The sequence below is a fragment of the Streptomyces sp. 4F14 genome, from assembly GCF_048159485.1.
Classification (GTDB): Bacteria; Actinomycetota; Actinomycetes; order Streptomycetales; family Streptomycetaceae; genus Streptomyces.
Genome location: NZ_JBLRVY010000019.1, coordinates 57,672 through 113,654 on the forward strand (window position 1 = coordinate 57,672; position 55,983 = coordinate 113,654).

General features: G+C 68.9%; 53 protein-coding genes (2 of these 53 running past the window's edge). 31 read left to right on the forward strand and 22 right to left on the reverse strand.

Annotation, left to right across the window (positions count from 1 at the left end; translation table 11 throughout):
• The 4 genes from ACLZOT_RS29515 to ACLZOT_RS29530 all read right to left on the reverse strand — a co-directional run.
• On the reverse strand, nt 1-369 hold the 5' portion of the coding sequence (locus ACLZOT_RS29515) for a 2Fe-2S iron-sulfur cluster-binding protein (protein WP_416972160.1). 666 nt of this gene lie to the left of the window's left edge; only the first 369 of its 1,035 coding nucleotides appear in the window; it begins with the start codon at nt 367-369; the stop codon falls past the left edge of the window.
• Nucleotides 366-1,634: an aromatic ring-hydroxylating oxygenase subunit alpha gene (locus tag ACLZOT_RS29520; protein WP_416972161.1), complete on the reverse strand. Its 1,269-nt coding sequence runs from the start codon at nt 1,632-1,634 to the stop codon at nt 366-368. Before ACLZOT_RS29520 ends, ACLZOT_RS29515 begins: the two co-directional genes overlap by 4 nt.
• A gap of 43 nt (nt 1,635-1,677) precedes the next feature.
• Nucleotides 1,678-3,732, reverse strand: coding sequence for an FAD-dependent oxidoreductase (locus tag ACLZOT_RS29525; RefSeq protein ID WP_416972162.1), 2,055 nt, complete (start codon nt 3,730-3,732; stop codon nt 1,678-1,680).
• Between the two features lie 151 nt (nt 3,733-3,883).
• Nucleotides 3,884-4,693, reverse strand: coding sequence for an IclR family transcriptional regulator (locus ACLZOT_RS29530; RefSeq protein WP_416972163.1), 810 nt, complete (start codon nt 4,691-4,693; stop codon nt 3,884-3,886).
• Nucleotides 4,694-4,931: 238 nt separating this feature from the next.
• On the opposite strand from ACLZOT_RS29530, the gene ACLZOT_RS29535 reads away from it, so the two are divergent.
• The 13 genes from ACLZOT_RS29535 (at nt 4,932) to ACLZOT_RS29595 (ending at nt 19,253) form a co-directional block, all read left to right on the forward strand.
• A complete protein-coding gene (locus tag ACLZOT_RS29535) occupies nt 4,932-6,086 on the forward strand; it encodes a quaternary amine ABC transporter ATP-binding protein (protein ID WP_416972164.1) in 1,155 nt (384 codons plus the stop codon).
• Nucleotides 6,079-7,014, forward strand: a complete 936-nt coding sequence (locus tag ACLZOT_RS29540) for an ABC transporter permease (RefSeq protein WP_416972165.1) — start codon at nt 6,079-6,081, stop codon at nt 7,012-7,014. The genes ACLZOT_RS29535 and ACLZOT_RS29540 overlap by 8 nt, the downstream gene beginning before the upstream one ends.
• A 27-nt stretch (nt 7,015-7,041) precedes the next feature.
• Nucleotides 7,042-7,956 carry a glycine betaine ABC transporter substrate-binding protein gene (locus ACLZOT_RS29545; RefSeq protein ID WP_416972166.1) on the forward strand — a complete coding sequence of 305 codons (915 nt, stop codon included), beginning with the start codon at nt 7,042-7,044 and terminating at the stop codon, nt 7,954-7,956.
• A gap of 59 nt (nt 7,957-8,015) precedes the next feature.
• Entirely contained in the window at nt 8,016-9,101 is a 1,086-nt protein-coding gene (locus ACLZOT_RS29550) for an S-(hydroxymethyl)mycothiol dehydrogenase (RefSeq protein WP_416972167.1), read from the forward strand.
• The gene (locus tag ACLZOT_RS29555) at nt 9,098-9,730 is read left to right on the forward strand and encodes an MBL fold metallo-hydrolase (protein ID WP_416972168.1); all 633 of its coding nucleotides are present in this window, start codon (nt 9,098-9,100) and stop codon (nt 9,728-9,730) included. Before ACLZOT_RS29550 ends, ACLZOT_RS29555 begins: the two co-directional genes overlap by 4 nt.
• A 329-nt stretch (nt 9,731-10,059) precedes the next feature.
• Nucleotides 10,060-11,448: an NAD(P)/FAD-dependent oxidoreductase gene (locus ACLZOT_RS29560; protein WP_416972169.1), complete on the forward strand. Its 1,389-nt coding sequence runs from the start codon at nt 10,060-10,062 to the stop codon at nt 11,446-11,448.
• Between the two features lie 88 nt (nt 11,449-11,536).
• On the forward strand, nt 11,537-12,436 hold the full coding sequence (gene dapA, locus ACLZOT_RS29565; protein WP_416972170.1) for a 4-hydroxy-tetrahydrodipicolinate synthase: 900 nt from the start codon (nt 11,537-11,539) through the stop codon (nt 12,434-12,436).
• Between the two features lie 211 nt (nt 12,437-12,647).
• The gene (locus ACLZOT_RS29570) at nt 12,648-14,156 is read left to right on the forward strand and encodes an aminobutyraldehyde dehydrogenase (protein ID WP_416972171.1); all 1,509 of its coding nucleotides are present in this window, start codon (nt 12,648-12,650) and stop codon (nt 14,154-14,156) included.
• Nucleotides 14,157-14,217: 61 nt separating this feature from the next.
• Nucleotides 14,218-14,748 carry a cupin domain-containing protein gene (locus ACLZOT_RS29575; protein WP_416972172.1) on the forward strand — a complete coding sequence of 177 codons (531 nt, stop codon included), beginning with the start codon at nt 14,218-14,220 and terminating at the stop codon, nt 14,746-14,748.
• Nucleotides 14,735-15,517, forward strand: a complete 783-nt coding sequence (locus tag ACLZOT_RS29580; RefSeq protein WP_416972173.1) for an IclR family transcriptional regulator — start codon at nt 14,735-14,737, stop codon at nt 15,515-15,517. Before ACLZOT_RS29575 ends, ACLZOT_RS29580 begins: the two co-directional genes overlap by 14 nt.
• A 216-nt stretch (nt 15,518-15,733) precedes the next feature.
• Nucleotides 15,734-16,987, forward strand: coding sequence for an aromatic ring-hydroxylating oxygenase subunit alpha (locus ACLZOT_RS29585; protein WP_416972174.1), 1,254 nt, complete (start codon nt 15,734-15,736; stop codon nt 16,985-16,987).
• A 71-nt stretch (nt 16,988-17,058) separates the two neighbouring features.
• On the forward strand, nt 17,059-18,255 hold the full coding sequence (locus ACLZOT_RS29590) for a M24 family metallopeptidase (protein WP_416972175.1): 1,197 nt from the start codon (nt 17,059-17,061) through the stop codon (nt 18,253-18,255).
• A complete protein-coding gene (locus ACLZOT_RS29595) occupies nt 18,252-19,253 on the forward strand; it encodes an Ldh family oxidoreductase (protein ID WP_416972176.1) in 1,002 nt (333 codons plus the stop codon). The genes ACLZOT_RS29590 and ACLZOT_RS29595 overlap by 4 nt, the downstream gene beginning before the upstream one ends.
• 515 nt (nt 19,254-19,768) lie before the next feature.
• Here ACLZOT_RS29595 and ACLZOT_RS29600 read toward each other — a convergent pair.
• From ACLZOT_RS29600 to ACLZOT_RS29620, 5 genes are all read right to left on the reverse strand, one after another.
• Complete coding sequence (locus ACLZOT_RS29600) at nt 19,769-21,676, reverse strand: acyltransferase family protein (RefSeq protein WP_416972177.1); 1,908 nt, start codon at nt 21,674-21,676, stop codon at nt 19,769-19,771.
• Complete coding sequence (locus ACLZOT_RS29605) at nt 21,673-22,776, reverse strand: LCP family protein (RefSeq protein WP_416972178.1); 1,104 nt, start codon at nt 22,774-22,776, stop codon at nt 21,673-21,675. The genes ACLZOT_RS29600 and ACLZOT_RS29605 overlap by 4 nt, the downstream gene beginning before the upstream one ends.
• Nucleotides 22,777-22,933: 157 nt before the next feature.
• Nucleotides 22,934-24,163 (reverse strand): sensor histidine kinase, encoded by a 1,230-nt coding sequence (locus ACLZOT_RS29610; RefSeq protein ID WP_416972179.1) that lies wholly within the window; start codon nt 24,161-24,163, stop codon nt 22,934-22,936.
• Entirely contained in the window at nt 24,160-24,879 is a 720-nt protein-coding gene (cseB, locus tag ACLZOT_RS29615) for a two-component system response regulator CseB (RefSeq protein ID WP_416972180.1), read from the reverse strand. Before cseB ends, ACLZOT_RS29610 begins: the two co-directional genes overlap by 4 nt.
• A gap of 17 nt (nt 24,880-24,896) precedes the next feature.
• On the reverse strand, nt 24,897-25,487 hold the full coding sequence (locus tag ACLZOT_RS29620; protein WP_416972181.1) for a hypothetical protein: 591 nt from the start codon (nt 25,485-25,487) through the stop codon (nt 24,897-24,899).
• A 466-nt stretch (nt 25,488-25,953) separates the two neighbouring features.
• Between ACLZOT_RS29620 and ACLZOT_RS29625 the strand changes: the two genes are divergently transcribed.
• Entirely contained in the window at nt 25,954-26,787 is an 834-nt protein-coding gene (locus ACLZOT_RS29625; RefSeq protein WP_416972182.1) for a S1 family peptidase, read from the forward strand.
• An 81-nt stretch (nt 26,788-26,868) separates the two neighbouring features.
• Here the strand turns inward: ACLZOT_RS29625 and ACLZOT_RS29630 are convergent, their stop codons facing one another.
• The 3 genes from ACLZOT_RS29630 to ACLZOT_RS29640 form a co-directional block, all read right to left on the reverse strand.
• Nucleotides 26,869-27,285, reverse strand: a complete 417-nt coding sequence (locus tag ACLZOT_RS29630; RefSeq protein ID WP_416972183.1) for a YdhR family protein — start codon at nt 27,283-27,285, stop codon at nt 26,869-26,871.
• A 113-nt stretch (nt 27,286-27,398) separates the two neighbouring features.
• Nucleotides 27,399-27,827, reverse strand: coding sequence for a VOC family protein (locus tag ACLZOT_RS29635; RefSeq protein WP_416972184.1), 429 nt, complete (start codon nt 27,825-27,827; stop codon nt 27,399-27,401).
• Between the two features lie 448 nt (nt 27,828-28,275).
• Nucleotides 28,276-29,232 carry a LysR family transcriptional regulator gene (locus ACLZOT_RS29640; protein WP_416972185.1) on the reverse strand — a complete coding sequence of 319 codons (957 nt, stop codon included), beginning with the start codon at nt 29,230-29,232 and terminating at the stop codon, nt 28,276-28,278.
• A gap of 349 nt (nt 29,233-29,581) precedes the next feature.
• On the opposite strand from ACLZOT_RS29640, the gene ACLZOT_RS29645 reads away from it, so the two are divergent.
• The 4 genes from ACLZOT_RS29645 to ACLZOT_RS29660 all read left to right on the forward strand — a co-directional run bounded on the left by ACLZOT_RS29645 (nt 29,582) and on the right by ACLZOT_RS29660 (nt 33,197).
• Entirely contained in the window at nt 29,582-30,364 is a 783-nt protein-coding gene (locus tag ACLZOT_RS29645; RefSeq protein ID WP_416972186.1) for an SDR family NAD(P)-dependent oxidoreductase, read from the forward strand.
• Nucleotides 30,365-30,500: 136 nt separating this feature from the next.
• Entirely contained in the window at nt 30,501-31,052 is a 552-nt protein-coding gene (locus ACLZOT_RS29650) for an OsmC family protein (protein WP_416972187.1), read from the forward strand.
• Nucleotides 31,053-31,282: 230 nt separating this feature from the next.
• Nucleotides 31,283-31,636 carry a carboxymuconolactone decarboxylase family protein gene (locus tag ACLZOT_RS29655; protein WP_416972188.1) on the forward strand — a complete coding sequence of 118 codons (354 nt, stop codon included), beginning with the start codon at nt 31,283-31,285 and terminating at the stop codon, nt 31,634-31,636.
• Between the two features lie 157 nt (nt 31,637-31,793).
• Nucleotides 31,794-33,197 (forward strand): mycothione reductase, encoded by a 1,404-nt coding sequence (locus ACLZOT_RS29660; protein ID WP_416972189.1) that lies wholly within the window; start codon nt 31,794-31,796, stop codon nt 33,195-33,197.
• A 53-nt stretch (nt 33,198-33,250) separates the two neighbouring features.
• Here the strand turns inward: ACLZOT_RS29660 and ACLZOT_RS29665 are convergent, their stop codons facing one another.
• Entirely contained in the window at nt 33,251-33,898 is a 648-nt protein-coding gene (locus ACLZOT_RS29665) for a GntR family transcriptional regulator (RefSeq protein WP_416972190.1), read from the reverse strand.
• A gap of 205 nt (nt 33,899-34,103) precedes the next feature.
• On the opposite strand from ACLZOT_RS29665, the gene trxB reads away from it, so the two are divergent.
• The 4 genes from trxB to ACLZOT_RS29685 all read left to right on the forward strand — a co-directional run bounded on the left by trxB (nt 34,104) and on the right by ACLZOT_RS29685 (nt 37,019).
• Entirely contained in the window at nt 34,104-35,087 is a 984-nt protein-coding gene (gene trxB / locus ACLZOT_RS29670; protein WP_416972191.1) for a thioredoxin-disulfide reductase, read from the forward strand.
• Between the two features lie 40 nt (nt 35,088-35,127).
• On the forward strand, nt 35,128-35,457 hold the full coding sequence (trxA, locus tag ACLZOT_RS29675) for a thioredoxin (RefSeq protein WP_416972192.1): 330 nt from the start codon (nt 35,128-35,130) through the stop codon (nt 35,455-35,457).
• Nucleotides 35,458-35,518: 61 nt separating this feature from the next.
• Nucleotides 35,519-35,893, forward strand: coding sequence for a thioredoxin family protein (locus ACLZOT_RS29680; protein ID WP_416972193.1), 375 nt, complete (start codon nt 35,519-35,521; stop codon nt 35,891-35,893).
• Between the two features lie 145 nt (nt 35,894-36,038).
• Nucleotides 36,039-37,019, forward strand: a complete 981-nt coding sequence (locus ACLZOT_RS29685) for a DsbA family protein (protein WP_416972194.1) — start codon at nt 36,039-36,041, stop codon at nt 37,017-37,019.
• Nucleotides 37,020-37,554: 535 nt separating this feature from the next.
• Here the strand turns inward: ACLZOT_RS29685 and ACLZOT_RS29690 are convergent.
• Nucleotides 37,555-37,941 (reverse strand): hypothetical protein, encoded by a 387-nt coding sequence (locus tag ACLZOT_RS29690; protein WP_416972195.1) that lies wholly within the window; start codon nt 37,939-37,941, stop codon nt 37,555-37,557.
• Between the two features lie 143 nt (nt 37,942-38,084).
• Here ACLZOT_RS29690 and ACLZOT_RS29695 point away from each other — a divergent pair, with 143 nt between their 5' ends.
• The 5 genes from ACLZOT_RS29695 (at nt 38,085) to ACLZOT_RS29715 (ending at nt 42,972) form a co-directional block, all read left to right on the forward strand.
• Entirely contained in the window at nt 38,085-39,350 is a 1,266-nt protein-coding gene (locus ACLZOT_RS29695; RefSeq protein ID WP_416972196.1) for a MalY/PatB family protein, read from the forward strand.
• Nucleotides 39,351-39,686: 336 nt separating this feature from the next.
• Nucleotides 39,687-39,809: a hypothetical protein gene (locus ACLZOT_RS29700; protein ID WP_416972197.1), complete on the forward strand. Its 123-nt coding sequence runs from the start codon at nt 39,687-39,689 to the stop codon at nt 39,807-39,809.
• A 270-nt stretch (nt 39,810-40,079) separates the two neighbouring features.
• The gene (locus tag ACLZOT_RS29705) at nt 40,080-40,850 is read left to right on the forward strand and encodes a helix-turn-helix transcriptional regulator (RefSeq protein ID WP_416972198.1); all 771 of its coding nucleotides are present in this window, start codon (nt 40,080-40,082) and stop codon (nt 40,848-40,850) included.
• 401 nt (nt 40,851-41,251) lie between these two features.
• Complete coding sequence (locus ACLZOT_RS29710; RefSeq protein ID WP_416972199.1) at nt 41,252-42,466, forward strand: lactonase family protein; 1,215 nt, start codon at nt 41,252-41,254, stop codon at nt 42,464-42,466.
• Nucleotides 42,467-42,696: 230 nt separating this feature from the next.
• Complete coding sequence (locus tag ACLZOT_RS29715) at nt 42,697-42,972, forward strand: hypothetical protein (protein WP_416972200.1); 276 nt, start codon at nt 42,697-42,699, stop codon at nt 42,970-42,972.
• 144 nt (nt 42,973-43,116) lie between these two features.
• On the opposite strand, the gene ACLZOT_RS29720 is transcribed toward ACLZOT_RS29715, so the two are convergent.
• From ACLZOT_RS29720 to ACLZOT_RS29735, 4 genes are all read right to left on the reverse strand, one after another.
• On the reverse strand, nt 43,117-44,610 hold the full coding sequence (locus ACLZOT_RS29720; protein WP_416972201.1) for a UvrD-helicase domain-containing protein: 1,494 nt from the start codon (nt 44,608-44,610) through the stop codon (nt 43,117-43,119).
• A complete protein-coding gene (locus tag ACLZOT_RS29725; protein WP_416972202.1) occupies nt 44,607-45,083 on the reverse strand; it encodes a hypothetical protein in 477 nt (158 codons plus the stop codon). Before ACLZOT_RS29725 ends, ACLZOT_RS29720 begins: the two co-directional genes overlap by 4 nt.
• A 3-nt stretch (nt 45,084-45,086) precedes the next feature.
• A complete protein-coding gene (locus ACLZOT_RS29730; protein WP_416972203.1) occupies nt 45,087-45,950 on the reverse strand; it encodes a DUF6083 domain-containing protein in 864 nt (287 codons plus the stop codon).
• A gap of 169 nt (nt 45,951-46,119) precedes the next feature.
• The gene (locus ACLZOT_RS29735) at nt 46,120-46,383 is read right to left on the reverse strand and encodes a helix-turn-helix transcriptional regulator (RefSeq protein WP_037775690.1); all 264 of its coding nucleotides are present in this window, start codon (nt 46,381-46,383) and stop codon (nt 46,120-46,122) included.
• Nucleotides 46,384-46,820: 437 nt separating this feature from the next.
• On the opposite strand from ACLZOT_RS29735, the gene ACLZOT_RS29740 reads away from it, so the two are divergent.
• Both ACLZOT_RS29740 and ACLZOT_RS29745 read left to right on the forward strand, forming a co-directional pair.
• Nucleotides 46,821-47,762 (forward strand): hypothetical protein, encoded by a 942-nt coding sequence (locus ACLZOT_RS29740; protein ID WP_416972204.1) that lies wholly within the window; start codon nt 46,821-46,823, stop codon nt 47,760-47,762.
• Nucleotides 47,729-48,367: a hypothetical protein gene (locus ACLZOT_RS29745; RefSeq protein ID WP_416972205.1), complete on the forward strand. Its 639-nt coding sequence runs from the start codon at nt 47,729-47,731 to the stop codon at nt 48,365-48,367. The genes ACLZOT_RS29740 and ACLZOT_RS29745 overlap by 34 nt, the downstream gene beginning before the upstream one ends.
• Before the next feature lie 19 nt (nt 48,368-48,386).
• On the opposite strand, the gene ACLZOT_RS29750 is transcribed toward ACLZOT_RS29745, so the two are convergent.
• Genes ACLZOT_RS29750 through ACLZOT_RS29760 form a run of 3 tightly spaced genes read right to left on the reverse strand, consistent with a single transcriptional unit; the run spans nt 48,387 to nt 51,815 of the window.
• Nucleotides 48,387-49,106 (reverse strand): helix-turn-helix domain containing protein, encoded by a 720-nt coding sequence (locus ACLZOT_RS29750; RefSeq protein ID WP_416972206.1) that lies wholly within the window; start codon nt 49,104-49,106, stop codon nt 48,387-48,389.
• Nucleotides 49,106-51,190, reverse strand: coding sequence for a hypothetical protein (locus ACLZOT_RS29755; protein WP_416972207.1), 2,085 nt, complete (start codon nt 51,188-51,190; stop codon nt 49,106-49,108). Before ACLZOT_RS29755 ends, ACLZOT_RS29750 begins: the two co-directional genes overlap by 1 nt.
• Nucleotides 51,191-51,215: 25 nt before the next feature.
• Nucleotides 51,216-51,815 (reverse strand): helix-turn-helix domain-containing protein, encoded by a 600-nt coding sequence (locus ACLZOT_RS29760; protein WP_416972208.1) that lies wholly within the window; start codon nt 51,813-51,815, stop codon nt 51,216-51,218.
• A gap of 548 nt (nt 51,816-52,363) precedes the next feature.
• Here ACLZOT_RS29760 and ACLZOT_RS29765 point away from each other — a divergent pair.
• Nucleotides 52,364-52,906, forward strand: coding sequence for a hypothetical protein (locus ACLZOT_RS29765; RefSeq protein WP_416972209.1), 543 nt, complete (start codon nt 52,364-52,366; stop codon nt 52,904-52,906).
• 14 nt (nt 52,907-52,920) lie between these two features.
• Here the strand turns inward: ACLZOT_RS29765 and ACLZOT_RS29770 are convergent, their stop codons facing one another.
• Nucleotides 52,921-55,263: a Helicase associated domain protein gene (locus ACLZOT_RS29770; RefSeq protein WP_416972210.1), complete on the reverse strand. Its 2,343-nt coding sequence runs from the start codon at nt 55,261-55,263 to the stop codon at nt 52,921-52,923.
• A 263-nt stretch (nt 55,264-55,526) separates the two neighbouring features.
• On the opposite strand from ACLZOT_RS29770, the gene ACLZOT_RS29775 reads away from it, so the two are divergent.
• Nucleotides 55,527-55,983: the start of a TniQ family protein gene (locus tag ACLZOT_RS29775; protein ID WP_416972211.1), read on the forward strand. 566 nt of this gene lie beyond the right edge of the window; only the first 457 of its 1,023 coding nucleotides appear in the window; the start codon lies at nt 55,527-55,529; its stop codon lies beyond the right edge, outside the window.

Here is a 55,983-nt window from a genome sequence, read left to right on the forward strand (position 1 = left end):
CGTCACGCCGACGCCTCCGGAGAGGAAGAGGTACTTGGGCGCCGGATGGCGGGCTGTTGAGAAGTCGCCGAGCGGGCCGTGCGCGCGCACGGTGTCGCCGGGTTTGAGGTGGTCGTGCAGCCAGTTGGAGACCAGCCCGCCCGGTACGCGCTTGACCGTGATCGAGAGCAGGAAGGGGCGGGTGGGCGGGGAGGAAATGGTGTAGCAGCGCTGCACCGGACTGCCGTCGATGTCCAGGGACAGCGTGACGAACTGGCCCGGGTCGTGCCGGAAGAGGCGGGGTTCGGCGTACTCGAAGACGAAGGTGGTGACATCGTGGGTGAGCGGGTGGACCTGGCGGCACACCAGCAGTTCTTCGGTCTCGGTCATCGCTGCGGCTCCGGGTGGGACAGATGGGCGTTGAGCCGGGCGATGTACCAGTTGACGAAGGCCTCGACCTGCTCCTCCGTCGGGCTGTAGGGGCCGGGCAGATAGGCCGGGCTGCTGATGCCCTGATGGGCTCGGGCGACGAACACGGCGTCCTGGTCGTTGGTGGCCTTCCACACCTTTGTCAGCGTGTCGAGGTCGTAGTCGATGCCTTCGACGGCGTCGGCGTGTACGAGCCAGGTGGTGCGTACGAGGGTGCGGTCCGCGGAGATCGGGATCACGGAGAAGGTGATCGCGTGGTCGGCCATGAAGTGGAACCAGGCGTTGGGCTGCGTGTGGAAGGACAGCCGTCCCAGACGGGCGGTAGGGAAGTCTGCCAGCAGGCGTTTGCAGGCGGCGGTGCCGTCGGGGGTGTAGGACTCCCCGGCACCGTCGAGGGGTTCGCGCTGGACGCGGAAACCGGTGGGGCGGTTGTCGAGTTCCTCGATCGCGGCGTAGGGCAGGCCGAGCGACTCGTAGGTCTGGCGGGCGTCGGCGTCTGCTTGCAGGAAGCGGTCGTAGGTCGGGCGCAGCACCGGGGGAATGTCCTGCTCCTGGTAGCCGTAGGTGGGGAAGTAGCAGGCCTGGAGCTCGGGGTGGCCGCCGCAGTGGTAGCACTCCCGGTTGTTCTCCATGGTCAGCTTCCAGTTGCCGTGCTCGACCAGGTCGATCTGCGCGGCGACCTTCGCCTTGGCCAGGTTGTGCGGGGCGAGGTATGGCTCTACGCGGGTGATGATCTCGTCGAAGTCGGCCGGCGGCTCCTCGGCCAGACAGATGTAGACCAGCCCGGCCACCGTGCGCACGTGCACGGACCGCAGCCCGAAGCAGGACGGGTCGAACCCCGGTGCCTGGGACTCGGCGTGCAGCAGTTTGCCGTCGACGCCGTAGGTCCACCGGTGGTACCCGCAGACGATGTTGCCGACCGAGCCGTGTTCCTCGTTGAGGATGCGGGCGCCGCGGTGTCGGCAGACGTTGTGGAAGGCACGTACGTCCTCGTCGTCGTCGCGGACGAGGATGACCGAGTACGGCCCGAGCGCGACCGTCACGTAGTCACCGGGCTCGGGGAGCTCGGCCTCGGCCGCGACGAACAGCCAGTGCTGGGTGAAGACGGCCTTGATGTCGAGGTCGAAGAACTCCTCACTGATGTAGAACGGGGCTTCCAGGCTCTGGCCGACGGGACGCCGGACGACGAGGTCGGCGACCTTGTCGGCTGTCGTCGCTGAGTTCATCTCATCTCTCCGATATTGCTTGCGAGTTGACGTGGCACGGTGCTCAGACCGGCAGGCACAGCCGCAGCGCGTCGTAGATCGCGGCGTGGATGTTGCGGGAGGCGACGGCGTCGCCGATGCGGAACAGCTGGTAGCGGCCCGACTCGTTGCGGATCACCGTCTGCTCCTCGTGCGCGAGCAGGGCGCGGAGGTCGACCTCGCCGAGGTTGATCGAGCCGGGAAGAAGCTCGAAGTACAGCTCGTCGTTCGGCAGTGTTCCGTGCTCCACGATCACGTGGTCCACGGTCCGTTCGGTCTCGGCCTCGGTGTACTCGCTGTAGAGGGTCGCGACGAGCCGCCGGTCCCCGGTGCGGCGCACAGAGCGCAGCCGCTGGGCGAGCGTGGTGGTGACGCCGTGCGCCGTGAACGCCCTTATATATGCGGGAGAGTTCATGCCGCCGACGTCGGGAGCGAGCGAGCGCTCCGGAGTGACGTACTCGATCAGGACATCGGGCGACGCGGTGAGGACCTCCGTGGCGTCCATGGCCGGGTAACCGCCGTGATCGTCGTAGACCAGGATCTCCCCGCGCGGCCTGCGCAGCGAGCCCGTCATCACGTCCCAGGTGTCGGCGACCAGGCCCTCGCCCTCGGTGAGGAAGCGGCGGTTGGGCGTGCCTCCGGTCGCGATGATCACCAGGTCGGGGTGTTCGGCGAGGATGTCGTCCGCCTCGGCGTACGTGCCGAGACGCAGGTCGACTCCGAGGTGCTTGCACTCGGCGACGCGCCAGTCGACGATCTGGATCAGATCGCCCCGGCGCGGATTGGAGGCAGCGAGCCTGATCTGACCGCCGGGCTGGTCGCTCGCCTCGAACAGGACGACGTCATGGCCGCGTTCGCCCAGCACGCGAGCCGCCTCCAGGCCGGCCGGGCCGCCCCCGACGACAACTGCCGTCCTGCTGAGGTCTGTTGTGCGGGAGATGAGATGCGGCACGTGGAGTTCGCGGCCGGCGGCCGGGTTGTGGATGCACTTGGTGTCACCGGAGTCGTAGATCGCGTCCAGGCAGTAGCTGGCCCCGACGCACGGCCGGATACGGTCCTCCTGGCCTGCCGTCACCTTGGCGACCAGGTGCGGATCGGCGATCTGCGCGCGGGTCATGCCGACCAGGTCCACCAGTCCCTCGCGCAGGGCGTGGCGGGCCGTGGCGATGTCGGCGATACGGGCCGCGTGCATCACGGGGATGGAGAGACGTTTTTTCACCTCGCCGGTGAAGTCGAGAAACGGGCCGAGCGGGGTGCCTATGGAGGGGATGGCCTTCGCGATGGTGGCGTCGCTCTCAATGGAGCCGCAGATGGTGCTGATGAAGTCGATGCCGTCAGCGGTGAACTGCTCTGCGGCCGTCAGCCCCTCCTCGAAGGGGAGGCCGCCCGGCTTCTTCTCGTCCAGGGTCATCCGGATGCCGACGACGAAGTCCGGGCCGACAGCCTCCCGCACGGCGCGGATCACCCGGCTCGGGAACGCCATCCGGTTGACCAGGCTGCCGCCCCACTCGTCGTCGCGCTGGTTGGTCGTGGGAGACAGGAAGCCGTCCAGGAAGTGGCCGTACGCCTGGAGTTCGATGCCGTCGAGGCCGCCATCGCGGCAGCGGACCGCGGCGGCGGCGTAGTCGGCGGCGATCCGGTCCAGGTCCCAGCCTTCCGCCTGCTTCGGGAAGGAGCGGTGCGCGGGCTCCCGTAGCGGTGAGGCGGACACCAAGGGGAGCCAGTCGCCGGTGAAGTTGCTGGTACGGCGGCCCAGATGGGTGACCTGACACATGACCGCGGCCCCGGCGCCGTGCACGTCGTCGGCGAGGCGGCGCAGCCAGGGCACGATGTCGTCGCTGTATAGGAGCAGGTTGCCGAAGGCGGGCGGGCTGTCGGGGGAGACCACCGCGGAGCCGCCGATCATCGTCAGGCCGACCCCGCCGCGCGCCTTCTCGAGGTGGTAGGCCCGGTAGCGGTCCTTGGGCATGCCGTCCTCGCCGAATGCCGGTTCGTGGGAGGTGCTGACCACGCGGTTGCGCAGGGTGAGGTGCCTCAGCTGGAAGGGCTGGAGCAGGGGATCCATGGTGGCTGAGGACATAGCCGCTCCTCGGGTCACGTACGTTTGTCGCGCAATGCGAAACGCACTCGCTATACGAGACAAATGGTGAGCCCCCAAAACCCGACCCGTCAAGAGCCTCGTCGTCGCCCCCTCCAGAGCGCCGTGCGGCCGCGCCGGCTCTGTGCCGTGCTCAGCCGCGCTTGACGTACCCCCGGCGCCAGGAGATCTTCGCGGCGGCCCGCATCAGCTGTTCCGCGAGGCCGGGGACGGTCTCCTCGTTGATCCGGAAGGTCGGCCCGGACAGGGTCACGGCCGCGATGATCCGCCCGTTCAGGTCGCGGATCGGCGCCGCCAAGGCGGCCAGTCCGATCTCGTGCTCCTCGCTGGTCGTGGCGTAACCCTGCTCGCGGATCGTCTCGAACTCCGCCGCGAGGCGCACCGGATCGATGATGGTGTGCGGGGTGTACTTCATCGGCCGCTTGGCGAAGATCTCCTCGATTTCGCCCGGGGTCATGTGCGCCATGAACAGCTTGCCCGCCGAGGTGGCGTGGATCGGCGTGCGCTTGCCGACCCAGTCGATGCTCATGATCGACGCACCGATCGCCTGGTCGATGCTGATCACATCGTCCCCGTCGCGGATCGCGACGTTCACGGTGTCACCCACGGCCGCCGCCAGTTCCTGGCAGATGGCGTGGCTCAGTGCGGAGAGGTCGTTCACCTTGCCTGCCCCGGCCGCGAGTTCGACCATCGTGTACCCGATGCGGTATCGCCCGCGCTCACTGTCCTGCTCGACCATGCCCCGCGACTCCAGGGTCGCCAGCAGCCGGAACACGGTCGACTTGTGGATGGCCAGCGCCTCGGCGATCTCGGTCACGCCACTGGGGCCCTGCTTGGCCAATACCTGCAGGATCGACACCGCTCGGTCCACGGACTGCACCGAGTGATCACGAGGGCGACTTCCGTTGCTGGTCATGGCGGAAGAGTAGCCGAGCGCCCGCATGTCGCCCCGGGCCCCCGGCCGCCCGGCATTGACCCCTGTTACGGACGGACATCGGCGTGCTCGCCTGGGTGGCCGTCCGACGCAAATTCGCTGATCCCTCCTTGCAAGGGCCTTGACGGGCAGCCCGGAGCGGGGACATCGTTCGTACCGCAATGCACATCTGTTTCGCAAAGCGAGACAGCAGCCTCAAAGGCTGCTCATCCTTCCGCCCCGCGCGGACCCCCGGAGGTGGGGCACGGTGATTGAGGCATCCCGGCTGAAAAAGGTCTACGGCTCGACATCTGAGGCGGTGCGCGCGGTCGACGGCGTGAGCTTCGACGTGGCACCCGGTGAACTCTTCGTCATCATGGGTTTGTCCGGTTCAGGCAAGTCCACCTTGCTTCGCATGCTCAACCGGCTCGTGGAGCCGAGCGGCGGCGAACTGCGCATCGACGGCCGCGATGTGCTGAAGATGGGCGACGCGGACCTCCGGGCACTGCGCAACCGGAAGATCAACATGATCTTCCAGCACTTCGCGCTGTTCCCGCACCGCACGGTACGGGAGAACGCCGCCTACGGCATGCGGGTACGCGGAGTTGCCGAGGCCGAGCGGTTGGAGCGCGCCGACTGGGCGCTCGAGACGGTCGGCCTCGGCGACCGGGGCGACGCCTACCCCGACCAGCTGTCCGGCGGTCAGCGGCAGCGGGTGGGTCTGGCGCGCGCGCTGGCCACGGACGCAGAGATTCTGCTCATGGACGAGCCGTTCAGCGCGCTCGACCCGTTGATCCGCCGTGACATGCAGGATCTGCTTCTGAATCTGCAGCGGGAGCTGCAGCGCACGATCATCTTTGTCACGCACGACCTGAACGAGGCGATGCGCCTGGGCGACCGGATCATGGTGATGCGGGATGGACAGGTGGTGCAGCTGGGCACCGCGACCGACATCCTGCACAAGCCCTCGAGTGACTACGTGCGCGAGTTCGTATCCGACGTCGACCGCTCGCGTGTGCTGACCGCGAGCTCCATCATGCGCGAGCCGCTGATGACGGCCGGCATCACCGACGATCCCCGGGACGTGCTGCGCCGGCTGTCGGACATCGAGGCGGGCGGCGTCTTCGTGCTGGACGGCGGGCGTATTGCCGGGGTGGCCCACGACGAGTCGTTGGCCCAGGCGGTCGGGGAGGGGCGTACCTCCCTGCGGGAATGCCTGACCGACGGCTACGAGCAGACCGGTCCCGACACCCTGCTGGTGGACCTCTGCCGGCTGGTCGGACGGCATGTCGTGCCGCTGGCCGTGACCGACGACGACGGAAAGCTGCGCGGTGTGGTCCCCCGCGCCACCCTCCTCACGGCCCTGTCGGATGCCCGCACCACGGACCCGGACAACTCCCGGAAGGCGGCAGCCCATGTCTAGCCCCCTGTTCACCGTCGATCTCGGCAAACCGGTCAGCTCGGCCGTCGACTGGCTCACCCTCCACCTGGGCGGCCTGTTCGATGCGATCTCCTCGGTGATGAAGGCGCTGGTCAACGCGGTGCTCTTCGTGCTGACGGCACCGCATCCGCTGGTCATCATCGTGGTGTTCACGGTGCTGGCGTTCTTCGCCCGCAAATGGGCCTTCGCCGCGTTCACCCTCGTCGCCTTCCTGCTGATCCAGGCGATGGGCCTGTGGACGGAGGCGATGCAGTCGCTGGCGGTGGTCGTCGTCGCCTCGGTGCTGGCCGTGGCGATCGGGGTGCCGATCGGAGTGTGGGCCGCGCGCGGCCGGGTGGCCAGTGCCATCGTGCGGCCGGTGCTGGACTTCATGCAGACCCTGCCGGTCTTCGTGTACCTCATCCCGGCCGTCTTCTTCTTCGGCATCGGCCTCGTCCCCGGCGTGGTGGCGACCACCGTGTTCGCTGTCCCACCGGCTGTACGTCTCACCGAACTGGGCATCCGGCAGGTCGACAAGGAGGTCGTCGAGGCCGCGCACGCCTTCGGCGCCAAACCCCGCCAGATCCTGCGCGAGGTCCAGCTCCCCCTCGCCCTCCCCTCGATCATGGCCGGCGTCAACCAGGTGATCATGCTGGCGCTGTCCATGGTGGTCATCGCGGGCATGGTCGGCGCGGCCGGCCTCGGCACCGTCGTCGTCCGCGGTATCAGCCAGCTCGATGTCGGTGTCGGCTTCCAGGGCGGACTAGCGGTCGTCTTCCTCGCGATCTTCCTCGACCGCACCACCAGCGCCCTGGCCACCCCGAAGCGCCGCGTCCGCCGCAAGAGCCGGACCCGGCCCTCTCCGACCGCCGAAACCGCGGACGAGACCTCCGTCACCGCCCCCGAACCCGCCGTCCCCGCTTCGGCGTGAAGACCGCTTGAGAACAGGAAACCGCTCATGAACCGAACCACACGCCGCCGCTCGCTCCTTGTCGGCTGTATCGGCACGGTGCTCACCCTCGTCACCACCGCGTGCAGCGGACAGACCGCGACCGTGGACTCCGGCTCGGGCGGAGGTGGCGGCAAGAAGACGGTGAGGATCGCTGCCGTCGCCGGCTGGGACGAGGACACCGCCGCCACCTACCTCTGGAAGCAGATCCTGGAGGACAAGGGCTACAAGGTCGACATCCAGGAACTGGAGATCGCCAGCACCTACACCGCCGTCGCCAACAAGCAGCTCGACCTCTACCTCGACGCCTGGCTGCCCGCCACCCACCAGACGTACTGGGAGAAGCTCGGCCCCAAGATGGAGAAGATCGGAACCTGGTACTCACCGGCCGACCTGAACCTGACCGTCCCCACCTACGTCAAGGACGTCAACTCGATCGCCGACCTCAAGACGCACGCCTCCGAGTTCGGCGGCCAGATCGTCGGCATCGAGGCCGGCTCCGGCCTGATGCGGCTCACCCGCACCAGCGTCATGCCCAAGTACGGCCTGGGCGGCGACTACCAGCTCACCGAGAGCAGCACCTCCGCCATGCTCTCCGCACTGCAGACCGCGATCGCGAAGAAGAAGCCGATCCTGGTCACCCTGTGGCGACCGCACTGGGCGTTCACCAAACTGCCGCTGAAGGTCCTCAAGGACCCCAAGCTCGCCTACGGCAAGCCCGACAGCGCCCAGGTCGTCGCCTCCAAGGGCTTCGCCGGCGACCACCCCGAACTGGCCGGCTGGCTGAAGAACTTCAAGCTCACCTCGGAGCAGCTCGGCAGCCTCGAACTGCTGATCCAGAAGAAGGGGCAGGGGCACGAGCAGGAAGCCGCCAAGGAATGGATGGGCCAGAACAAGGCCGTCGTCGACTCCTGGCTGAAGTGAGCCGCATCCGGCGACCGTGAGCCCACACCCGCGTAAGGCGATCGAGGAGAGAGCAGGACATGGCACAGGAAGTACGCGGCGTCGTCGCGCCGGGCAAGGACGAGCCGGTACGGATCGAGACGATCGTCATCCCCGACCCTGGCCCGGGCGAGGCGGTGGTCAAGGTACAGGCCTGCGGGGTGTGCCACACCGACCTGCACTACAAGCAGGGCGGCATCAGCGCCGACTTCCCCTTCCTCCTGGGCCATGAGGCCGCGGGTGTGGTGGAGTCCGTCGGCGACGGTGTGACCGAGGTCGTCCCCGGCGACTTCGTGATCCTCAACTGGCGTGCGGTGTGCGGTCAGTGCCGGGCATGTGTGCGCGGTCGCCCCTGGTACTGCTTCGAAACCCACAACGCCACGCAGAAGATGACCCTGCTGGACGGCACCGAGCTGTCCCCGGCCCTCGGCATCGGAGCCTTCGCGGAGAAGACCCTGGTGGCGGCCGGACAGTGCACGAAGGTCGACCCGGCGGTCGCCCCGCAGGTGGCCGGTCTGCTCGGCTGCGGAGTGATGGCCGGCATCGGCGCCGCCATCAACACCGGCAACGTGGGCCGGGGCGACACCGTCGCGGTCATCGGCTGCGGCGGCGTCGGCGACGCCGCGATCGCCGGGGCCCGGCTGGCGGGCGCGGCGAAGATCATCGCCGTCGACATCGACGACCGGAAACTGGAGACAGCACGCAGAATGGGTGCCACCCACACGGTCAACTCCCGCGAAACCGAGGTCGTCGGCGCCATCAACGACCTGACCGGCGGCTTCGGCACCGACGTGGTCATCGAGGCGGTCGGCCGCCCCGAGACGTACCGGCAGGCGTTCTACGCCCGCGACCTCGCCGGCACGGTCGTGCTGGTCGGCGTGCCCACCCCGGACATGCGGCTCGAACTCCCGCTCCTGGACGTCTTCGGGCGCGGCGGCGCGCTCAAGTCCTCCTGGTACGGCGACTGCCTACCGTCCCGGGACTTCCCGATGCTGATCGACCTGCATCTGCAGGGACGTCTGGACCTGGAGTCCTTCGTCACCGAGACGATCTCCCTGGACGAGGTCGAGAAGGCGTTCGCCAGGATGCACGACGGCGACGTCCTGCGCTCCGTGGTGCTGCTGTGACCACCGCGCGCATCGACCACCTCGTCACCTCGGGCACTTTCTCGCTCGACGGCGGCACCTGGGACGTCGACAACAACGTCTGGATCGTCGGCGACGACACCGAGGCGATCGTCATCGACGCCGCCCACGACGCCGAGGCCATCGCGCGGGCGCTGGGCAACCGGGTGCTGCAGGCCATCGTGTGCACCCACGCCCACGACGACCACGTGAACGCGGCCCCGGAGCTCGCCGACCGCACCGGCGCACCGATCCTGCTCCACCCCGATGACCACCCACTGTGGAAGCAGACCCACCCCGACCGCGCCCCCGACGGCCCTCTCGCCCACGGGCAGCGAATCACCGTGGCCGGCACGGAGTTGATCGTCCACCACACCCCGGGGCACGCCCCCGGCGCGGTCTCCCTCCACGCGCCCGCACTGGGGTCCGTGTTCACGGGAGACACCCTCTTCCAGGGCGGCCCCGGCGCCACCGGCCGCTCGTTCTCCGACTTCCCCACCATCATCCGCTCGATCCGCGACGAACTGCTCACCCTCCCCGCGGAGACGACCGTCCACACCGGACACGGCGCCACCACCACCATCGGCACCGAGGCCCCGCACCTCCAGGAGTGGATCGACCGGGCGCACTGAGGCCATGCCGTCTGCTTCCCGGCGGCGTTGTCGACCAGTTGCCTCGGCTCCCGAAACCAGAGCAGCGACAGGGCGTTCGGCACCGACGACAACACAGCAACCCCGACCTGGGCCCAACTCGCCCTCAAGGGTAGTTCGGGGATCCCTCCCGGAGGCCGTGATGACCACCGAGGCAGGACAGGGCTCGTTCCTCGGCGGCAGGGCCCCGGCCGACGAGTTCTGTGCCGGGTGACGGTGCGGCGGCTTCTTGCAGGAGGCCGGCGGGGCCCTCACTCGAAACATCCGAAATCTTCACCCGTGAATACCCGTGAATCCGCAGGAGGTTACCCATGAGGGATGTAGTGATCGTTGGAGGCGGCATTGCCGGACTGGCCGCCGGCTGGCGCCTGCGGCACTGGGACACGCTCCTGCTCGAGTCCGGGGACCGGGTCGGCGGACGTATCCGGTCGGAGCGTCGCGGACCGTACTGGATGAACTGGGGCGGGCACGTGTATGCCGGCGGGGACTCGGCGACGTCGTGGCTGCTGAGCAGCACCGGTGTCGACTCGGTGGCGGTGCCCGGCTCGCTGGCCGGGCTGTCGATGAACGGCAAGCTGCTGCTCAAGGGCCGGGTGGAGGCCTATCCGTTCCGCATCCCGATGTCGATGGAGTCGCGGGTCGGCATGGTCAGGGCGGGCGCCAGGGTCGGGTTGCGCGTGGCCCGGTATGCGCGGATCGTTCAGCGGCGGCGGGGTGAGGACGCGGCGCAGCATCAGCAGCGGATCTACGACTTCATGAACGACCGTTCCTTCAAGGATTTCATCGGTGACCTGCCCGAGGACGCCGAGGCGCTGTTCAAGCCCACGGTGACCCGCTCTTCCGCCGATATCGACCAGCTCTCGGCGGGTGCGGGCGTCGGCTATTTCAGCCTGGTGTGGGGGATCGGCGGCGGTCTCTCGCAGAGCATCCTCGGCGGCCCGTCCACTCTCACCGAGAGCATCGCTGCCTCCCTGTCGGACCGGGTGCGGTTGAACGCCACGGTCGACGAGATCGCCCACAGGAAGGGCTCGGTCGTCGTCCGTTACCGGCAGGACGGCGTCGAGCAGGAGGTCGAGGCGCGTTACGTGGTCCTGGCCACGCCCGCGACCGTCAGCCATCGCATCGCGGTCGATCTTGAGAGCGACGTCCGCGAGGCCCTGTCGAAGATCGTTTACGGCCCCTACGTGAGCGCGGCGTTCCTCAGCAACGAGACGGGCCGTCAGGTCTGGGACGACGCCTACGGCATCGCGACGCCGAAGCGGTCCTTCAACGTCGCGCTGAACATGTCGAACGTGGTGCACGGATACGAGCGTGAGCGCACGCCCGGCAGCAGCATCATGACCTTCTCGCCCGGCAGCCTGGCACGCGAGTTGCTGGAGCACGACGACGACAAGATCCGCCGTATCTACCTGGACGACCTGGACCAGGTGCTGCCCGGTTTCGCCGACAACGTCGTGGAGGCCGAGGTCCAGCGCTGGCCCACGGGTGCGCCCTACTGCTTCCCGGGCCGAGGCAAGCTCCAGCAGACACTGACGCGCCGCAGCGGCCGGGTGTTCCTGGCCGGTGACTACCTCGGCACCTTCTATACAGAGACCGCGATCCAGACCGGCCTGTCCGCCGCGCAGGAGGTCCGCAGCCTGCTCGCGACCGGACGGCAGACCGCGGCGCGTGAGCGGGCGTCGGCGCAGAAGGCGTCGTAGGTCCGCCGCGTCGTCCGGAGCTCCGAGGGCTCTCTACGGCTAGCTCCCCCACCGCTTGAACTACCGCTTCACTTGAGGAGATTTGAGAATGTCGGCACAGCTGAGCGGTGTCCTGACCGCACTTGCCATCCCCTTCGCGGCGGACGGGCAGATCGACGAGAAGGTGCTGCGCCGTGTGGTCGACCGCAGTATCGACGGCGGGGTCGACGGCGTCGTCGCCTGTGGATCCACCGGTGAGTTCGCGGCGATGAGCGGAGCCGAGCGGCGCCTCGTCGTCGAGACGGTCGTCGACCAGACGGCCGGACGGGTGCCCGTCGTCGCGCAGACCGGCGCGCTGAGCACCAAGGAAGCCGTCGAGCTGTCCCGCCACGCGGAGGCCGCCGGAGCCTCGGTGCTCATGGTGGTCGCCCCTTACTACGAGCCGCTTACGCTCGACGAGACGCTGCGCTATCTGCGCACGGTCGCGGACGCCGTGGACATCCCGGTCATGCTCTACAACCTGCCGGGCGCCACCGGCGTCAACCTCTCCCCCGAGACCGTCGGCCGACTCGCCCGCGAGGTCGACAACATCCAGTACATCAAGGACACCAGCGCCGACATGACCCAGGCCGGGCAACTGATCCACAACTACGGCGACGTCATCTCCACCTTCGTCGGCTGGGACAGCCTGTTGCTCCAGGCGATCTGCGAGGGTGCCGCCGGTGTCATGGCCGGGACCGCGAACGTTATGCCGGCCGAACTCGTCTCCATACACCGGGCGTTGCGCGCCGGTGACCTCGACCGCGCGCGGACCGAGTGGGCGCGGATCTACCCGCTGATGGACGCGATCATGTCCGCCCCGTTCATCCAGGCGGTGAAGGTCGGCCTGAACGCGGCCGGCGTCCCGGTCGGCGCGCCCCGTGAACCCCTCCTCGGACTGGACGCCGCCACCACCGCCCGGATCACCTCCCTCGTCGAGGCGCTGCCGCAGCTGAACGCGGCACGCTGACGGACGGCGCGGCCGCCATGAGAATCCTCGACGGGCAAGACGTCCGAACCCTGCTCGAAGATCCTCGGCGGCCACGCCGACCGGAGAGCCGACCGGCCGACGAGATCGCCGGACGCGGAAGACGGCTCGAGCGGCAATCCAGGAAAGCAGGCGCCGTCGCGCTGAGAGTCCAACACTCGTCGTATCCACCACGCTCAAGGAGTTACTGATCATGACCTCCTCCGGCCTCACGACGGCCATGGTTCGTCGCGCAGTGGAAGCGCCGCCCCTGATCACCGAGGTCGACCTTCCTCCGGCCCGGCATTTCATCGACGGGAACTTCGTCGAGGGATCGACCGACCGCGTCATCGACGTCGTCGACCCGTGTTCCGAGGCTGTCATCGCCCGCATTCCCGAGGGCACCGCCGAGGACATCGACCGAGCGGTGGCCGCCGCTTTGGCGGCGCAGGCCGGGTGGGCACGGCTGGTCCCCAAGGAGCGCTCCGAGCTGCTGCACGCCATCGCTGACCGGCTGGCCCAGAACACGGAACTCCTGGCCAGGCTGGAGTCCGCGAACACCGGTAAGCCGCTTGCAGTGTCGACGGACGACGTCGGCCAGGCCATCGACACCTTCCGCTTCATGGCCGGCGCGGTGCGCGCGACCACCTCCCTGGCCGCCGGCGACTACGCCGAGAACCACCTGTCGGTCATCCTGCGGGAACCGCTCGGCGTGATCGGCGTGGTCACTCCGTGGAACTACCCCCTGCTCATGGCGGTCTGGAAGATCGCACCCATCCTCGCCGCGGGCAACACGCTGGTCCTCAAGCCGTCCGAGCAGACTCCCCTGACCACCCTGAAGCTCGCCGAAATCGTCGCCGACCTCCTGCCGGCCGGCGTGCTGAACGTGGTCAACGGCTACGGCCCGACCGTCGGTGCCCGGCTCGCCGAGCACCCGGACATCAACATGATCGCCCTGACCGGATCGGTCGGCAGCGGCCGCGCCGTCGCCCGGGCCGCCGCCGACAGCCTCAAGCGCGTACACCTCGAACTCGGCGGCAAGGCCCCCGTGGTGATCTTCCCGGACGCCGACCTCGCGGCCGCCGCATCGTCCCTGCGCGTCGCCGGCTTCTGGAACTCCGGCCAGGAGTGCGGGGCCGCCTGCCGCGTCCTTGTCCACGAATCCGTGGCCGGGCAGTTCATCGAGCAACTCGTCGGCGAGGTAAGGGCGTTGGTCGTCGGTGAGCCGCAGGCCGGTGAGGAGGTCGAGGTCGGCCCCATGGTCTCCAAGGCGCACTTCGACCGGGTCACCGGGTACCTGGAGCGCGCGAAAAAGGAAGGCGTACGGGTGGCGATCGGGGGCGGGGCCGTCGACGGACCCGGCTACTTCGTGGCCCCGACCGTGCTGGTCGACGTCCCGGAAGGCGCCGAGGTCGCCCGCCAGGAGATCTTCGGTCCCGTGATCACGGTGGAGACCTTCACCGACGAGGAGGAAGCGGTACGGCGCGCCAACGACGTCCCCTTCGGTCTGTCCGCCTCGGTGTGGACCGAGAACGCCCGCCGCAGCCACGGCGTCGCCGCACGCCTCGACTTCGGGACCGTCTGGGTCAACTCCCACCTCGTACTGGCCAGCGAAGTCCCCTGGGGCGGGTTCAAGGGATCCGGCTACGGCCGCGACCTGTCGATCTACGCCCTGGACGACTACTCGCGTACCAAGCACGTCATGCACAACCACGAACGCTGAACCCGTCCGCCCTGCCGGCCGAGGAAACACCGCTGTGCGCGCACACGCACCAGGAGGACCCATGCAACACCGTGACCCGACGGGCGCGGCCGAAGACGACCCGGCGCTTGCGCCTGTGCCGGGCCCGCTGCCCACAGTGATCTCTTCCGACGACGTCCCCCTCACCTTCTACACGCGCCCTGGCCGCAGCGGGTCCACCGACCGCTATGAGCCAGGTGATGCCCTCGTTCGCAACTACATCCAGACCGATCGTTTTCACGTGGGAATCTGGGAAGCCCTGCCCGGTGAGTCCTTCTGGACCGACTGCCACTCCGACGAGGAGGTCCTCTACGTCATCGAGGGTGAAGTGACAATCCTGGTCCTTCCCCTTGGCAAGGCCGTCGTCGGACGCCAGGGCGATCTCATTCGCATGCCCGCAGGCCTCGAACACCAGTCGATGAACCGGGGGACGAGGCCCCTGAAGGTTTTGTTCTTCAGTCCCCCCGACGCCATCGCAACGCGAGCAGACCCCCGTGCATCCGGCCTCCCCGGCGTGCAGCAAGCCGATGGTCCGGGAGCGAGGGCGTTATTGTCTCGCTATGAGGAACAGTAGCGAGATGCGAAATAACTCGGTCCATTCGGTCGACCGTGCGATCTCCATTCTTCAGGCCCTTGCTCGTCACGGGCCCGCAGGCGTGACCCGGATAGCCGGCGAGCTGGAGGTCCACAAGTCGACCGTCTTCCGGCTCCTGGCGACGCTCGAGGCGCGCGGGCTCGTCGAGCAGGACACGACCCGGGGGCAGTACCGGTTGGGCTACGGCGTCACCCAACTCGCCGCCGGCGCGACCAGGAAATACGACGTCACGGTCGTCAGCCGGCCGATCTGCCGGCAGCTCGCCGAGACGGTCGGTGAATCCGTCAATGTCGCAATCCGAGACGGCCGAGACCTGGTGACCATCGACCAGGTGATGGGCAACGCCTCCGTCACGACGGTCGATTGGGTCGGTCAGCGCAGCCCCCTGCACACGACGGCGCCCGGCAAGGTGTTCCTCGCCGCGATGCCGGCGGCAGATCGCAGGCACATCCTCGATCGAGGCCTGGAGCGATACACCGAGCACACCATCCTGGATGTGGAGGTGCTCGAAAAGCAGCTGGCGCAGGTGCGCGTGCAGGGATACGCATACACCGTGGACGAGCACGAGATCGGCCTTACAGCGGTCTCCGCGCCGATCCGCACCGCAGACGGAGAGGTCATCGCGGCCGTGCTTGTCTCCGGGCCCTCGTTCCGGATCACCGCGGAGACCCTTCCCGGGCTGGCCGAACGCGTCGTGTCCGCGGCCGCCGCCATCTCCGATCGCAACGGTTTCCCCAAGTCCGGCTGAGCCATGGCCCCGGCCGGTCGGGCTGGGGCACCGCCATCTCAATTGCCTGGAACCTGCCGGGCAGTGACCGTTGACAGGCCCTTGAGGTGCGCTGCACCCTTGCTTTGTTTCGCAGAGCACTCATGTTTCACATAGCGAAACACTCACCTGCCAGCTTGTCGCCGTCCCATCCGGGCGCCCCCGGATCCGACCCTTGGAGACATGACAGTGACGCACATGAGCATCGACAAGCCCGATTTGGACATCACGTCCGTCGTGAACCGCCGAGCGGTCGGCCACAGCCTCGAAGCACCCTTCTACACGAGCCAGGAGATCCACGAGCTGGACCTCGACGTCATCTTCGGCAGGCACTGGTTCTTCTGCGCCACGGAAGCCGAGATCCCCGAGGCCGGCGACTACGTGACGATCGACGTAGGGCCCCACTCCGTGATCATCGTCCGCGACGACGAAGAGGTGCGTGCCTTCCGCAACGTCTGCCGCCACCGAGGCTCGCGCCTCCTGTCCGAACCGTGCGGGTCGGTCGGAAACATTGTCTGCCCCTACCACCAGTGGACTTACCGAACTGACGGGAGCCTGGTCTTCGCCGAATACCAGCCGCCCACCTTCGACCGCGAGCAGTTCGGTCTCAGGCCCGCACATGTCCGGACGGTCGGGGGAATGGTGTTCCTCTGCCTGGCCGAGGAGCCGCCGGCCGACTTCGACGAGTTCAGTGAGTTCGTGGAGCCGTACCTGCTGCCGTATGACCTCAAGAACGCGAAGGTCGCTCACCAGACCGACATCGTGGAGGAGGGCAACTGGAAGCTGGTGATGGAGAACAACCGGGAATGCCACCACTGCGATGTGTCGCACCCGGAACTCCTCACCGCGTACTTCCCCTTCAACCGACACTCCGAGGAGGACGTCCCGCCGCGGCTGCTGCCACTGTACGAGCGCTACAAGGCCGCGGAGGCGGCGTTGACCGCCACTCGCACCACAGCCGGCTTCCCGCAGCAGGAGCGGCGGGAGCTGGACTCGCGTGCGACGGGATTCCAGCTCTTCCATCTGCCGCTCGACGGGGCAGGCGCATCGCTCGGGACCGGTGGTGAGCAGGTCTGCAAGAAGCTGCTCGGCTCCATCACCGACCCCAAGTTCGGTGACCTTTCGCTGCACATGCAGCCGAACGCCTGGTTCCACTTCCTCAGCGACCACGCCGTCGTGTTCTGGGTCCAGCCGCTGTCTCCCGGCCGGACCCTCGTACGCACCACCTGGCTGGTGCACCCCGACGCGGTCGAGGGCGTCGACTACGACGTCGACGCGCTGACCGCGGTCTGGACGGCCACCAACGACGAGGACCGTGCCCTGGTCGAGGGCACTCAGTGCGGCGTCGCCAACTCCGGCTACGTGCCGGGTCCCTACTCGACGGTCGAGGACGACGTCGAGGCCTTCGTGAACTGGTATGTCCAGCGGATCCGGGCGAGCCTCCCGGTCTGACTCCCACCAGAGACGTCATGCCGCCGCAGGATCGACAGCAGGGTTCTGCGTGGCTGAGAGGAGACTGCGTCATGATGGTCGACCCCGTGCACCGGCAGCCGATCACGATCGACGTCAAGGCCCTGCAGGCCGAGCGTCTCGCGCGTGCGCAGGCCGGCATGAAGGCGGCAGGGCTGGCCGCCGCACTGCTCTTCGATCCCGCCAATGTCCGGTATGCGACCTGCGACGGGCAGTTCCTGGTGGCCAATCTGCACTGCCCCTACCGCTGGGCACTGGTCTTCGCCGAGCACGATCCGATTCTGTGGGACGGTGCCGAGCAGGTGCACCTGAGCCGACTGCACTGGGGCGGCGAGATCCGCACGGCAGAAGGCTTCGCCTTCTTTGGATCGGGCCTGCACAGCAGACGTGTTGCCAAGAGGGCCATCGCCGAAGTGGTCGCCGCACTGCAGGAGCGGGGGCTGCGGGAGGAACCGCTCGGTGTCGACCGCGTCGACGCGGTCGCCTTCCTCGAACTGGCCGCTCAGGGGATCGAGGTCATCGACGCCGTCCCGGTGCTCGAGACGGCTCGCGCGGTGAAGACGCCGACCGAACTCGACGTCCACCGCGACAACGCACGTCTGGTGGACGAGGCCGTTGCGGCGTTTCTCCACCACCTCAAGCCGGGCCGGACCGAGAACGAGTTGTGGGCGGACCTGGCTCACGAGACCTTCTCGCACGGGGCACTTCATGCCGAGGCACGGCTGCTGTGCTCGGGGCCCAGGACCAACCCGTGGATGCAGGAGGCGACGCACCGCGTCGTACAGAACGGTGACCTCGTGGCTTTCGACACCGACCTGGTGGGCCCGTTCGGCTACTTGACCGACATTTCGCGTACCTACTTGTGCGGTGATCGTCCGGCCACCGCGGAACAGCGAGAGGTGTACCGGGCGGCGTACGAGTTCGTTCACGAAAGCATCCCCGAGTTCGTCGCCGGACGCAGTTTTGCGGAGCTCGGCGAGATGCTGGGGAAGCGCATTCCGGAGAAGTACCGCCAGCAGCGCTATCCCTTCATCGCCCATGGGTGCGGTGCCGCGGACGAGTATCCGGTGATCACGATGAAGGACCACCACCCGGGCATGATCGAGTCCGGAATGGTCCTCAGCGTCGAGGGCTACATGGGAGCCGTCGGCGGAACGGAGGGCGCCAAGTTCGAGGAGCAGATCATCGTCACCGAGGGTGCACCGGAACTCATTTCTCACGCTCCGGCGGACGAACGGCTCCTCACGTGACGGCCAACGAGGCCGGAACGGTCACGGTCGACCACGACCGGCTGGTTGAACTCTGCGCCCAGGCCGCACAGGCCGCCGGTGCCGATCAGCGGGCTGCACAGGCGCTTGCCAAGGCCACAGTCGCGGCTGAGGGCGCAGGAAACACCGCGGTCGGAGTCGCCCACTTGTTTGACTACCTCCGGTCCTACGAGTCAGGCCGGATCGCCGTTGGCGCGGAACCCGAGGTGCTCCGGCCGGCACCGGCCTGCATCGTGGCCGACGCCCGTCACGGTCTCGCCCAGGTCGCCTTCGACGCAGCCTTCACCGATCTGGTGGAGGCGACGGCACGCCTTGGGACGGCGACTCTGTGGATCCGCAACGCCTACACCTGCGGAGAACTCGGCTATTACCCGCGCCGACTGGCCGAAGCGGGACTCATTGCCGTGGCGTGTGCCAACAGCCCGGCGTTGATGTCACTCGGGGGTTCGGCCACCAGGGTGCTCGGCACCAACCCGATCGCCTACGCCGTGCCGCGTGCCGGCGCCCCACCGTTCGTCATTGACCAGGCGTCCTCCCAGACGGCGTACGTCAACGTACGGCACGCGGCACAAGCCGGAACTGCCCTGCCCCAGGGCTGGGCGATCGGACCGGACGGAGCGGCGACCACCGACCCGGACGAGGCCCTACGGGGCGCGCTGCTGCCGTTCGGCGGTCACCGCGGAGGCAACATCGCGCTGCTCGGCGAGCTGCTGGCCACCTTGGCGGGAGCCGCCTTCTCGATCGACGCGGCTCCCTTCGACCACGGATCTGATCCCCCCGGTATCGGCATGTTCGTCCTCTGCCTGTCTCCGGACCCGTTCCCAGGAGCCGTCGACCGCGCGGAACACCACCTCCAACGCCTGCATGACCAGCACGCCGTACGGCTGCCGGCCTGGACCGCATCCGCGCAGCCCCCGAAGACCATCCGGCTCGACCGCGACCTCGCCGACCGGCTCCTCGCAGAGACACGGCAACGATGAAGAAGAGCACCGCCATCCTCGACGTAACCGTGGCTTGCAGGGTCGCCGGAACCACGACCGGGTCGGCAAGACGGACGATCTGTTCGAGATCCCGGCGGCCGCCGACGCCATTCGTGCCGAGGCCGATCAGCAGGACCTGGTTCAGCCGACCCTGCTCACCGAGAGAGCGCACCACGGCGGGGCCGACAGACAGTTGGCGGCTGAGCTCGGCGTTCGATGGTCATGCCGGGGAATTCTTCCTTCCGGCCGTCGCCGAGTTGGACCAGCCGGCGATCCTGATCGGCGGGCGGCGGCACGAGCCCGAACTCACCAAGACGGTGGGCTGCTGAGCCACCTCGTCGTGGAAGGCCCGGAGGTCAGCCGTGCCGACCTCACATCCTGGCGGTCCACGTCCGCGAGAAGGACAGTCCCCATCCTGCTCTGCTACTCGAAGCCATTGTCGAATCTCGTCGTCGATGCGTGACGACGGCATGGCTGGTTTCGATTCGCTTGCGGCGCAGCACGGCAGGGGCCCCTCACGTCCGTTCCTTCGCGTGGTCCAGGGCTTGCGCGACTGTCTTCGCGTACAGTCTGCCGCCCGCGGGCCCGGGGTGGATGCCGTCGTCCGCGAGCAGGTCGTCCTTGCCCTGGATGGCTCGATCCCAGTCCGCGAGCACCACGTTCGGGTGCGCCGCAGCGGTCTGCCTGATCGCGGTGTTCACCTGGTCCTTCCAACCGAGGGGGCCGTGCACGGTAACCAGGACGACGGTGCGATGACCGGCTTCCCGGACGATCTGTTCGAGATCCTGGCGGCCGCCGACGCCATTCGTGCCGAGGCCGATCAGCAGGACCTGGTTCAGTCGGCGCTGCTTACCGAGAGAGCGCACCACGGCGGGGCCGACGGACAGTTGGCGGCTGACCTTGGCGTCGATGGCGATGCCGGGGAAGTCTTCCTGGAGTGCCGGGGCGGCGGCGACCATGACGGAGTCACCGACAGCCGTGACGCTTTCGGCACCTGTGGGGTGCGTCGACCGGTTCGCTGCACCGCCGTGGAGGGCACGTTGCGCAGCGGCTATCCGGTCGGCGGCGCTGTTCCCGTCCCCGGCGGTGGAGATGCCCCAGGCGGCGACGAGAACGGCAAGCCCCGCGCCGACGGCCAGCACGCGGGGGACCCAGGAAGGCCGTTTCGCAGCCCTGTCGTCACCCGGGGCCCCGTGCCGGGAATCACCTGCACCGAAGCCGCCGTCCGCACGGAGCGGATCGGTTGCCGCCCGCCTGTCCTCGCCGGCCAGTGCCGCGAGCACCATCGTGGCCGTCCGGCGCAGACCGTGGCGGCGCAGGGGTTCCTCCACCCAGCGGTAGGAGGCCGCCGCCACGGCCACTGCCAGGGCCGCGGCGCACAGGCCGTTGAGCGGCACGTCCCGTGCGGTGTGCCCCTTCGGCACAGCCAGCGCGATCAGCGGCATGTGCCAGAGATAGATCCCGTAGGACCGGCGGCCGATCCAGCGCAGCCAGGAGGCACTCATCACCGTGACGAAGACCGAGTCGGCCTGCGCGGCGGCCAGGACGACGGCACCGGCGGCACCGGCTGCGGCGGCGAAACCCCACGGGTACAGGTGGGCGGAGTCGGAGTGGATCACGCCGGCCAGCACCCACAGCACCATCCATCCCACCACTCCGGCCGCCCCGCACACCCGAGGTGCCCAGCGGTGCTTCCAGGTACGCGCGGGCGGAACCATGAGTGCGAGGGCTGCGCCGAGCAGCAGCCCGAAGGCGTGGGTGTCGCTGCCGAAGTAGGCGCGGGAGGTGTCCTCACCTGTCTGGTGGAGCAGCACCATCAGAGCGAGGGACGTGCCCGCCGCTGCCAGGACGACCGCCACGCGAACCCGTGCATGGGCATGGGGCACCGCCCACAGCAGCCCCAGGACCACCAGGGGCCAGGCGAGGTAGAACTGTTCCTCCACACCGAGGGTCCATAGGTGCTGGAAGAGGGGCGGGGGCCCGAAGGAGGCGAAGTAGGAGGCGTGGGTGCTGATCTGCCACCAGTTGTTGGTGAAGGTCAGCGCCGACAGGATGTCGCGTCCGGAGGCGTCGATCCGCGCAGGGCGCCAGAGCGCCGCCACGGCGGTCACGGTGACCAGGAGGGTGACCAGAGCGGGGAGCAGTCGGCGTGCCCGGCGTAGCCAGAACTGCAGGAGGTCGATCCGGCCGGTGCGGTGCCGTTCTGCGCACAGCAGGTTTGTGATCAGATAGCCGCTGAGGACGAAGAAGACATCGACCCCGAGGAAACCGCCGGGCAGCCAGGACGGGTCGGCGTGGTACACGACGACGAGAAGAACTGCCAAGGCCCGTACGCCGTCCAGCCCGTGCAGGTATGGACACGGGGCAGGACCGCGCTGATGGATGACGGGGCGGTTGAACACCATGGTCGTGGTGTCGCTCACTGCTTTCCACCCTCTTCGCTCCGGGCGGGCAGCGATCGGTCCTCGCGCAGCGCCTTCCAGATGGCGCCGGCCTGTGCCGCCTCAGGGACGACCCGGTTGGGATCCTGCGGGGCTGGGGTGACGGGCAGGGTGCGGAAGTCGACGCGGTCGGCGTCCAGTCCGTCGAGGGAGCGGGCGAAGGACGTCAGCGAGGCGAGCGAGCCGAGGCCCTTGTCCGTGGTGATGGCGCTCGTGACGTCGTCGAGGAGCCGGTAGAGCTTGACGGGATCCGTCAGCAGGTCAGCGGAGCGTATCTGGCCGATCAGGGCCTTCATGAAGATCTGCTGGAGCCTGATTCGGCCGAGGTCGCTGCCGTCGCCGATACCGTGCCGGGTCCGTACGAGGCCGAGGGCCTGTTCGCCGTCGAGGCGCTGTGTTCCCTTGGACAGATGAGCGTGGCTGTAGTGGTCGTCGATGTTCTGCGGGACATCCACCCGGACCCCGCCGAGCGTGTCGATCAGCTTCTTGAAACCGGAGAAGTCGATCTCCACGACATGGTCGATCCGCAGCCCGGACAGCTCCTCGACGGTGGCGACCGAGCAGGTCAAACCCCCCGTCGCATAGGCGGAGTTGAACATGACGGACCGCGCAGCCGGAGCGTCACCCGAGCTGGTGGCGCAGGACGGCCTGTCGACCAGGGTGTCCCGCGGGATGCTGATCACCGAGGCGGATCGGTGGCCCTTGGCCACATGGACGACCATGGCGGTGTCGGAGCGGGCGCCGCCTTCGTCCCGGCCGTACTCGCGGTTCACTCCCGACCGCGAATCCGAGCCGAGCAGCAACACGTTCACCGCGCCGGGAGACGTGCGCTCCGGCCGGGCCTTGGCGTCAAGCTGCCCGTCGACGTCCTGCGAGGCGATATTGCCGTTCAGATTCTGATACGCGAAGGCGACGCCGGCCCCCAGGGCCGCCGTGACCACCGCCGCCGTCACCAGCAGCCGGCGTGCCGGGCGCCGAGCGGACGGCACCGCGGTCCGGGCGCGGGCGCCGCGTCGCCGATGGCCCGAGCGCCGGCTGTTGTACCGGTCGGGCTCACGGACTGGGAGACGTCGGTCGGTCATACACTGCTCCATCGGACAGTCCGCGACGGACTTCGCGGGGGTGCTGCCGATGGTTGACGGCGCAGGTCTACGGCCCGCCTCCGCCGGCCGTCCGTGGAGACTCGAAACCTGCTCGGTCGTGTATCCGCCGTGTATCGGGGGCGGGGTGGGCCGCGGTCTACTCGGGACCGTCAGGGGCTGCAGGCAGAATGAGGACGGCCTGGGCACCGCCGTCGGGTGCGTTCCCGAAGCGGAGCCGGCCGCCGATCACCTCGGCCTGCCCCAGGGCGATGGTCAGCCCCAGACCGTGCCCCTTACCGCGTTCCGGAGCGTGTGAACGAAAACGCTGGGGACCCTCGTTCAGAAGCTCCTCGGGGTATCCCGGCCCGTGATCGCGCACCGTCACCGAGGTGGCGGTGACGGTGACTTCCACGGGCGGCTTCCCATGCCGGTGGGCGTTGGCCAGCAGGTTGGCGAGGATACGGCTCAGCCGGCGGGGATCCGTGCGGACCAGGGTGGCCGAGTCACCGTCCTGCGCCGGGTGCAGGCTTACGGCGAAGTGGGCGCGCACCACGGCCTGTTCGACCAGCAGGCGCAAGGACCAGGCGGACATGTCAGGTTCCTCCGCGCCGGTGTCCAGCCGGGAGATCTCCAGCAGATCGTCCGTCAGGGAACACAGGGCCCGCACCCGCTCGCGCACATGGTCGGTGATCCGCCCCTCTGGAAGGTTCTCGGCCGCCGTCAGGAGCCCCATCAAGGGGGTGCGCAGTTCGTGGGCGACGTCGGCAGTGAAACGCTGTTCCGTCGTCAGACGTGCCTGCAGTGTCGCCGCCATGGTGTCCAGGGCCTGGGAGATCTCGTCGATCTCATCCCGGGGCTGTGCCGGAGCGCCGATGCGTGCGTCGAGGTCGCCGTGGGTGATCTGTCTCGCTGTGGTCGCCGCGAGGCGCAGTCGCCGGCTCAGCCGGGAGGCCGTGAAGGCTCCCGCCGGCAGCAGCACTGCGGCGGTCAGGGCCCCGGCCACGGCGATGCTCGTGTCAAGCGCTTCCAGAGCGCGCAGCGTCGGCTCCACGTTCGCGCTCACCGACAGGGTTTTGCCACCGGCCGGGCGAGCAGCCCACATCTCACGCCCTCGCGGCCCCTCGACCAGCGCGGTGCCGCGATGCCCGTCGTGCACAAGCCCGGCCAGACCTGGGGGGAGCTTCGCGTCCAGACGGGCACCGGTCCCGGTTACGTCGCCGGTGCGGGCGTACACCGATGCGGCCCGGTCGAGATCCGTACGGACAGCCGACCGGGCCTGTTTCAGCTCCCGGTCGTACGCGTCCACATGCACCCACACGCCCACGCAGGCGACCGCCGCGGCCGTCGTCGACACGACCAGCGTGCCGATACGCCACCGGAGGTTCATCGGCGCATCTTGTAGCCGAAGCCACGCACCGTCTCGATGAACTCGCTGCCTATCTTGGCGCGCAGCCGCTGCACATGAAGGTCGACCACCCGGGTGTCTTGGTCCCATTCGTGCTCCCACACCCGCCGCAGCAGGGTTCCCCGATCCAGCACCGTGCCCGCGTGAGCGGCGAACTCCAGCAGCAGGCGCAGCTCCGTCGGCGTCAGGGCGATCAGCCGACCCTCGCGGCTCACTTCCAAGCCGTCGGTGTCGATGCACAGATCACCGAACCGCAACAGCCCCTGCGTCCCAGCCTGTTCCGGGGCCGACGGCTGCACACCTCGCGCGGGAGGCGACTGAGCCGCGAACGAGACCCGCCGCAGCAGCGACCGGATCCGGGCGACGACGACTGCGCTCTCGCAGGGCTTGACGACATAGTCGTCCGCTCCCGACTCCAGACCGGAGATGACATCGAGGGCATCGCCGCGGGCCGACATCATCAGAATGGGCACGGTGCTCGTCTCCCGGACACGTCGGCACAGGCCGATCCCGTCGAGCTCGGGCAGCATCACGTCCAGCAACAGCAGGTCGGGCCGGTGCTCCCGGAACAGTTCCAAACCGGTGAGCCCGTCGCCAGCGGCGTGCACGGTGAAGCCGTAGCGCTCCAGCGACACCTGGAGCATGTCGCGGATCACCTCGTCATCCTCAACCAGCAGAAGACGGGCCTCGACGGGCATCCCGGATACGTGGTACGTCACGGTGCCTCCGACGCGGGCTGCTCGACGCGGTCGGACCCGGCGGCGTTGCTCACGGTCAGAGTGTCTCCGTTCCATTCGTAGCGGCTGACCGACGTGGTGCGTGTGCTGGTGTCTTCCGAGGTCACCAGCAGCTCCCGTCCGACCGTGGACGCCGTGGCCCCCAGAGGCTCCCAGATCACCAGCAGAGGAAGGACGGCACTTCGGCCGGTGATCCTGTAAACCTCCAGGAGTGTCTGGTCGCTGCTGGGGTCGTCCACCGCCACCACGGCTTCCGCCTTGCCGTCCCCCGTGAGATCGCGGTGGGCCACTGGTCGCAGCGTGGGGCACCCGGCGTGCGCCTGCTGGGTGCAGCCGTACACCTTCGCGCTGAAGGAGGAGGACACATTGGGGTCCGCCACCAGCAGCTGCTGGGCCTCGGCGCGGCTGACGGGCACGGAGATCCGCACCCCGATGACGGGCTGGAAGTGCTGCTCGACCGGCCGGTCCGTACCGGAGGACGACGCGGGAGGGGTGTAGCCGGGCCACAGGGGCCTGGCCTTCTCCGGCGGTGACAGCGTCGGCGCCGGTCCGTCGTCGACCGTGCCCATGCCGTTCCCACACGAAGACAGCGCCAGTGTGGCCGCCAAGCCGACAATGACGCCCGGCCAGGCGCGTCTCCGCCGCGTGCGGCGCACTCGTGGGGAAGGCTCACTGGCAGTCATGGCGACGTTCTTTTCATCAGGCATGTGCTCCACTCGCAGCGCCGGGTGAGCGTAGCAACCGCGTCTCCCGTCGAATCGCGGACAGCCACAACCGCCGTACCGGCCGTCGTCTTCGACCAGCAGCACATCGTGCAGTAGGCACGGACCTGCTGATGCGGCGCACACGAAACCGCCGCACGGCGTTTGGGCGAAGGCCAGGCTTCACAGCTGACGTGCGCGCGAAATCGATGAGTTGACACAACCGATACACCACCGAGCGGTTATCGAGTCCCGGCCGCCTCAGAAGGCCGGGGGAACGGATACGTGAACCGGCAATCATCGTCGTCACCTGCAAACGGACGAGGAGAGCCACATGTATCGATCGCTAACCCGGGTCCGCCTGGCCCAGCGCACCCACGCTGCCCGCCTGGGCGCCGCAGCCGTCCTGGCGGCCATGGTGACCACGCAACTCGCGCTGGCCCCGCAGGCGGGCGCAATCGTCGGCGGAGGCCCGACGAGCACGTCCCAGCACCCGTGGATGGTGCAGATCGACAACGGGAACCCGATCGGCTGCGGTGGCACGCTCGTGGCGCCGACCAAGGTCGTGACGGCGGCGCACTGCATCCCCGCTGACGAGCCCTCACCGAAGCTCACCGTCATCGCCGGCGAGGACCGGTACCACGGCAAGGCCGGAACCCATGTGCCGGTCAACCGCATCTGGGTTCACCCGCACTCGGGCGACGACCTGCCGGCCGGCACTCCCCGCGTCGACCTGGCCGTGCTGACCCTGAGCCGGCCCCTCGCGCAACGCACCCTGCCCCTCGCCGGCCCTGGGGACAGCAAGCTCTACCGCGCGGGCCGAAAAGGTCTGGCACTGGGATGGGGCGCGGACAGCTCCACCAGCGCACCGCCCTCCACGACGCTCCGAGGTGTGACCATTCCGGTCCGCTCCCTGGCCGAATGCCTGAAGATCTACACGATCGACGAACAGCGGACCTCGCTGAAGGCCGGATCGGCCTTCTGCGCGGGAGGCGACGGCACCGGTGCGGCCCTGGGCGACAGCGGTGGCCCGCTCGTCATCGACGGCAAACTCGCCGGCGTGGTCAGCGGTGGCGCCAGCTCCGAGTACGGCCGCTACCCGGCCCGGTTCGCCAAGGTCAGCACCTACGCGGCAGAACTGCGGCGACAGATCTCCGCCGGCCGCTGATTCCGAAACGGCCGGCACCGGTTGCCCGGGCCTGAGGGAACGGTGAACGTGCCGGCCGTGTGCCCCTGGTGTCGTGGGACGTCAACGCGTCGCGATCGGGCCCCGCGTGATCCCGGTCAAGGCATCGTCGACGTCGAAGTAGCGCTTGGTGATGTCCCCGACACCCGGGAACGACTGCAGAGCGCTCTCCATGGGGCCGTCACCGAACGAACGGGCGCTCTCTTCCGAGTCAAAGAGGTACATGCCACCGGCCACGCGTGCGTCCTCGTCGTACACCCACACCTTCCAGAGGAGGCCCGGGACCGACGCGATCTCATGGGCCACCGCGGTGAGGCGTTCGGCTTGCGCAGCGTCGTGCTTGCTGATCGCGCGGCTGTAGTTGACCTGAAGGAACTTCATGGCTTTCGACTTCTCTTCTCTGTAGTGCCGGGCAACCGGGGTTCTGTTGGCCACTTCGTGCGGCGACAGCGCCCCCGAACCTGCGGACGGCCTCGTCACGCATCACAACGTCCGCACCGCAGGCACGTATTCCACTTACATCCCACATGTATCCCAGTAACCCGAGGTGACCGCTCTGAGATCTCGGCCGTCTTTGGTCGGGAGTACTGCTGTCAGCCGGTCGTGGCGAACTCGAGCTGGATGTTGTCGGGGTCCCGGAGGACCAGGGTAGAGATGGGGGACGGATCCGTGATGTGCCGAACGCCGGTGTGTTCGATGCCGAGTTCGTCGAGCCAGGCCGCCCAGGCCTGCAGCTCCTCGCTCGAGGCGACGGTGAAGGCCAGGTGATCGAGGCCCGTGCGGACCTCGTCGAACGATTCACCGCGATTGCCGGTGTTGGTGTGCAGGGCGATCACCACTCCCGAGCGCGGTTCGGCGAGGACCACGGCATAGCCGCTCTCCTCCTTGTCGAAGTGCGGGAACTTGCCCACGTTGACCATGCCGAACAACCGCTGGTACCAGGCCACGCTGGCATCGAGGTCGGTGACCGTCAGGGCCACGTGGTTGACCCCCGCGATGCCGGGGCTGGTGGTCTCACTCATGTCCTTCTCCTTCTTGCAGGGTTGGTGGCCGCCCAAGGGCGTTGGCAGACGCCTGCACCGAGGGGGGGTCCGTGGGGTCCGCTACAGTCGCGCGCTCCCGAGCGTCCGTCACGTACCGCCGGAACATCTGCCCGAGCAGCACGCCGACACGAGAGGATTCGGCACCACGGTAGAGAGACGGCATGCGCACGTCTTGCAAGCAAGCCCGGCCTAGTGCGGCCGAAGAAAGAAGCCTCGGCCGATCAAAGATCGGCCCTTCGCCCAGAGGCTTCTCCAAATGGACGGCACACCCACCATACAGCGACGCCGGACCTTCGGAAGACGGAGCACTCGGTGAGCTGTCGCTCCGCCAGACCCGACCGGGGCCGGCCCGCCTGCTGGAGATCATGGTGAACACACGGCGTGTGGCGGGCAAAGTCCCTGCTACGGAAGGGACTTTGCCCGCGAACTAACCGGCCGCGGCAGCGGGCCGAACGGCCTGCTGCTGATCAGCATGTGCCGTCGGCAGGCGCTGCTGGGAGCAGCCGCCTGAGGCGTCGGACTCGGCGAGCGCGTCGACGAACGCGTCCAAGTCGGCACCGAGCGGAGTGTCACAGTCCCAGACGGCCTCGAAGTCGATCTCGACGGGGACCCCGGCCTGGACCAGAGGACGACAGCCGGTGTGCCGGCGTGTGATCTTGGAGATGGGCACGATCGCCGCCCCCACCCCCATTGCTGCCCACTCCTCCAATGACTGCATGCCGGAGGCTTCACCGGCATAGGTGTGCAGCGGCATGTCGTGGATGCGGAAGAGCTCCTTGGTGAAACTCGTCAGTTCGCAGTCGGGGTCTCCGAGGACGAACATGGCCCCAGCCGCGGACTCGAGTTCGACCGGCTCGTCGGTCGGTGGCTCGGCGGAGCTGATCACGGCCAGCGGCTCACTCGCCATGACACGGTGGCGGAAGGTCGGCATACCGGGAACCACAGGGGCCATGACGATGTCCAGCCGGCCTGCGCCGAGATCACTCCGCAAGGTGTCGAGGCAGGCCTCTCGAAGGACCAGGTCACGTGGATGGTCGAGGGTGAGGACGGCTTGGAAGGCTCGGTTTACGAGGTCGGCCCCGATCAGGGGGGACACCCCCAGTCGGATCGTGTCAGCGGGCGGATGGGCCAGCCGCTGGGCCTCGGCGACCAGCGCGTCGACTGCGCCCAGGATGTTCTCGATCAACGGCAGTACCCGCGCTCCGTGAGGGGTGGGTTTCACTCCGCGCGGCGAACGGTCGAAGACCTTCACATCGAGTTCTTCTTCCAGCCGGGCGATGCCGTGGGACAGGGCCGGCTGAGTCACCCCGTAGGCGCGGGCCGCAGCGCTGAACGACTTCGTCCGCGACACGGCTTGGACATAGCGAAGACCCTCGATGTTCACGTCACTCTCCTCCTGGATCGCCCCCGGCCGACCAACTATAGACATCCTTTATAGCCACATGCCTCAGCGTCCTCTACCGCCCCTCTGTGAGAGTCCCTATGGTGGGTGCCGATCAAGCAGGACCGGAGAGTCCGGTGTGTTCATTTCCCGCGTTTCGCGTTCGATGAACCGTCTTGTTCTCCTGCCATCTGCCCTTTTCGCCGGCTCTCGCCCGGCACGGTGATAAGGGGAGCCACGGAGATGGACGTGCCGACTTCTTGTGACGAGTCGCACTGATTCGCCACCGGACATGACTCACTCGAGTACATCTCCGAGACCTGCACCGAACCGACACCAGAAACGCTCTTTCATGCCCAGCAGTTCTTTCGAATTCACCGGCCGTAAGGTCATCGTGATCGGCGGCACCGGCGGTATCGGCTTGGCCTCCGCCCGCCGTGTCCTGGAGGGCGGTGGCAGTGCCGTCGTCACCGGCCGGAGTGAGGCCAGCGTCGCCAAGGCCACGGCCGACCTGTCGGAGCACGGAGAAGTCACCGGCCTGGCCGCGGATCTCTTCGATCGCGCCTCCGTGGAACGCCTCCGCGGCAACCTGACGGAACACCACGCCGACGCGACCCTCATGGTCAACGCCGCCGGTGTTTTCAGCCCAAAGCCCTTCCTCGCTCACACCGAGGAGGACTACGACCGCTACCAGGCCATCACCCGGGCATTTTTCTTCCTCACGCAGACCGTCGCCGGGAATATGATCGCGCGCGGCGCCAAGGGATCGATCGTCAATATCGGTGGCATGTTGGCGCAACAGGCGGTGGCGGCCTTCCCGTCTTCGGCGTACTCGGTGGCAAAGTCCGGCCTGCACTCCCTGACCCAGCAACTGGCCATGGAATTCGCCCCGCACGGTATCCGGGCCAATGTCGTGTCTCCCGCTGTGGTGCACACCTCCATCTACAAGGAGTTCATTCCCGAGGAGGAAATCGGGTCCGCCCTCAAGGAATACGACTCTTTCCATCCTCTTGGTCGTGTCGGAGCTGCCGACGACGTCGCTGCCACGGTCGCTTTCCTCCTGTCCGATCAGACCGATTGGGTCACAGGCGCCGTGTGGGACGTGGACGGCGGTGTGGGTACCGGCCGGAACTGATCGGCGCCACATTCCGCTCCCGGCAGATGCCGGTTTCCGTTCGTGACCGCAGCCGGTCATGACGTCATTCTTCGCCGGAACCATTTCCACCGTCAGTCGTATTTCGCAAGCACCCGAGAAGAGGATGAAACGCATCATGCCCACTGGCGACCAGATCGACCTCAAGGCTCTGCAGGACACCGTCGACGCCGTACGGGCCAACCCGGAACTGGGTCGGGCGACGTTCACCGTCGAGGGCTCGTGGCAGGGCGGTTTCCGTGCCGCCACGCACACCGGTGCCCTGACGATGGGTGGAGAGCGCGACGAGTCGCGCGTCGCCAAGTTCCAGATGAGCAGCGACGAGCCGCACGCGGCCATGGGCACCGACACCGCGCCCTCGCCCCTGGAGTTCGTCCTGCACGCCCTCGCCGGCTGCTACACCGTCACCCTCGCCATCCATGCCGCCCTCATGGGCATCGAGCTCGAGGGCTTCCGCCTGGAGCTGGAGGGCGACATCGACATGCGAGGCCCCTTCGGTATCGACCCCGAGGTCCGTCCGGGAATACAGCAGCTGCGCGTCCGCGTCCACCTCGACGCCCCGCGGGCCGACCGGAAGCAGCTCGAAGAGCTGGTCTCGGCCGTCGAGCGCTACTCGGCCATCCGTGACACCATCGCGAACCCGGTCGACGTCGTCACGACACTCGCCTGATCACGGCGCCCGGTGGTCCGCACGCCATGGCTTGCCACCCACCGGGAGAGCAGCGACATCGGCTGTTTGTCAGCCCACCTGATGGCTCGTCACGTCCACGTCCGAGCGCACGCCGTTCAAGGCGCAGCGACGTCGACGGCGGCGCCACGGAACTCTGCTGACACCCATCACGAACAGACAACTCCCGGCATCTGCCGAGTTCTCACCCCACCGACATCACAGGAACGCGCATGTCCTACCACGACCACAGCGACCCCAAGTACGTCAAGAACATCCGGGCCGGTGCTCCGGCGGCATTCAAGACCTTCATGGCCTTCAACCAGGAGGCCCTGTCCGGGGCCGACAAGGTCATCCCGCGCAAGTACACCGAACTCATGGCCGTGGCCGTGGCGTTGACCACGCAGTGCGCGTACTGCATCGAGGCGCACACCAAGGCCGCCCACGAGGCGGGCGTGACCCAGGAGGAACTGGCCGAGACCACCATGATCGCGTCCGCCCTGCGTGCCGGCGGCAGTTTCGCGCACGGGTTCATGGCCATGAAGTTCTTCGACCAGGCCGAGCAGGCGGCTACCCCGGCCGAGTAGTTCGCTTCTGCCCGCGCCCGGGAGTGCCGAGCCGCGATGCCGCACGGCGGACCGCCCCGTCCGCCGTGCGGCATCTCGCCCCTCGCCGTCGGCCCATCGCCACCTGCCGTCCGAACAGGCGCAGGCCCCTCACAACAAGCTGATAGGTCACTCCTCCATGGATCGTCATTTCGATCTCGTCGTGGTCGGCTCAGGATCCGGAAACTCGATCGTCGACGAGCGCTTCGCCGACTGGAAGGTCGCCATCGTCGAGAAGGGCATCGGCCCGCGCGACAGCTTCGGCGGCACGTGTCTCAACGTCGGCTGCATCCCGACCAAGATGTTCGTCCACACCGCCGACACCGCACGGGCACCGCAGCACGGCGCCACGCTGGGCGTCGACCTGACCCTGCGCGGCGTCGACTGGCCCGCCGTGCGCGAGCGGATCTTCGGCCGCATCGACCCACTCGCCGCCGGAGGCGAGCGCTACCGCGCCAGCGGGCGCGGCAACGTCAGCCTCTACCGCGGCACCGCCCGCTTCACCGGCGAGCGCCGGCTGACGGTGGAGACTGCCGACGGGCCGGTCACGCTCACCGCGGACCGGGTCGTGGTGGCCGTGGGCAGCCGTCCGGACATCCCCGACGTACCCGGCCTGGACAATGCGCTCGGCTACCACACCAGCGACACCGTCATGCGCATGGACCGGCTCCCGCGCCGCATGACCATCCTGGGCTCCGGCTTCGTCGCCACCGAGATGGCCCACGTATTCTCCTCACTGGGCGTGGAGACCACCCTGATAGCCCGCAGCGACGTGCTGCTGCGGCACGAGGACACGGACGTGGCCCGGCGCTTCACCGAACTTGCACAGGGCCGTTGGGATGTCCGTCTGAACCGAAAGCTGCTGCGCGCCACCCGGAAGGGCGACACACTGCGCCTCGACCTGGAGGGACCCGAGGGCGCGGAGACGGTGGAGACCGACGAACTGCTGGTGGCCACGGGCCGCCGGCCCAACTCCGACCTCGTGGACGCCGCCGCGGGAGGACTCTCGCTGCACCCGGACGGCCGCATCGTCGTGGACGAGCGACAGGCGACCTCGGTGCCCGGGGTGTGGGCCCTCGGCGACGTGTCCTCTCCCTGGCAGCTCAAGCACGTCGCCAACCACGAGGCACGCACCGTCCAGCACAACCTGCTGAATCCCGACGAGCCGCGCTCCTCCGATCACCGGTACATTCCCCACGCGGTCTTCTCCTCCCCGAAGATCGCCTCGGTGGGGCTCACCGAGCAGGAGGCGCAAGCCACCGGACGCGCCTACGTGAGCGCGGTACGGACCTACAGCGGCGTCGCGTACGGGTGGGCCATGGAGGACACGACCAGCTTCGCGAAGGTGCTGGCCGACCCCGCGACCGGCGAGTTGCTCGGTGCGCACATCATCGGCCCCGAGGCACCCACGCTCATCCAGCCGTTGGTGCAGGCCATGTCCTTCGGCCTCGACGCCCGGTCCGTGGCCCGCGGACAGTACTGGATCCACCCGGCCATGCCCGAAGTGATCGAGAACGTCCTGCTCGACCTGCCACTCGGCTGACCGCCCTGGACCGCAGGTCACCGGCGGGCGGCTCGCTCTGGGTCGTCCGCCGCTCAGACGTACATGTGGCGCAGGTCGGAGCCAAGTGTGTCGGCGACGTGCGAGTGAAGGATGCCGCAGAAACCCTGGACGTCATCGGCACCGAGCCGGGCGACCAGCTTCTCGTGCTCGGCGATGATGTCAGCGCATCGGTCCAGGAGCCTGTCGCCGAGGCTGAACAGCAGGAAACGCTGACGGTCGGCGAGGCGATCGTTGAGTTCCAGCGTCACGAGGTTGTCGCCTGCCTCGACGAAGGAACGGTGGAAGGCGATCGTGAGCTCGATGAAGCAGTGGACGTCGCGCTCGCTCAGCGCCTGTTTCTGCAGCTCGATGTCCTTTCCCAGTCGCTCGGCGAGGGCTGCCCTGCCCTCGCTGGTGGCCCGCTGGACGCCTGTGCTCTCCAGGATGATCCGGGCGTCGGCGAGATCCCTGACGGTCTTCTCGCTCAGTCCTCGCACGAGAGCCCCACGCTTGGGGTACACGGTGATCCAGCCTTCGTCCTGGAGTCGGAGCAGGGCGGCCCGAACCGGCGTACGGCTGAGGCCGAGGCCGGCGGCGACGCCGGCCTCGCCGAGCATGGTGCCCGGTTGATGTGTTCCGTTGAGGATGCCTTCGCGGATGGCTGCGTAGGCACGCTCGGAAGCGCTCTCGCTCGTCGACATGGGTTCCATCTTCCACGGGCGGTGCGCCGGGCGGTTAACGCGGGACCCTCGGCGGGGGTGCCGGCCTGCTGCGGAGCCGATGAGGGCCACTCCCCAACCTGGGATACATGTTGGATCCAAACGGAATACTTCCAGGAGGGTGGGTGTTGGAGCAGGTCAGAAGGGCTTGCTCCAAGCGGCTCTGCCGAGACAGAAGGGATTCACCGTGCGGCAGATCATCGTCATCGGCTCCGGGCCGGCCGGCTACACCGCCGCCCTCTACGCCGCCCGCGCCGATCTGCGGCCGCTGCTGATCGCCTCCTCCGTGGAGGCGGGCGGCGAGCTGATGAACACGACCGAGGTCGAGAACTTCCCCGGCTTCCCCGAGGGCGTCATGGGCCCGGACCTCATGGACAAGATGCAGAAGCAGGCCGAGAAGTTCGGCACCGAGGTCCTCTTCGAGGACGTCACGGCCGTCGACCTGACCGGCGACGTCAAGATTGTCACGCTCGCCTCCGGTGAGCAGCACCAGGCCCACGCCGTGATCTTCGCGACCGGCTCCGCCTACCGCAAGCTGGGCCTGAAGGACGAGGACCGGCTCTCCGGCCGGGGTGTGTCCTGGTGCGCGACCTGCGACGGCTTCTTCTTCCGTGGCCGCACCATCGCCGTGGTCGGCGGCGGCGACTCGGCAATGGAGGAGGCAACCTTCCTCAGCCGCTTCGCCGAGAAGGTGTACGTCATCCACCGCCGCGACAGCCTGCGCGCCTCGAAGATCATGCAGGATCGGGCGTTCGCCGACGACAAGATCGAGTTCGTGTGGAACGCCGAGGTCGTCGCCGTCAACGGCGAGGAACGCGTCACCGGTGTCACCCTGGCCGACACGGCCACCGGTGAGCGCCGAGAGCTCGAACTGCAGGGCCTGTTCGTCGCGATCGGCAACGACCCGCGCGTCCACCTCGTCCACGGACAGCTCGACCTGACCGAGGACGGCACGATCGCGGTGCAGGGCCGCAGCTCCCGCACGAACCTGCCCGGAGTCTTCGCCGCGGGCGACGTGATCGACCCCGCCTACCGCCAGGCGGTCACCGCCGCCGCGTCGGGCACGGTCGCCGCACTCGATGCCGAGCACTACCTGGCCGCCCTCCACGAGGGCCTGCCGCACCACGCCGTGCCAGCCCCGGACGGCGATCCCGTACTCGCCACCGCCTGACCACAGCACACCACCTCCCCCGGAAAGAGAGTCACGCATCATGTCGGCAGCCCGTCCCGTCACGGACGCCACCTTCGTGGACGACGTCCTGCTCAGCGACAAGCCCGTCCTCGTGGACTTCTGGGCGGACTGGTGCCCGCCGTGCCGCGCCGTCGCCCCGATCCTCGACCAACTCGCGGCCGAACACGCGGACAAGATCAGGATCGTCAAGCTGAACGTCGACGAGAACCCCGAGACCGCCGCCCAGTACGGGATCACCTCCATCCCCACGATGAAGGTCTTCCAGGGAGGCAGGCCGGTCACGACCGTCGTCGGCGCCCTGCCCAAGCCCGCCCTCGAGGCACGGCTGGCGGAGTACCTCGCGCCGTGAGCCGAGGGCTGGAAACGCCTCGCCCGCGAACACAACCCATCGACCCGAAAGGCAACACCCCGTGAGCACCGTTGAACTCACTAAGGACAATTTCGACGAGGTCGTGTCGAACAACGACTTCGTCCTGATCGACTTCTGGGCGGACTGGTGCCCGCCCTGCCGTCAGTTCGGCCCGGTCTTCGAGGCTGCCTCCGAGCGCCACCCCGACCTCGTCTTCGGCAAGGTCGACACCATGGCGCAGCCGGAGCTCGCGCAGGCCTTCGACGTCCAGTCGATCCCCACCGTCGCGATCATCCGGGACAAGGTCGCCATCTTCTCCCAGCCCGGCGCCCTGCCCGAGTCCGCGTTGGAGGATCTGATCGAGCAGTCGCGGAAGATCGACATGGACGAGGTCCGCAGGCAGATCGCCGACGAGCAGAACAAGCAGAAGCAGTAGCCCCAGGCCTGACGGCCGCATATGGGGGGCCGGGCCCAGGACCTCCCGGCCCAGCCCTCGCCGTGATCCCCAGGAGATCCAGTCGCCCGCGGTCAGCCGCCGCGGAGCGGCGCCTCGACGTCAAGCGCACCCGGAGACGATGATCATGCGCATCGAAATGTGGGCGGACATGCTCTGCCCGTGGGCCTACATCGGCAAGCGGAGGCTGGAGAAGGCCCTGGCCGATCCGGCGCTCGCCGGTGTGCGGACGGAGGTCGTCTGGCGGCCCTTCCGGATCGACCCCACCGCTCCCGCACAGGCCACCCCGATCCTCAGCCGAGGAAACGACTTGCCGATGGGCGCCGGACCGGGCCAGTGTGTCGGCCCGCCCCCGTCCCGTGACCAGACGACGGTCACGCAGGTCGCGGCGGAGGAAGGGTTCGGGCCGAACTGGGGAGCCGCATGGCGGTCCGACAGCCACAGCGCCCACCGGCTGGTCCTCCTGGCCTACGAGCACGGCGGCAGCGCCCTCCAGGACCGAGTCGTCGAGCAGTTGATGAAGGCACATTTCCTCGAGGCCGCCGACATCAGCGACCCTGCGCAGCTCCTCGAGGTGGCTTCCCGGAGTGGGTTCACGGAGGCGGGCCGGCTGCTGGAGGCTGGCGCAGCCGACCGCGAAGTACGCGAACTCCTCCTGATCGGCAAAGCCCGGTCCGTCACGAGTTCACCTACCCTCGTCGTCGGCGACCGGGCGCTCGCGGGAGCCCAACCGGCGGACGTGATGGTCGACTTCCTCACCACAGCCGCGGATGTCAGGGCGCGGGAACTGCCCGAGGAGGTGCTGCGGCTGCGCTGGTCCGAGTCCCTGCTGGAGCAGCGCGACCCGCTGGGCGCGCTCACCCTGCTGCAGCCGCTGCTCGGCGAGCACGCCGAGGACCTGAACGTCCGACGGCTCGCTGCTCGTGGCTACTTCCATTCGGCGCAGCTCTCCCGTGCCCATGACGTTCTGCGGCAGCTGGTGGAGGACACGCCGGACGACTCCTACGTGCACCTCATGCTCGGCCGTACCCTCCAACGCATGGGCAGGGCCGACGAAGCCGCCAAGCACATGAAGGTGGCCGCGGCCATGACGCCCGACTTCACCTGACCACACCTCCGCCGGCGCCTCGCTCCCCTCATGCGAGGCGCCGCGGGCAGATCGCCGAATGAGCACCTGCCTTATGCCTCTGGAAGCCGCTGAGTACCTGAGTACACCGGACAGACGCAGTGCGGCAGCGGCTCGCACTCCCCGCTGCGTGACTTCGTGCGGATCGAAACGGGCAGTACCGCCGTCTTGATGTCAGCGGCGCTCGCGGCGCTCATCTGGGCCAACGCCACGCCGGCGGCGTAGGAGTCAGAGTGACCCACAAGGCGGCGTGCCTCGGGGGAAGCTGGCCGATCGTTGAGGCTGGCTGGGGTCATGACTGCGAGGGCAGGCTGCCTGCCGCCGACTTCCAGCCAGTTTCGAATTCTTGTTGAAGAATATGGAGAGACGGTTCTCGAATGTCAACTCCTCGTTGCAATCGTTTCGCTCTGGACAGTAAAGGTCCGACCCCTGCCTCGCCGCCAACCACTCTTGCGTGCATCAACAGCTCGTTTAGGGCTTGTCAGGAAGCTGACTCGATGCAACTCTGAGTTGAAGATTAGGTGGGCGTCATCGAGCCACGAGCTGTCATCCCTTGCCTCTTGACCATGGAGCCCTCATGCAGCAGCCGTCCTCGACGCCTGTCCTGTTCGAGCGGGCCGTTCGCGCAGGCGATCTCCTGTTCGTCTCCGGCCAGCTGCCCATCGACGACGAAGGCGTGCGGCACCCCGGATTCGTCGGCCGGAACGTCACTGTCGCCCAGGCGCGCGAGGAGGCCGCACTGGCGGCGCGGCGCTGCCTTGAGGTTGCTGCGGCGGAGCTCGGGCCGCTGGACGCGATCAAGGGCGTCGTCCAGATCGTCGGGGACGGGTTCACTGCCGCGCCTGGCGTCGCGGAGGCAGCCTCGCAGGTGGCACTTGACGAACTCGGGGACCGCGGTCGCCATGCGCGCCCAGTGTCCCAACGGGCAACGTTTGCCTGTCACGCACCGGGCGTGGCGACGGGGCGAACGTTGCCCGTTGGAGCCCTGGCTCTCGGAGTGGCGCCACTGCTTCTCGGTACTTGCGTGGAGATCGAGACGGCGGTCCAATGCTGAAGATGACCGCCGCTGACGCGCGCGGCTCCAGGGGCCCCGGGGCCGGAGGGGGCGCGAACCCTCTCGAGGACCTCTCGCTCGACCAGCTCCGTCGGCGCAGGAGCATGAAATGGCGCACGCACCCTGCAGACGTCCTGCCGCTGTGGGTGGCGGAGATGGACGTGCCGCTCGCCCCGGCGGTCGCCGACGCGCTGCGCGAGGCCATCGACATGGGCGACACCGGGTACCCCGCGGGCACCGAGTTCGCCGAGTCGCTTGCCGGTTTCGCCGCACGGCGCTGGGACTGGGACGGGGTGGCGATCGACCGCGCCGCCGTGATCCCGGACGTGATGATGGGCGCGGTCCAGGTGCTGCGGCTGATCACCGATCCCGGTGATCCGGTCGTCGTCAACTCCCCCGTGTACGCGCCGTTCTACGCCTTCGTCACCCATGACGACCGCCGGATCGTCGAGGCTCCGCTCGGGCAGGACCTCCGAATCGACCTGAGCACGCTCGAGGAGACGTTTCGACGCGCCCGGAAGCGGCGCGGCAAGGGCAAGATCGCCTATCTCCTGAGCAACCCGCACAACCCCACCGGCACCGTCCACACCCAAGAGGAGCTCGCCGCCGTGGCGGAGCTGGCACGCCGGTACGGAGTTCGCGTCGTCGCCGACGAGATCCACGCTCCGCTCGTCCTGCCGGGCGCCGAGTTCACGCCCTACCTGAGCGTGCCCGGCGCCGAGGACGCCTTCTCGCTCATGTCGGCGACCAAGGGCTGGAACCTCGCCGGGATCAAGGCCGCGCTCGCCCTCGCGGGACCTGAGGCGGCCGGCGATGTGCGCCGGATACCTGAGGAAGTCCACCACGGCGCCAGCTACCTGGGCATCATCGCCCACACGACGGCCTACCGCGACGGCGACGCGTGGCTCGACGCGTTGCTGACGGGGCTCGACGCGAACCGAGCCCTGCTGGGTGAGCTCGTCGCCGAACACCTGCCCGGGATCGGGTACGCCAGACCGGAGGGAACCTACCTCGCCTGGCTCGACTGCCGGTCCCTCGGCCTCGCCCCGGAAGAAGGATGTACCGACCTCGCGGTCGTCACGGACCTGGCCGGCCCCGCCCGGCTGTTCCTCGAACACGCCAGGGTCGCCCTGTCCTCAGGGCACATCTTCGGCACGGGAGGAGCCGGGCATGTCCGCCTGAACTTCGCCACCTCCCGGTCCGTCCTCACCGAGGCGGTCACCCGCATGGGACGCGCCGCCACCCTCCACACACGCTGACCGAACGAGCGTCCCGCTCGCGACGCCGCCCGCTCACAGCCGGATCCCGGACGAGGGCCCCCCGATCAGACCTGCGCTCAGGCACACATGCGACACGCAGCAAGGGCACGGTCCACCCCCTGCACAACGAACCACGCACGACGAGAGCTCCGCATGACCCACCAGGAGACACGGACCACCGTTACCTGCGCAACCTGCGCAAAGGGGCGCCCGAGGCCGTCAATGCGTTCATGGCCTTCGCCCAGGAGGCCCTCTCCGGGGCCGGGAAGGTCATACCTCACAAGTACACCGAGCTCATGGCCGTCGCGTGGCGCTGACCCCCAGTGCGCCTTCTGCATGGAAGCCCACGTCCCTGCCGCGAAGGCCGCCGGGGCGAGCGAGACGGAGCTGGTTGAGACGGTCATGATCGCCACGGCCCTCCGCGCCGGCGGTGGCTTCGCGCACGATTCATGGCCATAGAATTTTTCGCGCAGGCTCCGGAGGCCGAGGCCGCCCCCGACGGCGAGGCAGCGCCGACGGCGCTCGCCTGACACCGACGTGCCCGGGCATCCTTCACATGGCCCGGTGCGACGTGCCCATCCAGTGAGGAGCCATGCCCTCACCGGCAGCACGCGTATCAACTGGCTGTGGAAGCATCAGGACCGCCTCGGGGATCGGTTGATCCAGGCGGTCCACGCCTCGGTATTCTTCAACACGTCGTCGAAGCGTGAACACAGGACGGTGGCACCCATGGAACCGGCGTCGAACAGTCCGGTGCTCCCCGTACCCGGGGACCTGAAGGGCATGGACGCGGAGTGCATCAACCGGGTGCTCGAACTCCTCGTAGCCCCCCTGCAGGCGGCGGTGATCCAGCCGACCGAAGTGGTGCTGCACGACCTCCGCCGTATGCCGCGCACCGTACGCTCGATCGCCGGGACGCTCACCGGCCGGAATGTCGGTGACCCTCCCACGGACAAACTGCTCGAACGCGTCGCCGCCGGCGACCTGAGTCACCAGATCGGCTACCGGTCCCAACTGCCGGACGGGCGCATCCTGCAGAGCACGACGATCATCTACACGGACCACGAGGGTCGCCCCGCGGCGGCGCTCTGCCTGAACACCGACGTCTCCGCCTGGGTCTCCCTCCGGTCCGCCATGGACCGGTTCGTCCTCGGCCACGACGCCGCGTCCATGCCACATGTGCCGTCGATGAAGTCGGCCGAGGCGGGCCCGGCCGGACCGACGGCCGCCCCGCAGGGAGAGTCCTTCCCCCACAGCGTCGAGGAACTTTCCGCCCTCCTGGTGGACGCAGCCATCACCGCGATCGGTGTCCCGGTAGAACAGATGCGGAAGGAACACAAACTCCAAGTCGTCGCCGACCTGGAACGGCGCGGGTTCTTCCTGGTCAAACAGGCCCCCGAAGCAGCTGCCGCCGCGCTCAAGGTCAGCCGCTTCACCATCTACAACTACCTCAACGAGCTAAACGACTCCGTCGAGGAACCCGGCCAGCAATCCGTATGACCTGCCGTCCTGTGCGCACGGCGAACCGGGCACGGCGATGACCCCGAGGACATGCCGCCGCTGAAAGGGCATTGGCGGCGTGAGTCCTATCGGTGAGGTCGAGATGGCCGGCCTCTGGTCCGGCCGCCTTGTCGACGCCGCTGGGGGTCGCCGTACGGGCATCATGCAGTCCGGCCCGTGAGCACCGGGGACAGACACTGGGTTCATGCCCCCATCCCACTCGCCGTCAGCCGCATCGGAACATCTGAACTCCTTGAAAGCGCAGGGCAGTCGGAGGCGGAGTCACTCCTTACGAGACACTGACGCGGTGTCGATTCCTCTGTCGCCTCAACTGCCCCAGAGGCAAAGCTGGCTCAGCCGGTCGCCGGATCCAGGTGACGGAGAGGGTTGAGGAGCAGGGCATGAGCAGGCATACCAAGCGCAGGTCACCGTTGCAGGTTCGACTGACCGTCGCGGGAGCGGGAGTCCTCGCGGTGGTCGGGGCCGCCGCGACGATGACTATCGCCTCGGCCGGTGAGCCGGTCCACCGTAGAGCGGAAGCACAGACAGCCAGGGCCGACCACTCCGTGTTCGTACAGGGCAACGAACTCGAGGGCAACAGCATCCACGTCTTCCGACGCAAGACGGATGGCAAGCTCACCGCCGCGGGACGTTACACGACCGGCGGCAAGGGCGGCGATCAGGTTGACGCGCCTACCGACTCCCTCGCTTCCCAGGGCTCCCTGGTGTACGACGACCGGTCGGGACTGCTGCTGGCGGTCAATGCGGGAAGTGGCACCGTGACCTCTTTCCGGGTCCAGGGACAGAAACTGACACACCGTCGCGTTGTCCACTCCGGCGGTGACTTCCCGTCGTCCATAGCGGTGTCCGGCCGAGTCGCCTACGTCATGAACGCGGGAGGCGCCGGAAGTGTGCAGGGCTTCAGGATCACCGGCAACGGGCTCAAGCCTCTGCCGGGCTCACGCCGGTCCCTGGGGCTGCACAACGAGAAGGTGCCTCTGTTCAGCAGCTCGCCCGGCCAGATCGCATTCACACCAGACGGCCGAGCGCTGGTGGTCACCACCAAGTCCGCCAACACCATCGAGGTCTTCCCGGTCGGCCGGGACGGCCGACCCACCAGGAATGCCATGGTCAACCCCTCCGCCGGCAAGGTCCCCTTCGCGATCACCTTCGACCGGACGGGCCGGATGCTCGTCGCAGAGGCCGCAAAGTCGACGGTCAGCACCTACACAGTGCGGCCCGACGGCCGCCTCAAGCTCATACAGCGCCCGCTGGCGAACGGCCAGAACACCCTGTGCTGGCTGGAGCGCGCCGGCGACTTCTTCTACGGCGGCAACACAGGAAACTCCACCGTGACCGGCTACCGCATGGACCAGTACGGACGGCTGGCGCTCACCAACGCCCACGGGGTCGCCACGCCGCCCTCTGCCAAGTCCCAGGGGGTCATCGATCTGGCGGTGACGAAGGACGAGAAGTTCCTCTACGTGCAGAACGCCACCTCCGGCACCGTGGACGGCTTCCGCATCGGCGGTGACGGCACACTCACCAAGGTCACCACCGTCACCGGACTGCCCGCCTTCGGCCACTCCGGCATGGAAGGCATCACCGCGGTGTAGAGAAGCGACGCCCGCAGCCCGGGGCAGGAGCTTTCCTACCAGCTCACCAGCCCCAGGGCTCTTCGCGAGCATGACACGACGACAGAGTTCCGCCCTCCCGCTGACACCCTCGTCACGGATGTGGCAGTCGGCGGGAGATGTGGCACAAACCCGAGTCCAGCACCCACACATACACATGTGCTCGCCGGGCACTGCGGACACCGCGGTGTCCGCATCCAGGAGTACGCCACGTGTGTGACGGCCTCGGGCTGGATTCGCCCGGTGCATGGTGGTGGGTCCACGCGCGATCGACCCGAGAGGTCCCAGAGACCTTCACGGAGGTCGAGGTGGTCGACAGTCCAGAAGCCATAGAGCGGGCTGGCAGAGACCTCGGCGAAGTCGACATCGACGAGTCGACCATGCCTCCGGGCCTGAACGGGCTACGGGCCAAACGCGACGCGCAGCGCGGCCGCCCCGGTTTCGGCGCGCTTGCGGACCGGAGCATCGTGCACCTTGGGCGCCGCTGAGATGACGGTGATCAACGGCGATGAACCCGCGACCTACTTCATGGAGGTTGGCTCCGACGGCCGCAGGTTGCGGCAGGTAGAACTCGACGACAGTGGCTTTGCCAAAGATGGGGCGTACTCGTTGGGTGGTGCGCTTCATGCGTGTCAGTCAGTCGAGGGTGCTGAGGCTGCCAGAGCGAGGGTGCCGTCAGGGTGGTCGTAGATCCAGGACAGGCCTCCAAGATCTAGGCGCTGGCGGGTGCGGGTGACAGCCACGTAGGCCAGGCGGGCTTCGGTGTCCTCGATGGGGTCCGATGATGTTGGGGTGTTGGTCTGGTCAGCAGGGGTGTCGTCTTTCGGCCGGGCGAAGTCGTCCGCGATGAGGACGCGGGGCCATTCGCGTCCTTTGGCCTTGTGGGCGGTGGAGACGGTGACCTGAGCGTGTGGTTCGGGGGTGAGTCGGGCGACCGCGGTGAGGATGGCGTCGGTGCCGTGGGTGTCGACGAGGTTGACCAGGGGCTGCAGGTCTCGTCCTGCCGGGTCGTGGGCGGCGTAGTCCTGCAGGTCTCCCCAGGAGGGGAAGAGGATGAGTTCGGGGTGATGGGTGCGGCGGCCTTCCTTCAGGTCGCGGGCGGCCAGGGCCAGGGCCTGCAGGCTGTCTCCTCCCCCGGCCAGGGCGACCCGGTAGCCGGCCGCCATGAGGGTCATGACCTGGGCCATGGCGCCGACGTTGGTGCGGCACAGCACGGCGTCCGGGTGGGTGACGGGGCCGAGTTCGGTGGACACGCTGGGGGTGCCGGTCAGGCGGATGGGGGCGTCGGCCAGGTGTAGCCAGCGGTTGGCTTCCGCGGCGAGGTCGGGGCCGAAGCGGAAGGACTGGGACAGGGCCAGTGGGGTGCCGTCGAAGCCGGTCATGACGTCTTTGGCGCCGCGCCAGTGGTAGATGGCCTGGGCGGAGTCGCCGACCATGACCAGCTGGGCGTGGTCGCGCTGGTTGAGGAAGATCTGTTCGACGACAGGGTTGGTGTCCTGGGCCTCGTCCAGGAGCAGGAAATCGGCGTTGATGCGGGGCCGGGTGAGGGCCCAGATCTTGAGGTAGTGGTCGTGGTCGAAGCGGACGGCGCCGTCGTCGGGGTGTTGCAGGTCGGCCCAGGCTTTGCGGGCGAATGGCGCGATGTGGGCGGCGAGTTGGTTGTGCAGGTCAGTGTCTTCGAGGCCGCGTAGGCAGGGGACGTGGTGGGGGGTGATGGTCTCGTCGGCAGTGTGGCAGAAGCGGGTGACGGTGCGCAGGGCGGCGTTGGACAGGGCGCGTTGGGAGATTTCGCGGTCGCCGATGCGGAGGGCTTTGGTGATGCCGAGGGCTTGTCCGGTCTGCCAGGCCGGGCGGCGGGGTGCGTTCAGGCGGCGGGTGTAGCGGTAGCCGACGGCGGCGTAGGCGAGGGCGTGGGCGGTCTTGCACTGCACGGTGGTGGGAAAGCAGGTGCGTGCGTCCTGGGCGATGGCCCGGTTGTAGGCGAGGTAGCGGCCGCGGCGGGTGGTGGTGTGAGCGAGGAGGGCGAGGGTGGTGGTCTTTCCGGTGCCGGCGCCGGCCTGCAGAGCGAGGTGGTGGCCGGCATGGAAGGCGTCGGCGGCTGCCGCTTGTTCGTCGGTGGGGTTCACGGGGTGGGCCTTTCGGGGAGCCGGGTCAGTGCGTGCCCGACGGCGGCCAGCAGGTAGGCGGGGGTGGTGTGGGCCAGCAGCTGGCGCACCGCGCGGTCGAGGCGGTCGGTCTCCCGGTCGGCGTGTTGGGCCAGGGCCCGGTGGACGGCCAGTTCCAGGAAGTGCTCGGGGGTCTGCTGGGCGCGGCGGGCGTCAGCCGTCAGGGTGGCGTGCACGGCAGGCGGGAAGGCGACGTTGAGCAGCACGCTGTGGTCGGCGTCCGGGTAGTGGGTGGTGATCACATCGATGGGCAGCCGGGTGCCGAGGCGGTGGCGCAGCCGGCGGGCGGCCCGGTGGGGGGTCTTGGCGGCGACGAGTGCCATCAGGCGGGTGGCGTCGTGGTTGGCGGCGAGCGGCAGCAGGCGGGCGGCACGGTGCAGGCCCGGCGGGGGCAGGGGGCGGGTCAGCGTGATTTCCAGGGCGTGGTGCGGCACGGGTCATCCCCTTCGGTGCGGGCGGGGCGGGGGGTGGGGCAGGCGGGTGTGGATGTGTGCCGCGTGCAGGAGGGGGTCGAAGGGTTCCCAGGCGGCCAGGGCGAGGTCGGCGGCGCCAGGTGCGGTGGCGTGTGCCGGGCAGCGCTGGGTGCGCCAGCGCAGCTGTTCGCTGTAGGAGAGGTGGCCCAGGTCGTAGACGGCCATCAGGGCATCGGGCAGGGCGAGTTGGCCGTGCCGGGCGGTGGTGGGCAGCAGTTTCCACATCCCGGCCGGGCTGGCGGGGGCGAGGACGGGGTGGGGGCAGCGGTGGCGGTGGCGGGTCTGGGCGACGCAGCGCAGGTCCTCGAGCCGCTGCTGGGCAAGGTAGCGGCACAGCAGCAGCTGGACGACGGGGCGGTCGGGTCCGCCGGTGTGGGGAGCGGCGGGCTGCGGGGTGGCGGGTGGGGCGGGGGTGAGGGCCCCGGTATCGATCAGGCGGCGGGTGCGGACGGCGAGTTGGCGGCGGATCGCCTCGAGACGGAGGCCGACCTGGCAGGTGGGTGTGCGGTGGGGGCAGAGCACGGCATGCGGGATGCGGCACCAGGCGCTGTTGTCGCCGTGCGGGTAGGCGATGCCGCCGCTGAGGTGCCAGCGGCAGGATTCGGGGACGTCGGCGGTGGCCAGTTCGGCGGGGTGCAGGGCGATGGGCCGCTGGTCGGGACGCTGGTAGAGGTCGATGCGGCTGCCGCAGTGGCGACAGCGGCCGGTTTGTCCGGCGCGCAGCAGGCGGCTGGGACTGGTGGTGGTCACCCGGAGCGGGCGGGGGCGGTGGGGGGCGCGGGGGCTGCCGTCCCAGTGGCGGCCGTCGGGGGCGGGCGTGGGGCACATGGCCCGGACCGTGCCAGGCGACACGCAGGCGTGAGTAGCGTGTCGGGGGTATGTCCCACGGCCGGCCCAACGGGCCCGCACACATGAGCGTTACTGCGGATGGCTGTTCTATGCCTGATTGCCCGATCGGGTGATTCGCGGCGCGGTGCGCACCGGAACGGAGCAAGGTTCAGGAGGTGGCCGTGCCGGGCGGGGTGTGGTCGTCGCACAGGGCGCCCAGGAAGCGCTCGATGGGCACGTCGAAGGTGTGGGCGAGGGTGTGCCAGGTGGTGACACTGCCGGTGGTGCGGCCGTGTTCGAGGTCGATGAGGGTGCGCCGGGCAAGCCCGCTGCGGTCGGCGAGTTCATCGAAGGTCCAACCGCGTTCGGCCCGCAGGCGCGCGAGCACGACGCGCAGCGCAGTGAGGTCGGGGTCGGGCGGCAAGATCGTCACCCGACCATCCGACGGTGCAGACCCCTGCCCCGTCAGTGCGGGTTTCTGCACTTTCGTCGGGGTGGAGGGAGGGCGATATCCGCGGTGCGGGAATCTGCACTACGGTGCGTCCGTCTCGGAGGCCTGCCACGGTGAGCCCCCGCCACGGCGCGGACAGACGGGAGGACGACCAGCCCATGAGGCTCGGTGGCGCACAGGCCGCAGTGCGGCGTATCTGGACAGTGGAGCTGCGTCCGCAAGCAGGCGGTCCCGTGCTTGTCTGCCCCTCGTGCACCGCGCGCACCTCTCCTCTCAAGGCCGCCTCCGCGCGGTCTGCCGCCCTGGCGCATCTGGCCTGCCACGCCCGTGCCGACGTGTTGCCGGCATACCTACGCAGCTGCCAGTGCCGAGTGCAGGGCTGCGCATGGCATCCGCGCCGCCGGGGGTGTGCCGGGCCGGTGCTGCTCGCTCTCACCCGCGACCGCAGCGGCCGGGCCTGGCGGCTGGCCGACACCTGCGCGGCCTGCGCGGCGGCGACCAGCCATACCGCCGTGGTGCCGGACACCCTGCTCAGTTCCCCCCGGCCGCAGCCCGCCGCCCATCCACGGCCTGCTGCACACACCGGACCGCGCACGGAGTTCGACGAGCGGGTGCGCGTGCGGGAGATGCTCACCTACCTCGGGGCCGCGCTGCCCCGGTTCACCTCCCCCGCCGCCCGGCTGCTGGCCCTGCAGTGCGCGCTGCGTGCTGACACCCGCGCCCATGTCCGGCTGCCGGCAGGCCTGTTGCGGGGCATGCGCCTGCGCCAGAACCGCGAAGTATGGCTGGAGCTGGCCCACGCCGGCTGGCTGGAGCTGCCGGACGTGCGTGCGATGCCGTGGCAGGTACGGCTGCTCGATGCCACAGTGCTGGACCAGGCGCCCGGCCGCCGTACCCGCTGCCGTGCTGCCGACTGGGCGCTGCGGCCTGTGCCGTTGGTCCTGCCGGCCACGACGCCCGCACTGCGGCTGACCGCTCTCGTGCTGGCCGCGCACACCGGCGCCCGGCCCGAGCACAGCACCGACATGGACATCCTCACCCGCCTGTGCGGGCACTCTGCGCAGCAGGCCGGAGAACTGCTCGACCGGCTGGTGACCACCCGCACCCTGAGGGCATGGCATCACAACCGGGAGACCGACGAGGTGTTCTGGCAACTTCCCCATGGCGGAACAACTGGCGCTGTTTGTCCGTACCATCTGTACGCCAAGGCATCGTGCGGCACCTGCGGCGCCCCCGCCGGGCGCCAACACCCCACCCGAGAAGGGGGCCTCACCTCATCTGGTGCAGCCCCGCAGCACGCTGGTTCACCGACGAAAGGTCAGCACCCATGCCCGAGACAACCACTCCCGCCACTGAACTGACATCGCAGTACGCCGCTCAGGTGACCGGTGACCTCGAACGCAACGTCAAGGAGCAGGAACGCATCACGGCGGACATCGCCTCCCTGCAACAGCAGCTGGCCGCCCTGCAGCACGACCACAGCGTGCTGGTGAACATGCGGCAGGCCCTTGGCATCACCGACGCGCCGGCCGAGCCTGCGGCCGAGTCGGAAAGTGCCGCGGTGCCCTCACCCCGGAAGAAAGCCAGTGCGCGCGGCGGGAAGCAAAGGGCGGCCAAGTCCGCCGCCGCGCCGCAAAAGGCAGCAGCCAAGAAGCCCGCAGCCAAGGCGGAGGGTGCCACGAAGGCGGCCCAGCCCACCCTGGTCGAGCTCATCCGCCGCCACCTCGCCGAGTCGACAGAACCGCGCTCCGCCGCGGAGATCTCCACAGCGCTCGGCCAGGCCCATCCCGAGCGCCAGATCTCGACCAAGGTCGTGCGGGTCACGCTCGAGGGACTCGTGGCCAAGAGCCAGGCCGAGCGCAGCAAGCAGGGCAAGTCCGTCTTCTACACCGCCCCCACACCGGAGCCGGCGGATGTGCCGAAGGCCGAGGCACAGTCCGACGAGGCCGCCGGCCAGCAAGGCTGAGGCGCTGTCCCACGCGGTGTCAGCGGGGGCGCCAGGTGCGGATTTCGAGGTGGATGATCTGAGCGTCGAGGCGGATGCGGCCGGTCTCCACCAGCCACTGGTGCACGGCGGCGGTGACGTCGCCGCCCGCGGCGTCCACGCGGCGGGCGAAGTCGGCGGCGTCGAAGCCGCCGGTCCGGGCGGAGCCGTAGGAGCGTTCCTCACTGTGGTCGGCGCGCTGGATGACGTCGCGGCGGATGCCGGGTGAGTCGGTACGGCTGCCGGAGGGGTGCACGTAGCCGGTTTTGGCGAGGCGGACGGTGAAGGCCAGGCGTAGGCCCAGGCGGGCTGCTTCGGCGATCAAGGGGCGCAGGCGGGCGGAGCCGGAGGCGATGGCCTGGGCGCCGACGCGGCCGGTACCGGAGCCGGTGGGGGTGATCAGGACGGCCTTGGTGCGCACCCGGGCGCGAGCGCCGGAGGCGGTGGTGCGCCGCTGGGTGTGGCGGGCGGCGATGGCGGCGAGTTCGGGCAGGTCCGTGATGCCGCCGGTCTCGACGGCGGCCAGGACCTGCCGGAGGGCGGGGACGAAGGCGGCTCCCTTGTTCTTGGTGTAGAACTGCGAGACCAGGGAGGGGTCTCGGTCGATGATGCGGGCGATGTCGCGTTTGGTGTAGCCGACCGCCTGGAGCCGGTCGGCGAGGTGTGCTGCTTCGTTCAACTCGGGCCGGGGTTGAGGCTGGCGGCGGGAGCGGCGCGGCATCAGGCCTCCCGCTCAGCGGTAAGGGCCGCGCGTCCGGCATCCCGCAGCGTGAGGAGCTCATCCTCGCTTGCGGGGGCGGTGACGGGGCCGGTGAGGCGGCCGCGCAGGAGATAGTCGCCGGGCTGGTGGTGGTAAGGCCAGTCGTGGGGCTGGGTGAGATAGAGGGCGTCGGTGCGGAAGGCGACGACCGTGCCGGACGGGGTGTGCAGGGCACCGGCGTACGTGTCGTCGTCGCGGTGGCGCTGGGTGAGCAGGGCGGCCCGTGCGCCGGACCAGATCGCGGCGGCCCATTCGGGGTGGGCGTTGGGGTCGCGGGCGAAGCCGGTGGGCTTCTGCCAGGTGATCAACTCGTTGTCGAAACCGATGATTTCGGCGTCCGGCGGCACGTCGCGCTCCAGGCTGCGTGGGGTGGTTCCGGTGACCATGCGGGGGCGCTGGGCGAAGGAGCCGATGCCGTACAGCAGGATGGAACGCACCGCGCGGGAGGCGAGGTGGGCGGCACGGGCCTGCTGGGCATCGCCCTGGAAGTGGGCCTGGGCGGAGAGGTTGGTCCAGGTCTCCTTGAGCTTCTTGGCCCAGTCGTCGAGGGGTTTGCCGTCCTCCCACAGAATGCCGTCGAGGATCTCGATCTTCCACGGCTGGATGGGATTGGTCAGAGCGGTGTGGAGTTCGGGTCCGCCGGCCCAGGTGGTGAAGGTGGTGCCGGGCTCAGCCGGGTAGTGCCAGGCGCGGTCGCCGGGGGCAGGGGCGGGCAGCAGGCCGACGTGGTCCCAGCCGTCAGGCACGGTGACGCGGACTTGCCAGTGCCCGCACCCGTACAGGGCCCGCATCTGCTCCTTATGCGACCAGGCTGCGAACGTGGCAGCGGTGATGCGGCGGGGGATGCCGACCGGGGACTTCCAGGTGTGCTTGGCGTAGGCGAAGGTGCGGTCGTACTCGACGAGTTGGGACAGCTGCTCGGGCACGCGGGGCGGGACAATGAGTTCGTTGCGGCCCTGTCCCGCAGTGGCGTGCAGCAGGCCGCGCAGTTCCTCTGACAGGACGGGGAAGCCGTCGGCGTACTGGCCGCGGGTGGGGACGGTGCGGGTCCACAGGTCGCGGCCGGTCTGGGAAGGGGAGCCCATGAGGACCGCATCGCTCCAGTGGCGGCGCAGCGCCTGCCACAGCAGCACGAAGGCGTCGCGGACGATGTGCGGGGCGTCGCCGTCGACGTCGAACCACTCCCCCACCGAGCGGATCTCCGCATGCTGCTCGCCGTTTTCGCGCTGATAGCGGCCGACGGGATTGCGTGCATGGACGAAGTGCCCGGCCATCCGGTCGCGGCCGCGGCCGGTGTCCGTACGCCAGCCCGGGATGGGGGCGTTCAGCCAGGCGGCGACCGCGTCGCGCAGGTAGGGGTAGCGGTCAGCGTCACGGTGCCAGGGGTCGCCCGCGGTGATGTAGATGCGTTCCACGCCGTCGGGGACGGTGCGGAAGACGGCGGTGAGGATGTCCGCAGCCGACCGGTCGGCGAGGTCGAGGTGGTGGGTCTGGTTACGGTGGACCAGAATCCCGGTGATGGTGTCCAGGAAGACGGTGGAGCGGGCCTGCTGGGTGAAGTTGGGCCGGGTGGAGGCCAGCCCGGGGGTGGCGGTGAGCCAGGCGTCGCCACTGCTGCCCGCGGGGATAGAGGGCAGATCCCGCGACGCCTGGGCCGCTGCGGACGCCTGCGGGGCCTCGGGCTCTGCGGAGGCAGGTCGCGCGGCAGCGGTCATGACGGGGGCGGCCGCTGCCTGCTGTGGCGGGGGCGGTGCGGCTTCGGGGGTTACCTGGGCCGTGGACGGCTCGGCCGTCGACGGCTGCGGGGTGTCGTGCGTGGCGAGGCTGTCGGGGGTCAGGGCCGGGGCGAGAGCGACGACATCGGCCATGCCCAGTCCGGCCGCCTGGGCGACGCGCTCTGCCTTCGCCTTCGTGTAGGAGGCCAGCTGGATGATCAGCTTGTCGCGGTCCGCTTCCTGCTTCGTCAGTGCGGCCCGGGTCTTCTTGATCTGGTCCCGCACGGTGCGCAGATCGGCGAGCGCGGTGCTGTAGCTCTGTGCGTCCATCGGGCGTTCCTTGTCCGGGCCGGGTTCATTCGACGGTGGCGTGAGTGGAAACGTAGGCGAGGGCTCCGCCCGAGTGGGAAGCCAGCCGCGTGCCCAGCAGTTGTTCGGCAAGCTGCCGGTCGGCGCCGGCGTGGGAGGTGAGGCGGGTGTGCGGAGTGGCCAGGTCGGTGACGTAGCCGACCAGGCGGGCATCGGGAAAGGCGTGACGGCCCTCGGAGTTCTTCTCCCATCGCTGAAGGTCGGTCAGGATGGCCACCACGTAGCCCGCGAGCGTTACCGGCAGCACTCCCCCGGCCGCGACACTCGCTGGGTCGCAGCGCCACCAGCCACGCAGCGCCTTGAGCAGGTCCTCGGGCGGGAGGGCGGCGGCGAAGCCGAGCCAGGAGCGTTCCGGTTCCTGCGTCCGCTGGGCCGTATCCACCCGCAGGACGGCGATTTCCCGGACCGGTAGTCGATCGAGCGGCGCCTGCCGCCGCGTCTGCAGTGCCTGGACGACCTCGAGCGGGACCATGACGCGTACGCCGCGCCGGGAAAGGCCCGGGAGCAGTCCGGCAGCGATGAGGCGGCGGAACGTAGTGATCGCGCATCCGAGCTCTTCCGCAGCCTGTCCGGTCGTCAGCAGCACTCCCACTCCTCCCTTTGTCCCCAATCTGATATCTGATTCGGCATGTAAGTTAGCGCGGGAAGTCCGAGAGCGTCAAACTTCCTCCGGTAGGGCGTGGAGGGGTGCATCGCCTCAGGCCAGCCCGGTCGCTCCCGGAACGGCGCCCCATCCGCGGTGGGCCGGTCGGCTGCACGGCATCCGGTGGTCGGCGGATTACCGGGAATGCAGCGGCAGATCAAGAAGCAACGGCGCGAGCAGCGGCCGCGTGCGTGGCCGGGTGGGCGTGCGACTGGTGCAGGGCGGTATGCACCCGGATAGCCCGCCGGGGGCGGCCCCGAACAGACGCCAGGTTGCGGGTCTCTCAGCTGTTCCTCAATGCGACATCGGCAGGGCAAATACCGTCAGGTTGCAGCAGGTTGAGGACGCGAGTGAGCCGATGCGGGCGGTAAACGGTCTCCCGTGTGCTTTCCGGGGCCCGGGCGGGGTGGCGGTCGATAACGTCGGATGCGGCCCCGTGCAGCGTCGTGGAGGGCGGATTCATGCCGGAACCTGTCGCGGACCGTGTGTCCTTGCGCGCCAAGTACACAGCCCTGATGACGGAGGACTTGGAGCTCATCGCGAAGGAACGTGAGCGAATCGAGCTGGACATTGCCGCGTTGCAGGATCAGCTTCGCCTCCTGGACCGTGACCAGGCGTGGCTGACGAGCGTCCAGGAACGACTGCCCCCGCCCCCGGTCGCGGAGGGCGGCACCGGCGACGTTGCCGCCCCGGCCGGTCCCGTCCAGGACGGCGCTCTGCAAGGCGACGTTGGCGAGCAGCCCCCCGAGGACCAGGCCCTGACGGTGGCGCAGCCCGCCGGCCCGGCCGCGAAGGAAGCGACCCTTCGGAATCTGGTCGTCGGCGAGCTGCGGCGGCATGGGGAGCCTCGCTCTTCCAACGATGTGGCTGCGGTGTTGCACCGGGCCCATCCCAAGCGCAGGATCAAGGAGCCGGCCATGCGGCGCGCCCTGGAAGCTCTGGTGAAGCAGGGCCGGGTGCAGCGGGCCAAGCGGGGCAGCCGGGTGTTCTACTTCGTTACCGACGCTGTGGCACAGGGCAAGCCAGGCCAGTGATGCTGCCGTGCGTGTCAGGCCGCGGCGTCGCGGGACAGGGGTGCCAGGAAGGCCGGCAGGGATTCAAAGCCCAGGGCGTCAAGGGCGGTGCGCTGGTCGGGGGTCAACTGCGCGCTGTCGCGGCGGCGGCGTGCCAGCCAGGTGCCGAGCAAGACCTGGTCACCGTCTACGTCTTCGGCATGGTCTGCCGGCACCTGGAGGTGGCCGTGCCGCTGGTGGTACTGGCGTGCCGCGCGCAGGCCGCGGTTGAAGGCCCGGGCTCGCAGGGTGGGGGGCCGGGTCAGCAGCATGCTGTGCGGGTGGGCATCGGGGCAGGCCCGGGCCAGGGCGTCCAGCAGGTGTTTTTGCTGCGCATCGAGCAGGTGGTACTGGGTGATCTGTCGGTCCAGCCAGCTGTCCCAGGCCGAGTCGAGGCTGTCGTTGCGGTGGTAGGTGCATCGCCAGGTGCTGCCGGTCAGGCGGCGGCGGATCTGGACGTAGGTGTATTGCCAGCGCAGGCTCCAGGGCGGGTTCCAAAAGGGGTCCACGGAGTTGAGGGCGGCGATGCGGGCAGGAGCGAGCTGGCCGGTGTCCGTCCGGCGGCGCATGGTCTCCAGCCAGGCGGCCACAGCACGGTCGCCTCCGTGGGCGTGTTTGCCCAGGGCGAGGGTGCCGTGGCGGGTGGCGCTGGCGATGGCCCGGTTCAGGTGGTGTTCGAAGCTGTCGGGCGGGTGCGGCCAAGAGATGCCCAGGCTGGTCAGGGCCGCGATGCGGGCGGCCGGCAGGGCGCCTGCCGCGTACAGGGAGCGCTGCTGGCCGATCCACTGGCCCAGGGCCAGGCCGTCGTGGGTGACGTGTTCGCTGGGGATGTTCAGGTGGCCGTGGTGGGTGTGGAAGGCTACGGCGGCCTGCCAGCCCTCGTTCCAGAAGGCGTGGTGGGGCGGTTGGTGGGTGAGCAGTTTCAGGGTGCGGTTGACGTCGGCGGCGCGGTGCGGGCGGGGTGGGATGGGTTGGGGGCGCGGCTTTTTGCGGGTGCCGAACCGCTTGTAGAGCTGGGTGTCGTAGATGGCCAGGCCGTTGAAGAATGCCCAGAAGTCAGAGAACTCGGATGCCTCCATGGCTTCCTGGATGCGCTGGCCGGGAGCCAGGTAGACGGGCAGGAAGATTGAGGCGCGCTTGGCCTGGCCAGGCGGTTTGCGTAGCGATCGGCCGACGGTCTGGGCGATGTGGCTGGGGCTGCGGCGGGGGTCGGCGATGAAGATGCCGTCGGTGTCGGGGGCGTCGACTCCTTCGCTCAGCACGCGGACGCTGGAGAGTACGGCGCCGTCGTGGCTGTCGGCGGCGCTGCCTGGGGTGAGGGCGGAGAAGTCGGCGAACTCGTGGAAGTACCTGTGGCGTTGCCAGGCCGGCTGACCGCTGTACAGGGCGCGCGCCCAGGGGTTGCGGATGCCAGTGTGGTCAGCGAGCGCCGCGGCCGTCTGGGGCAGTGAGTCGGCGAAGCCGCGGGCGGCGGCGATCCGGCCGTGGAAGGTCAAAACCCGGCGCACGTCGTGTTCGGCCATGGCTGTCAGCAGCGCCGCCTGCATTGTGGCCAGACGCAGCCCGTCCAGGTGTGGGGTGGGCCTGTATTCGTAAAGCACGTCGAGCAGCCTGCTGTCGCGCACTTCAGGGACAATGAGCTGGTAGTCGGCGAGAATGCCGCGTTCGATCGCTTCGGCCAGGTCCAGACGATAGACAACGGGGCCGTAGACGGTGGGGTCGTCCATCGAGGCGAGCCGTTCGAAGCGGGAGCGCGCCTGCGGCCGGGAGGGCGCGCGCCAGTTGCGGGGCGTGGCGGTCATGTACAGGCGGTGCGCGACCGGGATGACGCGGTCGTCGTGGATGAGTCCCCAGCGTTTGTCCCAGTCACCGCTGGTGCGGTGGGCCTCATCGGCCAGGGCGAACGCCCACGGCGGCAGACGATGGGCGTGGTGGGCCTCACCGATGATGGGCAGGGAGGCGTAGGTGGCGAAGACGGCGATGCGGCCGCCTTGGGCGACAGCGTGTGCCAGTTCCTGCGCGGCATCGGCGAGCAGCAGGCGGCCGCGGAGTCTGCGGTCGTAGATACCGGGCAGCGAGCACACACCAATGAGCTGGTCGAAGCCGCCGTCGGCGAGCCAGCGGGCCGCCGTCTGGGTCAGCAGCTCCAGGGTGGGGACCAGGACGAGAACGGGGCCGCGGGAGGCGAAGTGCTCGGCGATGCGCTTGCCGATGAGGGTTTTGCCGGTTCCGCACGCAGCGATGATCGTCGCGGCTGTCAGCCTTCTGCGCAGCAGGGCGTCCGCTCCTTTACCGACGGCCTCTTCTTGGTGGGGGCGCAGCTGCGCACGGCCGGACATGTGACGCGCTGACTCCCTCGTCCTGGAGGGGAGCAGGATGTGCCGTGTCCCCATCACCTGCTGGTCAGGGCGAGCGTGGCAGCTCTCCCTGGGGTCCGGCCGATGCCGACCACATCTGTTCTGTCTTCTCCGCACCTGCACACACGGGACCGGCCCAGAGACCGGATAGGCGCCTGCTTCGATCATTTGCGGCGCATGCCCTGTCCGGTACTCGCGGCGGGAGTTGGATAGAAGCCGCGATCAGCAGACCCCGGGGGCGCGTCATGACGGAGCAGCGGGACGAATTGCTGGGGCGGCGCCGCCTGCACTTGCGGTTGCGTTTCCTTGCTGGCGAGTCCACCGGCTCGTACGTGACGCGGCTGGCCTCCCGCAATCGTCTGCCAGTGGAAGCGGTGCTGCGCAGCATGGGCACTGGCCCGATGCCGGTCGATCCGCAGTACACCGAGTTGTACCTCAGCCGCTACGCGCGCGAGCGCCTGGCCACCCTGGCCGGTTACACGGTGGCCGAGATGCAAACGCGCCTGGTCAGCCTGCGCGATGCGTTCTTGATGCCCGACGGTGCCGAGGACGACTGGGAATGGCCGTGGGATGCACGGGCCGGCTACCTCGTCCAGGCTTGCTCACTGTGCGCGGCAAGGCGCGGCACCCGTTCCCCCGCCTGGCTGATCCTGCCCGACCCCTGGCATGTGTGCCTGCGCCATCAGCGCTGGACGGACAACT

What these genes read in the sequence shown, in the direction of transcription:
- ACLZOT_RS29525 (WP_416972162.1), bottom strand. Translation starts at nt 3,732, where the DNA reads ATGTCCTCAGCCACCATGGATCCCCTGCTCCAGCCCTTCCAGCTGAGG.
- ACLZOT_RS29530 (WP_416972163.1), bottom strand. Translation starts at nt 4,693, where the DNA reads ATGCGGGCGCTCGGCTACTCTTCCGCCATGACCAGCAACGGAAGTCGC.
- ACLZOT_RS29580 (WP_416972173.1), top strand. Translation starts at nt 14,735, where the DNA reads ATGAGGAACAGTAGCGAGATGCGAAATAACTCGGTCCATTCGGTCGAC.
- ACLZOT_RS29685 (WP_416972194.1), top strand. Translation starts at nt 36,039, where the DNA reads ATGCGCATCGAAATGTGGGCGGACATGCTCTGCCCGTGGGCCTACATC.
- trxA (WP_416972192.1), top strand. Translation starts at nt 35,128, where the DNA reads ATGTCGGCAGCCCGTCCCGTCACGGACGCCACCTTCGTGGACGACGTC.
- ACLZOT_RS29705 (WP_416972198.1), top strand. Translation starts at nt 40,080, where the DNA reads ATGGAACCGGCGTCGAACAGTCCGGTGCTCCCCGTACCCGGGGACCTG.
- ACLZOT_RS29695 (WP_416972196.1), top strand. Translation starts at nt 38,085, where the DNA reads ATGCTGAAGATGACCGCCGCTGACGCGCGCGGCTCCAGGGGCCCCGGG.
- ACLZOT_RS29585 (WP_416972174.1), top strand. Translation starts at nt 15,734, where the DNA reads ATGAGCATCGACAAGCCCGATTTGGACATCACGTCCGTCGTGAACCGC.
- ACLZOT_RS29770 (WP_416972210.1), bottom strand. Translation starts at nt 55,263, where the DNA reads ATGTCCGGCCGTGCGCAGCTGCGCCCCCACCAAGAAGAGGCCGTCGGT.
- ACLZOT_RS29545 (WP_416972166.1), top strand. Translation starts at nt 7,042, where the DNA reads ATGAACCGAACCACACGCCGCCGCTCGCTCCTTGTCGGCTGTATCGGC.
- ACLZOT_RS29550 (WP_416972167.1), top strand. Translation starts at nt 8,016, where the DNA reads ATGGCACAGGAAGTACGCGGCGTCGTCGCGCCGGGCAAGGACGAGCCG.
- ACLZOT_RS29700 (WP_416972197.1), top strand. Translation starts at nt 39,687, where the DNA reads ATGGAAGCCCACGTCCCTGCCGCGAAGGCCGCCGGGGCGAGCGAGACG.
- ACLZOT_RS29540 (WP_416972165.1), top strand. Translation starts at nt 6,079, where the DNA reads ATGTCTAGCCCCCTGTTCACCGTCGATCTCGGCAAACCGGTCAGCTCG.
- ACLZOT_RS29655 (WP_416972188.1), top strand. Translation starts at nt 31,283, where the DNA reads ATGTCCTACCACGACCACAGCGACCCCAAGTACGTCAAGAACATCCGG.
- cseB (WP_416972180.1), bottom strand. Translation starts at nt 24,879, where the DNA reads ATGCCCGTCGAGGCCCGTCTTCTGCTGGTTGAGGATGACGAGGTGATC.
- ACLZOT_RS29610 (WP_416972179.1), bottom strand. Translation starts at nt 24,163, where the DNA reads ATGAACCTCCGGTGGCGTATCGGCACGCTGGTCGTGTCGACGACGGCC.
- ACLZOT_RS29710 (WP_416972199.1), top strand. Translation starts at nt 41,252, where the DNA reads ATGAGCAGGCATACCAAGCGCAGGTCACCGTTGCAGGTTCGACTGACC.
- ACLZOT_RS29660 (WP_416972189.1), top strand. Translation starts at nt 31,794, where the DNA reads ATGGATCGTCATTTCGATCTCGTCGTGGTCGGCTCAGGATCCGGAAAC.
- ACLZOT_RS29605 (WP_416972178.1), bottom strand. Translation starts at nt 22,776, where the DNA reads ATGACCGACCGACGTCTCCCAGTCCGTGAGCCCGACCGGTACAACAGC.
- ACLZOT_RS29625 (WP_416972182.1), top strand. Translation starts at nt 25,954, where the DNA reads ATGTATCGATCGCTAACCCGGGTCCGCCTGGCCCAGCGCACCCACGCT.
- ACLZOT_RS29520 (WP_416972161.1), bottom strand. Translation starts at nt 1,634, where the DNA reads ATGAACTCAGCGACGACAGCCGACAAGGTCGCCGACCTCGTCGTCCGG.
- ACLZOT_RS29635 (WP_416972184.1), bottom strand. Translation starts at nt 27,827, where the DNA reads ATGAGTGAGACCACCAGCCCCGGCATCGCGGGGGTCAACCACGTGGCC.
- ACLZOT_RS29690 (WP_416972195.1), bottom strand. Translation starts at nt 37,941, where the DNA reads ATGGCGACCGCGGTCCCCGAGTTCGTCAAGTGCCACCTGCGAGGCTGC.
- ACLZOT_RS29650 (WP_416972187.1), top strand. Translation starts at nt 30,501, where the DNA reads ATGCCCACTGGCGACCAGATCGACCTCAAGGCTCTGCAGGACACCGTC.
- dapA (WP_416972170.1), top strand. Translation starts at nt 11,537, where the DNA reads ATGTCGGCACAGCTGAGCGGTGTCCTGACCGCACTTGCCATCCCCTTC.
- ACLZOT_RS29730 (WP_416972203.1), bottom strand. Translation starts at nt 45,950, where the DNA reads ATGTGCCCCACGCCCGCCCCCGACGGCCGCCACTGGGACGGCAGCCCC.
- ACLZOT_RS29590 (WP_416972175.1), top strand. Translation starts at nt 17,059, where the DNA reads ATGATGGTCGACCCCGTGCACCGGCAGCCGATCACGATCGACGTCAAG.
- ACLZOT_RS29560 (WP_416972169.1), top strand. Translation starts at nt 10,060, where the DNA reads ATGAGGGATGTAGTGATCGTTGGAGGCGGCATTGCCGGACTGGCCGCC.
- ACLZOT_RS29570 (WP_416972171.1), top strand. Translation starts at nt 12,648, where the DNA reads ATGACCTCCTCCGGCCTCACGACGGCCATGGTTCGTCGCGCAGTGGAA.
- ACLZOT_RS29745 (WP_416972205.1), top strand. Translation starts at nt 47,729, where the DNA reads ATGCCCGAGACAACCACTCCCGCCACTGAACTGACATCGCAGTACGCC.
- ACLZOT_RS29755 (WP_416972207.1), bottom strand. Translation starts at nt 51,190, where the DNA reads ATGGACGCACAGAGCTACAGCACCGCGCTCGCCGATCTGCGCACCGTG.
- ACLZOT_RS29620 (WP_416972181.1), bottom strand. Translation starts at nt 25,487, where the DNA reads ATGGGCACGGTCGACGACGGACCGGCGCCGACGCTGTCACCGCCGGAG.
- ACLZOT_RS29645 (WP_416972186.1), top strand. Translation starts at nt 29,582, where the DNA reads ATGCCCAGCAGTTCTTTCGAATTCACCGGCCGTAAGGTCATCGTGATC.
- ACLZOT_RS29575 (WP_416972172.1), top strand. Translation starts at nt 14,218, where the DNA reads ATGCAACACCGTGACCCGACGGGCGCGGCCGAAGACGACCCGGCGCTT.
- ACLZOT_RS29665 (WP_416972190.1), bottom strand. Translation starts at nt 33,898, where the DNA reads ATGTCGACGAGCGAGAGCGCTTCCGAGCGTGCCTACGCAGCCATCCGC.
- ACLZOT_RS29750 (WP_416972206.1), bottom strand. Translation starts at nt 49,106, where the DNA reads ATGCCGCGCCGCTCCCGCCGCCAGCCTCAACCCCGGCCCGAGTTGAAC.